The following is a 56278-nucleotide window of genomic DNA, read 5'->3' on the forward strand; positions in this document are numbered from 1 at the left end:
TCCCTTGCCCCGTCATCCCAGCACCCGTACCTCAGCGCGGAAATTATCCGGGCGCATAAACCGGGCTTTACCCCGCGCGTGGCCTTTATTCTCGGCTCCGGCCTCGGCGCGCTGGCGGAAAAGATCCAGGATGCCGTTGACATCCCCTATGAGACGCTGCCGGGGTTCCCGGTCAGCACGGTGGCGGGCCACGCGGGCGCGCTGGTGCTGGGCCATCTGGAGGGGGTGCCGGTGGTATGCATGAAAGGCCGCGGCCATTTCTATGAAGGGCATGGGATGGGCGTGATGACCACGGCGGTGCGCACCTTCAAATTGCTGGGCTGTGAGCTGCTGTTCTGCACCAATGCCGCCGGGTCACTGCGCCCGGAGGTCGGGCCGGGCAGCCTGGTGGCGATCCGTGATCACATCAATACCATGCCGGGCACGCCACAGGTGGGGCCGAATGATGACCGGTTCGGCGAGCGTTTCTTTACGCTGGCGAATGCCTATGACGCGGGCTACCGCGCCCGGTTGCAGGCCGCGGCGCACGAGGCGGGGATTGTGCTCACCGAAGGGGTGTTTGTGTCCTATCCCGGCCCTAACTTCGAAACCGCGGCCGAGATCCGCATGATGCAGTTCATTGGTGGGGATGTGGTCGGCATGTCTGTGGTGCCGGAGGTGATCTCCGCCCGCCATTGCGGGCTGGCCGTGGTGGCGGTTTCCGCCATCACCAATCTGGCGGAAGGGCTGGGTGATGTGCCGCTCTCCCACCAGCAAACCCTGTCCGCGGCGGCGCTCTCCCGCCGGCACTTCATCCAGTTGATCTGCACCTTCCTGCGTAATCTGCCCTGATGTCCCGCGGCCCCTGCGCAGCCGGGGGCCTGACTGCATCCTGCAAAAAGGAAAATGATATGGAGATAACCTCCCGCCTGAAAATCATGTCATTCCTGCAATATTTTATCTGGGGAAGCTGGCTGGTCACGCTGGGTTCTTACATGATTAACCGCCTGCATTTTACCGGGGCCGATGTCGGCATGGTTTACAGCTCGAAAGGGCTGGCGGCGATCGTGATGCCGGGGCTGGTCGGGATCATCGCGGATAAATGGCTGCGGGCTGACCGCGCCTATCTGCTGTGCCATCTGGTGGGGGCGGCGGCGCTCTGGTATGCCGCGCAGGTCGCCACGCCGGGCGTGATGTTCTGGGTGATGCTGGTCAATGCGATGGCGTTTATGCCCACCATTGCGCTGTCAAACAGCGTGGCCTACGCCTGCCTGGCGCGCGCCGGCCTCCCGAGCGTCACCCATTTCCCACCGATCCGCGTCTACGGCACCCTGGGCTTTATCAGCGCCATGTGGGTCATCAGCCTGCTCGGGCTGGAGCTGAGCAACCTCCAGCTCTATATCGCCTCCGGCGCGTCGTTGTGCCTGGCGGCCTACGCCCTGACGCTGCCGGCCATTCCGCCTGCCGGCCACACCTCGCAGACGCTGGCCGGAAAACTGGGGCTGGAGGCATTTGTGCTGTTCAAAAAGCCGCGGATGGCGATCTTTTTCCTGTTCGCCATGTTGCTGGGTGCGGTACTGCAAGTCACCAACACCTTCGGCAGCCCGTTCCTGCACGATTTTGCCCGCCAGCCTGTGTTCGCTGACAGCCTGGTAGTGAAATACCCCTCCCTGCTGCTGTCCGTTTCCCAGATGTCAGAAGTGGGCTTCATCCTGACCATCCCGTTCTTCCTCCGGCGTTTCGGCATCAAAACCGTGATGCTGATGAGCATGGTGGCGTGGATGCTGCGCTTCGGCCTGTTTGCGTTTGGTGACCCCTCCGCCACCGGCATGGTGCTGTTGCTGCTGTCGATGGTGGTGTACGGCTGCGCGTTCGATTTTTTCAATATTTCCGGCTCGGTGTTTGTCGAGCAGGAGGTCGACCCGCGCATCCGGGCCAGTGCACAGGGGCTGTTTATGACCATGGTCAACGGCGTAGGGGCCTATATCGGCGCCATCCTGAGCGGCCTGGCGGTGGATCACTTCACGGTGGAAGGCGTTAAAGCGTGGCAAACCATCTGGCTGATTTTTGCCGCCTATGCGCTGCTGCTGGCCGTGCTGTTTGCCGTGGCGTTCCGCTACCCGCATACCCCCGGCCGGGCGGCTGTGCCGCGGTCACTGCATTAATCCCTGCCGGCTGGGGCACCGGCCGGCCATCATGTCGCTCATAAAAGGAGGTCAATGTGAGAGAGATTCTGTTTTCTTCGGGCGTAGGCTTTGGAATTGGCGCGCTGTTTACCCTGCTGCGGCTGCCGATTCCGGTGCCGAATGTCTTGCCGGGCATCCTGTCGATTGTCTTTATGTACATCGGCTATCTGGTGATCACCTTTTTGCGCCATTAATTTGCGCGCTCCGTTCCGCTTTGTTTAACGCGCGATTGCCGGTTGCGCGACACGGCAGGATGATGACGCGCCTGTCATGGCATGTCATCAACCGGCAAGGAGCGGGCTTTCATGGAGCATGTATTTCGGACGGATTTAAAGCTGCTGCGGTATTTTCTGGCCGTCGCGGAGGAGCTGCATTTTGGCCGGGCCGCCGCCCGGCTCCATATGTCGCAGCCGCCGCTCAGCACACATATTAAAGATCTGGAAACCCAATTGGGTACGCCGCTGTTTATCCGCCATTCGCGCAGCGTGGTGCTGACCCAGGCCGGCCGGGTATTGATGGAAGAGGCGCGCAAACTGCTCACCAATACCCACCTGGCGCTGGCGCGGGTCGAAAAAATTGGCCGCGGCGAAACCGGCCGCATTGCGCTGGGCTTAGTGGGCACGGCCCTGTGGGGCACCCTGCGCACGCTGATCTACCGTTTTATGCAGGACAACCCCGAGGTGGAGATCACCTTCCATGAGCAGTCGCCCGACCGGCAACGGCTCATGCTGGAGCGCCAGCAACTGGATGTGGGCCTCTGGCGTATGGCAGTAGACCCGCCGTATGGCCTGCACAGCGTGCGGTTGCATCAGGCCGCGTTCCAGGTGGCCCTGCCCTGCCAACACCCGCTGGCCGCTCACGCCACGGTGCCGTTGGCGAGGCTGAGCCGCGAGCCGTTCATTACCCTGCCGGCGGCGCACTCTGACTGGCGGTTTCTGCATAACATCTGTTTAAGCGCAGGCTTTACCCCCTCCATTGTGCGCGAAGCGGTGGAGCCGCAAACGGTGCTGGCGCTGATCAGCATGGGGCTGGGCATCACCCTGATGGCCGACAGTTATGCGCAGATGGCGTGGCCGGGCGTGGTATTCCGCCCGCTGAGCGAGCCTATCCCGGCGGATCTCTATGCGGTGTATGACGAGGCGCAGATCACCCCGGCGGTTTCCCGTCTGATCGCGACGCTGAAAACGTAGCCGGGCGCCCGAGGGTACCGCAGAAACAGGGGAGCAGGAAAAGCGCGGATAAAGGCCAGGTCACCGGGTGGAGAGGTGCCGGAACACAGCGCGGATAAAGGTCAGAGCGCAGGGTGGAGAGGTGCCGGGGCACAGCGCGGATAAAGGCCAGGCCACCGGGTGGCACAGGGTGGATGAGCGCCGGGTTACCGCTGGAACCGTTGCCGGTAGCCGCTGGGGGTGGCGCCGAATGCGCGGTTGAACACCACAGAAAAGTAGTTGCTGTCATCGAACCCGCAGGCGGCGGCCACATCGCCAATCGGCTGCCGGCCGTGCCGCAGCAGTGCCATCGCGTTGCAGAGCCGCAGTTGCCGCAGGTAGTCACTGATGCTCATGCCGGTTTGCTGTTTGAACAATGCGCGCAGGGTGCGCGGCGTTAAGCGGTGCTGTTCGCAGAACGCCTCCAGCCGGAACGGCCCGGCGATGCTGCCGCGCAGGGCCAGCATCAGTAAGTCCATCTGCTGGGCGTCGGCCAGTTCCCGGCTGTCCGGGTGGTGGCGGTAGCGCTGCAACAGCAACGCCAGTTGCAGCAACAGCGCCTCGGCAAGCTGTAACGACAGCGGGTCGGACTTCAGGCACTCCTGCGCCAGCGCGTCCACTTTGCAGCGCAGCACATCCATGCCCAGCATACTCAGCCGCCAGTAGCGCCCGGCCTGCGGCACCTCATGGCCCGGCAGCAGGGAGGCCCAGTCTGCGGGCAGCCGCAGCCGCTCACGGGCGAACAAGATGTTATCCAGCTCCAGCCCGTTCACTGACTCATAGCTGTGGCGGTCACGCGCATCCACATAAAACAGGTCGCCGCAGGTAATACGGTAGGGAATATCGTTCCAGATGTGCAAACCGTTGCCGCGCCACACCACCACCAGTTCATCAAAATCGTGGTGGTGCAGCGGGAAATCCGGCTGCGGATGGCGTTCAGCGACGCTCACCGCCTGCTGGCCGGTCAGGAAATAGTCTTGTTGCTGAAGTTTCAGCAGCGGCATGGTCTCCACATCTCCCGGACACAGGGCAAACGGCTATCCTGCCATAACCCCCGGCCGCCGGGGTTGACGGCGGCCTGAAATCCGGAAAATTTCTGGTCAGCGCACGCTGTTGCGCATCATTTTCGGCGAGAGGTCAAACTCGCGCCGGAACTGGGTAGAGAAGTGGTTGCTGTCACCGAACCCGCACTCATGGGCGATCTGGGTAATGCTCTGGTCGGTCTGGAACAACCGGCGGCGCGCCTCCAGCAGCCGCAGGCGGTTAAGGTAACGCTGCGGCGTCATGCCGGTGTGCTGCTTCACCTGCCGGTGCAGGGTACGCAGCGCCAGCGAGTAGCGATCGGCCAGTTCGCTCCAGCCCACCTCTTCAGTGAAGTTTTTATCCAGCCAACGCAGCAGCGCCAGCACATTGGCATCCCGCCCGCCGTTGGATTCCAGCTGGCAACAGCTGCGGTGCAGCAGCAGCAACAGTTGCAGGAAGCGGCTCTCACTGGCGGCGATCCCTTCGTCACTGTGGTCTTCCGCCAGTTGGGCCAGCGTGCGGATGTGCTGGCGCGCCTCCTGCAACGCCTCCTGGCCGATATGCCAGTGCACCTGCCCCTGGCCGTCATCCGGCGGCAGAAAGCGGTCAATACCGGTAAGGAAACGGAACGCCTGCGGGGAACGGTACAGCACGTTGGTGAGGTAAAGCCCCTCCACGTTCTCAAACAAGTGGTGGTCACGGTCGCGCACAAAGCACACGGTGCCGCTGCACAGGGTGTAGGGGCGGTCATTGAACACATGCACCCCCGCCCCGCTCTCCACCAGCACAATCTCGTAGAAGTCGTGGTGGTGCTCCGGGAAAGGCGGCTGTGGGGCGCGTGGCTCTACCGTCACGGTCATCGCCCGGGACGCAAAAAAGTCATCACCTGCCAGTAACGTCATTTTTAATGCCTCCGGTAAACAGTCAGGGAGTGCGGCGCGGGCCGCACCTGTCATACCGCCGGCCACCCGGGCGCAACAGAGTGAAAGAAACCGTGCGCGCCCTGAGGCCAACCGGCCTGACGCAGTGTAAGGCGCGCGTGCGCCGGGCTGCCTTGAAACCACGGCAGCCATCGCCCGGAAAACGGTCATTTTTTCAAGATTGTGCGGCTTAAGGTGGGAACTGTGTAGCAGATCACATCTCATTAACAACTCTGCGCCGGACGCGGCAGTGGCGGGAACTGTGATCTGATTCACGGGGATCTTTGCCATTTTGCCAACCGGTTTTCAGCGATGGCAATCACCGGAAGGTGGCCTGTTTACCCTTTCCCTACACTCGCTGCATAGTCTGTTAAGGGATAACCACGATGACCGTACGCAATATCGCCACAGTGGATTTGGGCGCCTCCAGCGGGCGGGTAATGCTCGCCCGTTTTGATACCACCACACGCCGCATCACGCTTACCGAGATCCACCGCTTCACCAACCAGCTGGTGCGGTGTGAGGATCATGACGTCTGGGACGTGGACTACCTTGAAAGCCAGATGCTGCACGGCCTGCGGCAGATCGACGCCGACGGCATCGTGCTCGACAGCATCGGCATTGATACCTGGGGCGTGGACTTTGTGCTGCTGACGGCCCAGGGGGCGCGCGTGGGCCTGCCGGTGTCGTACCGTGACCACCGCACGGACGGCATCATGGCCGGGGCGGTGCGTGACCTGGGGGCAGCCTGGCTTTATGAGCGCACCGGCATCCAGTTTTTGCCGTTCAATACCCTGTTCCAGCTCAAGGCGCTGAGCCAACAACAGCCGGACTGGGTGGCACAGGCGGACCACCTGCTGCTGATCCCTGACTATTTCCACTACCGCCTGACCGGCCGGCCCAACTGGGAGTACACCAACGCCAGCACCACCCAACTGCTGAATGTGCACAACGGGGAGTGGGACGCCGACCTGCTGGCCTGGGCCGGGGTACCGGCGCGCTGGTTTGGTACCCCCAGCCAGCCGGGCCGCGCGCTGGGCCGCTGGACGGCCCCGTCCGGGCAGCAGGTGCCGGTGGTGTCTGTCGCCACCCATGACACCGCCAGCGCCGTGGTGGCCGCGCCGCTGGCCGACGCCGGCAGTGCCTACCTCAGCTCCGGCACCTGGTCGCTGATCGGCATCGACAGCGATCGCCCTTACACCCATGCCGCTGCGCAAAAAGCCAATATGACCAACGAGGGCGGCGTTGAGGGGCGCTACCGGGTGCTGAAAAACATCATGGGCATGTGGCTGCTGCAACGCATCTGCAAGGAGCTGGCGATAGCAGACATCCCGGCGCTGGTGGCGCAGGCCGCCCAGGAAACACCGTTCGCCAGCCTGATCAACCCCAACGACGCCCGCTTTATCAACCCGGTGTCGATGGCCGATGAAATCAGGCACGCCTGCCGTGACCACCAGCAGCCGGAACCGCAGACCCCCGCCGCGCTGGCGCGCTGCATCTTCGACAGCCTGGCGATGACCTACCGCCAGGTGGCGCTGGAGCTGGCGGCGTTGCAGGGCGCGCCGCTGACGGCGCTGCATATTGTCGGCGGCGGCAGCCAGAACGATTTCCTGAACCAGTTATGTGCTGACACCTGCCGCATCCCGGTGACGGCCGGGCCGGTCGAGGCGTCCACCCTCGGCAATATCGGCTGCCAGCTGATTGCGCTGGGTGACGTCGAAAACGTCGCCGCTTACCGCTGCCTGCTGGCGGACTCCGTGTCACTGCGCCGCTTCACGCCGCAACCCCATCCCGATTTTGATACCCACTGCCGCCGCTTTGAGGCGCTCAGTCACGCTCATGAGGAGTATTCAGTATGACCGCATCCATCGACCAGGCCTGGGAACTGGCAAAACAGCGCTTCGCCGACCTTAATATTGACGCCGAGGCCGCCCTCGCAACGCTGGACACCCTGCCGGTTTCCATGCACTGCTGGCAGGGCGATGATGTCGCCGGCTTTGAAAACCCCACCGGCGGGCTGACCGGCGGCATTCAGGCCACCGGCAACTACCCCGGCAAAGCGCGCAACGCCGCCGAGCTGCGGGCCGATCTGGAGCAGGCATTCGCGCTGATCCCCGGCCCGAAACGCCTCAACCTGCACGCCATTTACCTGGAATCCGACACGCCGGTGGCGCGCAATGAGATCAAGCCGGAGCACTTTGCCAACTGGGTCGCCTGGGCGCGGGATCACCACCTGGGGCTGGACTTCAACCCCTCCTGCTTCTCCCACCCGCTGAGCGCGGACGGCTTCACGCTCTCCAGCGCCAACCCGGAAGTCCGCCAGTTCTGGATTGAGCACTGCCAGGCCAGCCGCCGTGTCTCCGCCTACTTTGGCCGCGAGCTGGGCACGCCGTCGGTGATGAACATCTGGGTGCCGGACGGCATGAAAGATCTCACCGTGGACAGGCTGGCCTTCCGCCAGCGCCTGCTCTCGGCGCTCGATGAGGTGATCAGCGAAAAATTTGACCAGAACCACCACATCGACGCGGTGGAAAGCAAGCTGTTCGGCATCGGCGCGGAGAGCTTTACCGTCGGCTCCAACGAGTTTTGCCTGGGGTATGCCGCCAGCCGCCAGACCGCGCTCTGCCTGGATGCAGGCCACTTCCACCCGACGGAGGTGATCTCTGACAAAATCTCCAGCGCGATGCTGTTTGTGCCGCGCCTGCTGCTGCACGTCAGCCGCCCGGTGCGCTGGGACAGCGACCACGTGGTGCTGCTGGACGACGAAACCCAGGCGATCGCCGGTGAGATTGTGCGCCATAACCTGTTTGACCGCGTGCACATCGGGCTGGACTTCTTTGACGCCTCGATTAACCGCATCGCCGCCTGGGTGATCGGCACCCGCAACATGAAAAAAGCACTGCTGCGCGCCCTGCTGGAACCCACCGACCAGCTGAAAAAACTGGAGCAGGACGGTGATTACACCGGCCGTCTGGCGCTGCTGGAAGAGCAGAAATCCCTGCCGTGGCAAGCCGTCTGGGATGTCTACTGCCAGCGCCACGGTGCGCCGGTCGGCAGCCAGTGGCTGGAGGCGGTGCGCGGCTACGAGAAATCCGTGCTGGCGCAGCGCGTTCAGGGGTAGTCAGGCGTTGCTCACCATACCGAGCCGGGTTCGCCCGGCTTTGGGCAGATCTCAGTGCAAAATGATTCTTATGTTTATCTTTAAGAGGGTTTTGCCATGAGTTTTATGCTTGCGTTACCAAAAATCAGTTTGCACGGCGAAGGGGCGATTCAGGATCTGGTGGGGCTGCTGGCCCAGCGTGCGCCGGGAAAGGCGTTGATTGTCACTGACGGCCAGCTGGTGGAGCTCGGCCTGCTGAACGGCCTGTTTGCCGCCCTGGAAGCCGCCGCCCTGCCTTATGCCCTGTTCCGCGACGTCACCCCCAACCCCACCTCCGGGCTGGCCGATGCCGGGTACGCCTGTTTCCGGCAACAGCAGTGCGATTACCTCATCGCCTTCGGCGGCGGCAGCCCGATCGACACCGCCAAAGCGATCAGCATCCTGACCAGCAACCCCGGCCCGGCCACCGCCTATTCCGGCGTCGGCAACGTCACCCACCCCGGCGTGTTTCTGGTGGCGATCAACACCACCGCCGGGACAGCCGCAGAGCTGACCAGCAACGCAGTGATCACCGACAGCCACAAGCAGGTGAAAGAGGTGATTATCGACACCCACCTGATCCCGGACATCGCGGTGGATGACCCATCGGTGATGCTGGCGATCCCGCCCGCCGTCACCGCCGCCACCGGCATGGACGCCCTGACCCACGCCATTGAGGCCTATGTGTCGCTCGGCGCGCATACGTTGACTGACCACTCGGCGCTGGAAGCGATCCGCATCATCAGCCACTGGTTGCCGCAGGCGGTGGAGAACGGCCGCAACCTGGAAGCGCGTGAAATGATGGCCTGCGGGCAATACCTGGCCGGCATGGCGTTCAACAGTGCCGGGCTGGGGCTGGTGCATGCGCTGGCACACCAGCCGGGCGCGACCCACAACCTGCCGCACGGCGTCTGTAACGCCATCCTGCTGCCAGTGGTGGAAGCCTTTAACCGCCCAGCCGCCGTGGCACGTTTTGCCCGCATCGCCCAGGCGATGGGCGTGGAGACCCGCGGCATGAGCGACGAGCAGGCGAGCCACGCGGCGATTGACGCCCTGCGCGCCCTCTCTGTGCGCGTCGGTATTCCTGCCGGTTTCCGCGCCCTGGGCATCGGCGAGCAGGACATCGACGGCTGGCTGGACAATGCGCTGGCCGACCCGTGCGCACCCTGCAACCCGCTGGCCGCCAGCCGTGAGCAGGTGCGCGGGCTTTACCTTCAGGCGCTGTAAGCTGTTCAGCCCTCCCCTTTTTCTCAATGGGCGCGTCCGCCGCGCCCTGTGACCGCGAGGCGTTTTATGATCCGAAAAAGTTTTGTTATGCAGGTTAACCCTACCGCCCACGCAGAGTATGAGCGCCGCCATAACCCGATCTGGCCGGAGCTGGCCGAAGTGCTCAAGCAGCACGGCGCGCACCACTACAGCATTTTCCTTGATGAGAAGCGCAACCTGCTGTTCGGCGTGGTGGAGATTGAGTCAGAGGCGCGCTGGGAGGCGGTGGCCCAGACGGCGATTTGTCAGCAATGGTGGCAACATATGGCGGACATCATGCCGAGCAACCCGGACAGCAGCCCGGTCAGTGATCCGCTGCGCGAGGTTTTCTATCTGGAATAGATCGTTTTATCGGGAAGAAGCCGCTTTTTCAGGGGCATCTGACTTACCCCGGCGCCGGGCGTTCCGCCCGGTGCGCACATTCCCCCCTTTCCCCGCCGGAAAAATTCGCTACCCTGAGAAGCAGACGTGTGCCCCTTCCCTGTTGTTACGATCGTTTAAAAAAGGAAAACACCATGTTTAACTTTGATTATTACAACCCAACCCGCGTGCTGTTCGGCACCCAGCGGATCGCTGATGTTGCGCTGCATATCCCGGCCGATGCGCGGGTATTGATCACCTACGGCGGCGGCAGTGCGGAGAAGTACGGCACGCTGGCGGAAACCCGCGCCGCACTGGGTGACCGTGAGGTGCACGAGTTCGGCGGCATCGAAGCCAACCCGCATGTTGACACGCTGATGCGCGCTGTGGCGCTGGTGCGTGAAAAGGGCATCACCTTCCTGCTGGCAGTGGGCGGCGGCTCAGTGGTGGACGGCACCAAATTCATCGCGGCGGCGACGCATTATGAAGGGGATATCTGGGCGATGTGGTCACAACGGCTGCCGCCGCAACAGGTGCTGCCGCTTGGTTGCATCATGACGCTGCCGGCCACCGGCTCGGAGATGAACCCCACGGCGGTGGTGACCCACACGGAACTGGGTGCCAAAGTGGGCTACAGCCACCCGGCGCTCTACCCGCGTTTCGCCATCCTCGACCCGCGCAAATCCTACACCCTGCCGCCGCGGCAGGTGGCAAACGGGGTGGTGGACGCCTTCGTCCACGTGATTGAGCAGTACCTCACCTACCCGGTGTACGCCAAAGTGCAGGACCGCTTCGCCGAAGGGCTGCTGTTGACGCTGATTGAGGAGGGGCCGAAAGCGCTGACCGACCCGGAAAATTATGACGTGCGTGCCACTGTGACCTGGGCCGCCACGCTGGCGCTGAACGGCCTGATCGGGACCGGGGTGCCGCAGGACTGGGCCACCCACCGCATCGGCCACCAGCTTACCGCGCTCTACGCGCTGGACCACGCCCAGACGCTGGCGGTGCTGCTGCCCTCTTTGCTGAGCGTGCAGCGCGACACCAAGCGGCTGAAACTGTTGCAGTATGCCGAACGCGTCTGGGGCATCACGGACGGCGATGAGGCGGCGCGCATCACCCGCGCCATCCAGAAAACCCGTGATTTCTTCGACGACATGGGCGTCAAAACCCGGCTCAGCGCCTACGGCCTGCCGGAAAAATGCATCGACGAGGTGCTGGCGAACCTGCAACGCTTCAACCTGTTGCCGCAGGGCGAGCACCATGACATCGACGAGATCAAGGCGCGCCGCATCCTCAGCCTGAGTTACTGACCCTGTGCGGCGGCGTCTGCCGCCGTATCCACCCCGCCCGGCACCAGGCTGACCTCGTCCGGGGCCAGCACCCGGCCATCCTGCGCCCGCATCTCCAGCTTGCGTAACGGCCGGCCGTGCAGGCTGTCCACCAGTTGGGCAGGCCGGTCACCGCCGCTGAACAGGTACTCGCCGCCCCACTGCCCCAGCGCCACCAGCACCGGTTGCAACGCCCGTCCTTTTTCCGTCAGCCGGTACTCCTGATACGCAGAGCCATCCGCCGCCGGGCTGACGGCCAGAATGCCCTCCGCCACCAGCGCCTTAAGCCGCACCGACAGGATATTTTTCGCCGCGCCCAGATGGCGCTGGAACTCACTGAACCGGGTCATGCCGTGCAGGGCATCCCGCACGATCAGCAGCGTCCACCAGTCACCGATGACATCCAGCGATCGCGCCACCGGGCAGAGGCTGTCATGTAAACTTTTTCTTTTCATCAGGCTCTTTCTTTTCAACAGGTTATTTCAGCGCGGTATTTTTTCACCGCGCCCATGTCAGTTTCTGGTTGCATGATAAAACCACTGCTGCTAAAAATCATCTGGTTTCATTATTAAACCATTTAGAGGTGCAGCATGAGATTACAAGGCAAAACGGCGTTTATCACCGGCGGGAACAGCGGCATCGGGCTGGCGACGGCCAGACTGTTTATTGAACAGGGTGCCCGCGTCGCCATTACCGGGCGTAACCCACAGACGCTGGCACAGGCGGCGGCGGAACTGGGGCCGAACGCGCTGGCGCTTACCGCCGATACGCAGGACCCGGCCGCCCTGGCAGCGGCCCTCGCCACCGCCACGCAGCAGTTCGGCGCGCTGGACAGCGTATTCGCCAATGCCGGGGTGGGCGGCGCGACACCGGTCGACGATACCCCTGCGGCGGCGTTCGCGCAGATCCTGGCGATCAACGTCACCGGGGTGTTTCTCACCGTGCAGGCCGCGCTGCCGTACCTGAACCGGGGGGCGTCGATTATTCTGAATGGGTCGGTGCATGCATCGCTGGGGATGCCCGGCTTTTCGGCCTATGCCGCATCAAAAGCCGCGGTGCGGTCGATGACCAGGGTGCTGGCGGCAGAGCTGGCCCCGCGCCAATTCCGCGTCAATCAGGTGACGCCGGGTGCCACGCGCACGCCGATCTGGTCGGTTGACCCGGCAGACGCCGCCGGCATGGCGCAACTGGAGGCGTCGATCGCCCGCAGCGTGCCGCTGGCGCGGATGGGGGATGCCGTGGAGCTGGCGAATGCCGTGCTGTTCCTCGCCTCAGACGAGGCCGCCTACATCACCGGCCAGGAGATTGTGGTGGATGGCGGCCTCACCGGCGCCCCGGCAGGCGCGCCGATCTACCGCGGGGCGTGATCAGTCGATCACCATGGTCGGCACCGGGCTGAGGGCGTAACTGAAGGCGTCGAGAATGTCCGCCTCAATCACCCGCAGGGTGGAGAGGCCGGGCAACTCTTCCGGTGCGAACAGCCCGACCTCCAGCGTCTCTGCCCCGGCCTGGTAAGGCGTGGTATCGACCCGGCGGCAGAGGAAAAAGAGTTTGTAAAAGTCCAGGATATCCGGGGTGTAGGCGTGTTTCGCCTTGTGGCGGATGCTGTAGAGCGCCTGCACTTCCACCGTGACGCCCGCCTCCTCCAGCACCTCTTTCACCACGTTCTCGCGCGGCGACAGGCCGATTTCCGCGAAGCCGCCCGGCAGCGTCCAGAGGCCGTCTGATTTCTCACGCACCAGCACAATTTTGCCGTGCTCGATGATCGCCGCGCGCACATCAATTTTCGGCGTGGCGTAACCCTGCCCGCTGTCAGCGTAAATGCCCTCAATGCGGTCCACCGGCACATCGGTGATGTCTGCCAGCATACCGCGGGCGATCGCCGCGATCTCCTCATAGCGTTCGCGGTCAAACTCGTCCCGGCAGTAGTGCAGCCCGGTTGAGGCGATGGCATACAATTTCTTTGCCCGGCGTAACCAATTATTTTCATGCATCTGATCCACGGTGCGGCTCCTGTCAAAAGGGAGAAAGCCTGATAACAGCATGGAAAGCGTGCGGCTTCAACGGCTTTTTCCCGCCCGGCACCCTGCGCCTGCGGCCGCTGGATGAGCAGAAGTAATGCATGGTGCCCCTGCGCCACCCGGCCGGGCGGCGGCCTGCTACGCTTAGCCCTCAGGAGCCGCGCACCCAGGATCCCTTCCCTCTCCTTCGTGAGGTATCGGTATGGCCGATCCCATCATCACTGACATTTTCCGGTTTGTGGCCGTCCGCCCGGCCGAACTCCTCACCCCGGCGCGCCGGGCGCTGCACTTTATTGCTGACCTGCGCCTCACGGAGCCGGAAGGCCAACGTTACCTGAAGGTGCTGGCGCGCGAGCTGGCGACCCCGGCACAAGCGCTGGCGTGGTCAGCACAACAGGATCGCCGGCCGTTGCCGCCGCTGGAAGCCGCCCGCGACCGGCTGCTGGCCAAGTATGCCGCGCTGCCCGCCACCGATACCCTGCCCGGTTTTGCCGAAGCCGGCGGCGCAGAGGCGCTGCTGGACGGGCAGAAGCCGCAAACCCTGCGCGAACTGGCGTTTGATGCCCTCTACGCCGCCTGGATGAGCGGGCCGGATGCCGGGCCACGCTTGCAGCAACCGATGGACGCGCTGCGGCTGCTGCACTTTTTGCAGTGCTATCAGGACGGGCTGTTAACCGATGTGCAGTCCGCGTCGGCGGCGTTGCAGGCGCAACCGCTGGTGCCGCCCGCGCTGGCGGAGTTTGTTGCCGCACCGGGGAAAGACCAGGCGCTGGCCGCGGCTGAACAGGCCGCCGCAGAGCGGGATCAACACCATGCGGCAGTGCAGGCGTTGCGCCCGCTGTTTGAGGAGTACGCCGCCACCGAAACCCTGCTCACGGCGGCGCGGCAGGCCCCGCCCGCCCGGCGGCCGGCTGAAACCCGCAGTGCAGATGGCCGCACCCTGACGCTGACCAGCCTGGTGCCGTTGGGTGATGTGTTGGCCCCCGCCTCCCGCACGCTGATGAACCGCTTGTCGCTGGCTGACAATACCCCGCTGCCGCGCGCCACGGCGGCACTGCAACAGCATTTGCAGGCGCTGACCCGTGACATCGCCGCGCAGCCTGACAGCCCCGCCCTGCGCACGCTGGCGCAGGAGTACAACCTCCGGGCACTGAAGCCAGTGATTGCCGCGCCCCGGCGCATCGTGGTGCTGCCCGGTGCGGAACAGGCTGCCGATGTGGAGATGGGCGGGCGCATCCGGCCGCTCGGCATCGGCGATTTGCTGGTGGTGAAACAGCAACTGGCGGCCTACCTGCCGGGCGAGGTGGCGCACATTGAAAATGTGCTGAAAGGGGAATTCCGCGAACGTACCCACCGCACGCTGGATCGCACCGAAACGATTTTGTTCAGTTCGCTGGAGGAGAACCAGGAAACCGAGCGTGACACCCAGTCCACCGACCGGTTCGAGCTGAAAAAAGAGACGGAGGCCACGGTGAAAGAGGAGATGGCGCTCAGCGCCGGGGTGACGGTCAGCGGCCAGTATGGGCTGGTCAAGATCACGGCACAGGGTGATTTCGCCTATAAAACTGCCAAAGAGGAATCCAGCAAAAACAGCAGCAGCTTTGCCCAGGAGCTGGTGGATCGCGCCGTCAGCAAGGTACAGAAAAAAGTCAAAACCGAGCGCACCGACAAAACCTTCCACGAAACCGAGGAAACCAACAAACACGGCATCGACAACAAAGACGGCAGCGGCCATATCACCGGCGTTTACCGCTGGGTGGACAAAAAATACCACGCGCAGATCTACAACTATGGCTGCCGCCTGATGCTGGAATTCATCCTGCCGGAACCGGCCGCCTATTACCGCGCCTCGCTGATCAAAGCGGCCGTGACGGCCACCGGTGCCGTGCCGCCGGTGCCGTTCCTTGACCTCAATGGCCAGCCGCTGGGCATTGAGGACATCACCGAGGACAACTACCAGATTTTCGCCGGGCGCTATAACGCCGCCGTGGAGCCGCCGCCGCCCTACTGGACAACAGCCTCCACCAGCTTTGACCAGAGCGGGATTGCCAATGGCGCCACGGTGTCGAAATCAATTAAAGATGTGGTGATCCCCGAAGGTTACCGGCTGGCGATGTTCAGCCTGAAAGTGGCGTTAACCTGGGAAAACCACCCGCAATGCGTGGTACAGGTGGGGGAATGGGCCTGGCATGTGCTGAACAATACCCATGCCCTGCAAGGCAGCAGCAGCAATTACGGCTTCGCCCCGCTGGACCTCAACCAGCTCACCGACGAACCGCTGGCACCGTCCGGCAACCTGCCGGTCAGCCTGGTGGGGTATGACATCAACGCCTATGCCGTTAACCTCGCCGCCAACTGCGTACGCACCAAAGAGAAATACCAGAAGTGGCAGGCCACCGCCTTTGAGAAAATCTACAGCGCCTGGCTGGCCCTGAAAACCGCCTATGACCAGAAAATCGCGCAGGCAGAGGCGCAGGCCGGGGCGGTGATCATCGAGGGGCGCAACCCGGCAGCCAACCGCGAAATTGAGCAACGCGAGCTGAAAAAGCTCTGCATCACCATGATGACCGGCCAGCATTTCAACCAGTTCAACGCCATGACCAGCCCGGCCGATCAACCTGCACACCTGCCGGAGCTGAAGCCGCTGGAGGCGCTGAGCGAAGGGCGTTATATCCAGTTCTTCGAGCAGGCGTTTGACTGGCCGCAACTGACCTACCTGTTCTACCCCTATTTCTGGGGGCGCAAGAAAAATTGGGTCAGCACCAGTAATCTGACCGACCCGGACCCGCTGTTTGCCCAGTTCCTCCAGGCGGGTGCGGCGCGGGTGATTGTGCCGGTGCCGTTGGCCTACAGCACCGCTGTGCTCTATTTCCTGCAAAAAACCACCCCGCCGCTGCCGGTCAGCAGCAAACTCTGGCTGGGCGGCGAAGCCCCGACGCTCGACGACCCGCAGTTCACCTCGATTGCTTATGAGATCCGCAAACGCACGGACGATCTCTACGGCGCGGTGCCGGTCGAGCCGAAAGCGCAAAACGGCTGGGATTTCACCCTGCCGACCACGCTGGTGTGGCTGCAAAGTGACGCCACACTGCCCACTTACCCGGTCACGCTGTGAGGCCCAGACCATGAGCGAAGCCCCGGACAGCGTCTCCAGCGACGGCGCGCCCTTTGATGCCTTATGCGGCGGGTTTAAGCGGCCGGTGCCGCGCAACTCCTCGGTCCCGCTGATTGCCCAGGCTTACGCGGCGGCACTGTACCGGGAGAATTTCTTCCAGCGCTATACGCTGGGTGAAGTCTTTTTTGAAACCGAATACCGCTGGGTCGGCACCGGCAACCCGCTGCTGGACCTGGCGCTGAAACACATTGTTGCAGAAATGCGCAACTACTATGCCCGCAACGTGGAAAACCGCGACATGATTAAGCAGGGCAAACCGGCCACCAGGCTGAAAGAGGGGCGCTATATCCGCCCCGATGTGCTGGGGCTGGCGCTGGATATTCCGCGCCGGACGCTGTTTTGTGAGCTGCTGGAAATCAGCACCATCGATCAGGCCAGAGAGACCATTGCAGGCGACCTGGTGCCGAAACTGGCGATCCTGCGCGGGCCGGTCAAAACCCTGCTGGAAGAGGCGCTGCTGCGTCTGAACCAGCGCGGCACCTTTCCGCAGACGTTTGACGCCAGCGGCGCGCCCTGGATTATCCCGCCGCAGCTGATTATCGTGCCGCTGTTCCCTGAGGCGGGCACCTCTACCGCCTCCACCCGCTTTCGCTGGATCTGCTTTGGCCCGACCTACCGCTACCGGCCGATGCCGTTTGCCGGCATCGTCAACGAGCCACCGGAGGCCCCGGCGCGCGGGCTGTTGCTCTACAGCTACCACGAGGCCGGCATCAACGAGGTGGCGGTGCCGGAGCAGGTGTTTGTCAATATGCGCAAATGGCTGGTCAACCAGCAACGCCTCGCCACCCGGCTGGAGCTGTTGCCGCTGAACAGTTACACCCAGTACTGGCAGCAAAACCCGGATGACCTGAAACGGCTGCTCGGCTACCTGGCGGTGGGCGTGGCCGCCGTGGCGGTGGTGGCGCTGGCGGTATGGCTCGCCCCGGTGATTGCCGGTTCCGCCGCGGCGCTGCTCAGTGAAATGGCGGTCGCGGCCTCGGCCGAAGCGATGATTGCACAGGGCACGGCTGTGGCGGCGGCGCTTTCACACTTTTTGCCGCAGATTATGCGTACTGCGCAGATGGCGATCGGGGCGGCGGCCAGCCTCGGGGGCCTCGGGGGCCTGCAAACGGCGGGCAGCTATTAAGCAGGGAAACGGGGAGACAGCGGCAGCCTTCGCCGCCAATAAAAAGGGCGGCCGGTTGGCCGCCCGCATCAGGGGGGAAATTACTCGGTGACGTGCTTCGCTTCGTGCGCCTGTTGCTCCGCTTTCACCTCTTCTGCGCGTTTGCGCAGGCCGAACCAGCCCAGCGTCAGCAGAATCACCAGCACCGGAATGGTCGCCACGGTGTAGGTGCCGTTCGGGTAGTCAAACGCCATCAGCACCAGTACGCCCAGCAGGAACGCCAGCGTCAGCCAGGAGGTAAACGGCGCGCCCGGCATTTTGAAGGAGACCTCTTTCGCATGGCCCTCTTTCACCGCTTTGCGGAACTTCATCTGGCAGACCACGATAAACGCCCAGGAGCTGAGGATACCCAGCGACGCGACGTTCAGCACAATCTCAAACACCTGCGACGGCACGTAGTAGTTCAGCACCACGCCCACCACATACACGGCGGCGGTGACCAGGATCCCGGCATACGGCACCTGCTGGCTGCTCATTTTTGACATCAGCTTCGGTGCGGAGCCGCCCATCGACAGCGACCGCAGAATGCGCCCGGTGGAGTAGAGGCCGGAGTTCAGGCTGGAGAGCGCCGCGGTCAGCACCACGATGTTCATAATGCTGCCGATATACGGCACGCCCAGCTTGCTGAAGAAGGTCACGAACGGGCTCTGCCCCGCCTGGTAAGCGTTCCACGGCAGCAGGCAGACCAGCAGCACAATGGAGCCGACGTAGAACAGGGCAATACGCCAGATCACGCTGTTGATCGCTTTCGGCAACACGCTTTCCGGGTCTTTGGTTTCACCGGCGGCGGTGCCCACCAGCTCAACCGCGGCAAAGGCGAACACCACGCCCTGCACCAGCACCAGCGCCGGCAGCAGCCCGTGCGGGAACAGCCCGCCGTTATCGGAGATCAGATGCAGGCCGGTGACGTTGCCGTCCAGCGGTTTGCCGCTGCCGAGGAACACCACGCCGACCACCAGGAACAGCACAATCGCCGCCACTTTAATCAGGGCGAACCAGAACTCCATCTCCGCGAACCATTTCACGCCGATCATGTTCATGGTCACCACGATCGCCAGCGCGCCCAGCGCGAACATCCACTGCGGCACGTCCGCGAACCCGCCCCAGTAGTGCATATAGAGCGCCACGGCGGTGATGTCCACGATGCCGGTCATCGCCCAGTTCAGGAAGTACATCCAGCCTGCGACATAGGAGGCCTTCTCACCCAGGAACTCACGGGCATAAGAGACGAAACTGCCGCTGGTTGGGCGGTGCAGCACCAGCTCACCCAGCGCCCGCAGGATGAAGAAGGAGAACAGCCCGCACACCGCATAAACCAGCGCCAGCGCCGGCCCGGCCATCTGTAACCGCGCCCCGGCCCCGAGGAACAACCCGGTGCCGATGGAGCCGCCGATAGCGATCATCTGAACCTGGCGGTTCCCCATGCCTTTGTGATACCCGGCCTCGTGAGAGTCCAGCCAGCGGCGCTTCGCGGCATGGCGCGTACTCTCGGATTTCTTATGTGATTTCATTGATATCCTAATTTCCTGTCTGCCGGCGCCCCTCCCGGCCCAGGCAACCGTTTGCTGGGGGCTGGGGGATTAGCGCCTGTTCTCTGATAACAACCGGTAAAACGGCGGTGAATGCTACCTTGTCTCGGGAGTGGAGGCAAAAATTCTCATGCAGAAACCGTGATTATTTATGTGAGGGCGTGAAACAGCTCACGGTAAGTTCAAAAAAAGCCGGGCAGGGGTTTGCCTAGCAAAACAGTGACTTTGTGCCATGCTTAAGGGTAAGCATAAAAATAGCCGGGCGGAAAAACAGGCCGTGCCGGAGCGAGACAAAGGAGAGTTGAATGAAAAAGTTAACGATTGCTGCGCTGCTGACTGTGATGACCCTGCCTGCTTTTGCCGAAGACAACGGCGGCTTTAAAGCGGACGAGCCGGCCCCACCGGCGCACAAACAGGACGCCGGGATCCGCGGTTCTGAAGATGCCCGCGGCGCGACAGTAGAGCTGGCACGCACCATGCGCCAGGACGCCTGGGTGACGCTGGAAGGCCATATCATCAAGAAAACCGGCAAGGACCAGTTTGAGTTCCGCGACAAAACCGGCACTGTCGGGATTACCGTCGGCGGCAACCGCTGGAACGGTGACGAGGTCACACCGGAGGACCTGGTGATGATCAGCGGGCGCGTGAAGCATGAAGGGAAAGTGACGCATGTGGTGGTGGAGCATTTGCTGAAACAGTAAATTTTGGGGGAGGCGGCTCCCTTCCCGCTGGGGAGCACCTCTTTTAGATCGAGGTTTGTTTCAATCGTGATTTATTGCGTTGGCAAACGTTCGCATTTCTTCTGCGCTTCCGCTGCCATCATCGATCGCACGTGGATTGTTTCGGTTGTTTATGTGCCGTGGACTTTTTTGATCGAGGTGTGTTGCGTTGGCAAACGCCCGCATTCTTTCTGCGGCTCCACTGCCATCATCGATCGCATGTGGATTGTTTCGGTTGTTCATATGCAGTTGCCTACCTGGTTTTTCAAGCCTCAACCGAGCAGGGCCTGCCGGCGCGCCGGCCCTGCCCCCTCGGGCATGAAGTACGCGGTGCGACGATAAATGGCGATGAATGACGATGTTTCTGTTTGATCGAGGTTTATTGCGTTGGCAAACGTTCGCTGTCTTTCTGCGGCTCCGCTGCCGCCACCGCGCAAGGGGCGCGTGAGCGCGCGCCCCTTGCATCCCCGCGCTTTTGGGTGATCCGGCAGAATTATTGGCCGCTCCCGCGGCTTCCCTCCAGCGTCCTCCGGGCTGCTCGGGCCGGTACAGACACGCTCCCAGCGTGGCTGTACCTCTCGCACACATCCCTGTGTGCTCGCCCGGCCCTGCGTCCTCGTCGGCAATAACTTTAATGCCCCACCCAACTGCAAATTCTTGGCTATGTAAGGAACAAGAGTAGGTAAGGTCTTTTTAATATCTGGGCTTAATGTAAGTGCGTTGCCACATGGAAATGCAGCATGAAACGCACCCACTTCACGCCTAAAAAATCCCCCACCTACTATTTCCTCACATACTTACGGGTTTGCAGAGGTGGTGGGGGCGTAAAAATCATTGCCGAGTGGAGGCGAAGGGCCGGGTGAGCGGGCATGGATGCCCGCGAGAGCCGCCCATGACAGGGACTGTCATTAGCGGCGGCCCGGAAGCCCGGAGGCGAAATGAGGACAAATTGGCCGGGAGCCAATTTGAACAACGCGAAGCGTTGGCCCCGAAGGGGTGAGCCCCAGGGATGGGGCGAATAATCCACGCGGGAGCGTGCAATGATTCAGCCGGGGCACCGACAGCGCGCGGGTGCAGGGCCGGCGCGCCGGCAGGCCCTGCTCGGTTGAGGCTTGAAAAGCCGGGTAGACAAATACACATGAGCAACCGAAACATGCCACCTCACCCCAAAAACCATCAAAAACAAAATGTTATCTGAATACCCTCAGCGCCTGCTGCAACCTCTCCACCTGATGCTTCATCCGCGTCGCGGAGACCGCACTCTCCTGCACCTGCTCGGCATTCTGCTGGGTGATGCGCTCCAGCTCCTTCACCGCTTTGCCCACTTCAGATAATCCGACACCCTGCTCGGCGGTGGCGGCGCTGATGCGCCCGATAAGCGTGGTCACATTCCCTACCTGGCTGACAATGTCATCCATCGTCGTCCCGGCATCATGCACCTGGCCGGAACCGGCCATCACTTTGCCGACGCTGGCGTCAATCAGGCTCTTGATCTCGCTCGCCGCCGTGGCGCTGCGCTGCGCCAGCCCCCGCACCTCACCGGCGACCACCGCGAACCCTTTGCCCTGCTCACCGGCGCGCGCCGCTTCTACCGCCGCATTCAGCGCCAGGATATTGGTCTGGAAGGCGATGCTGTCGATCACGCTGGTAATGGTGCCGATCTTCTTGGCACTGAGGGCGATCTCATCCATCATCCGTACGATCTCCTCCATCGATTCCCCACCCTTCTCTGCCGCCGTGCTGGCCGTACTGGAAAGCTGATTGGCTTCGGTGGCGGTGGCCGTATTGCTCTGTACCGTCGCCGTCATCTGGTTCATGGCGGCCGACGTCTGCTCCACGTTCGCGGCGGTCTGGTCAGTGCGGCGGCTCAGCTCCTCGTTGCCCTGCGCCAGCACATCGCTGGCATTACGCACCGTCATCACCTGGTTGCTGACATCATCCACCAGCCAGCGGAACATCACCCCCATCTGCCCAATGGCGCGCAATGTCATGCCGATTTCATCAACCCGGTCGAGGTGGTCCACCCGGTAACTCGCGCCGGTCGCCACGTCTTTCGCCTGGCGGCACACCTGCGCCAATGGCCGGGCCACCTGCACGTTGAGCCAGGCGGCCGCCAGCGCCAGCAACAGCACCATTCCGGCGGTGAAGCCGCCGAGGGCCGGCCCGCCCAGCCCCAGCGCGGCAGCCCCCATCACACTTAACGGCAACAGCGCCAGCAGCGGCGACCAGAGCCGCCAGCGCAGCGGCAGGGTTTTCATCAGCGACCGCCAGCGGCCCAGGCCGGTCACCAGCAACACGCCCTTGTGCAGGCGGCGGTTCTTCAGCGTGCCGTCACGCATTTTCTGATAGATGGCGGAGGCGGCCTGCACTTCCTGATCGCTGGGTTTGATGCGCACGGACATATAGCCAAGCAACGTGCCGTTGCGGATCACCGGGTTCACGTTGGCCCGCACCCAATAGTGATCGCCGTTCTTGCAGCGGTTCTTGACCAGCCCCGTCCAGGGCTCGCCCTGCCTGAGCGTGGCCCACATGTCGGCAAAGGCTTCCGGCGGCATATCCGGGTGGCGCACCAGATTATGCGGCGCCCCGGTCAGCTCTTCGGCACTGAACCCGCTGATATCAATAAAGGCATCATTGGCATACAGAATATTACTGTTGAGATCGGTGGTGGACATGAGCGTCGCATCATCGGAAAAATGGAACGGGGTCTGAGTAACCGGCTGATTATTGCGCATGGTGAATTCCTGATCTCTATTTCACTGAATAAAACGGGCGAATTTCCTTAATAAAACAGCTTGTTTTTCGGCAAAGGTCATAAAAACTTTAGGGATAAAAAAGAGTATTTCCGATAAACCGGTTTATTACGCAAAATGGATAATTACTGAGTAAATAACCCGCACCTGCGCATTAAAAAAACATAGGGCGTTGAATTATCAGCCGGGTGCCAAAGACCAGGCCATGCCCCGCCTGCGTGGGATGCCTCCGCGTGCAGGCACTTTTCATCGGGAAAGCGGGTAGTGAACGCATAAAAAGAAACCGGGGTAGCCGCGTAATGCGTGTTGCCCGCCGCCCTTATTTTTTATTTGCGCCTTACTTTTTTACGGCGGTTTCACGCAACAGCCGGATAATATCGCACGGTACGTAATGACTATTATCCCTTTGGTATTATGCCGCTACCAAAAGCGGCATTGGCCCGTCCATGCTTCCTCGTCGGAAAATAGCCTTTCCGGTATCTCCCGCGTTAACCTCGCCTGCCGAAAAATAAAAGAAAATTTCACCGCCGGGAATTTCCTCATCATTTACGCCTATTTAAGCGGTTTGCCTTTCCGATTTGCCCTGTTGCGCCCCTTCTCCTACCTTTTACACACTGCCCAGCGCGCACTGCGCTGTACGTGCCCTTTTATCGCTGACGTATTGCGTCGGCTGTCTGGAGAACCCATGTCATCTACCCCGTTTGAGAACCTGAACCTGTTGCCGATTGCCGGTGAATGGCGTGAAGGCCGCCACGCGCAGTCCCTGAATGTGACCAACCCCTATGACGGCAGCACGCTGCTGACCATCAAGCAGGCTAACCGTGACGATCTGGATGCCGCCTACCAGCGCGCGGCAAAGGCGCAACGTGACTGGGCAGCGACCGGCCCGGCGCAGCGTGCTGCGGTGATGCTGCGCGCGGCGGAGATCATCACCGCCCGGCGGGAAGAGATTATCGGCTGGCTTGTCCGCGAGTCGGGCAGTACCCGCATTAAAGCGGAGATTGAGTGGAACGCCGCGCGCGGCATCACGCTGGAGGCGGCCTCCTTCCCGTCACGCGTACACGGGCGCATTGTGCAGTCCAATATTCCGGGCAAAGAGAACCGCATCTACCGGGAAGCGCTCGGCGTGGTGGGCGTCATCAGCCCGTGGAATTTCCCGTTCCACCTGACCCAGCGCTCGCTTGCCCCGGCGCTGGCGCTCGGCAACGCGGTGGTGGTAAAACCGGCCAGTGACACCCCGGTGACCGGCGGCCTGCTGCTGGCGCGGATTTTCGAAGAGGCCGGGCTGCCGGCGGGCCTGCTGAGCGTGGTGGTCGGGCCGGGCGCAGAGATAGGTGACGCCTTTGTTGAGCACCCGGTGCCGGCACTGATCTCCTTTACCGGCTCCACGCCGGTCGGGCTGAACATTGGTGGGCTGGCGAGCGGCGGCAAGCACCTGAAACATGTGGCGCTGGAGCTGGGCGGCAATAACCCGTTCGTGGTGCTGGCCGATGCCGACCTCGATCGCGCGGTGAATGCCGCCATCATGGGCAAGTTCCTGCATCAGGGGCAGATCTGTATGGCGGTTAACCGCATCATTGTGGAAGATGACCTGTATGACGCCTTTATCGAGCGCTTTGTGGAACGGGCGAAAAGCCTGAACGTAGGCGACCCGGCCCTGGCCGAGACCGTTATCGGCCCGGTGGTAAACCAGAAACAGCTCGCGTCGTTAACCGGCAAAATCGCCCAGGCGAAAAACGAGGGCGCACGGCTGCTGCTGGCGGGCGAGATCCGCGGCAACCTGGTGCCGCCGCACATTTTTGCCGATGTCACGCCGGAGATGGAACTCTCCCGCGAAGAGATCTTTGGGCCGCTGGTGGGCATTCAGCGCGCCCGCGATGAGGAGCACGCGCTGCAACTGGCCAACGACTGCGAATATGGCCTCTCGAGCGCCGTGTTCAGCCGTGATACTGAGCGCGCCGTGCGCTTTGCCCGCCGTGTGCAGGCAGGCATGACCCATGTGAACGACATGTCAGTGAACGACGAGCCGCATGTGCCGTTCGGCGGCGAGAAGAACTCCGGGCTGGGTCGCTTTAACGGCGACTGGGCGATTGAAGAGTTCACCACTGACCACTGGGTCAGCGTGCAGCACACCCCGCGTGATTATCCGTTCTGATCCCGCCTGCTGAGCAGTAAAAAGCCCGCTGAACAGCGGGCTTTTTATTAGAGCATGTTAAAACAGGGCAAGAGATGCGGCGTTATCCCCCGCTATCTTCCCACGGGTTAAGCAGTGGGACACCCATTCCCTCAAAATCTTTAGTATTACGTGTCACCACGATCATGCCGTGCTGATGCGCAGTGGCCGCGATCAGTGCGTCATTTTCCGATCGTTTGTCCGGCACATGCAGACGGGCGGAATACAGGGCGACCCCTGTATCCACCGGCAAGCTACGATCGGCAAATTCTGCGAGTACCCGATCAAACCATACGCGCAAAATAGCCGCCTGTGTCGCATCCCGGCCTGCCAGCGAGAGGATGCCGCGCTCAATCTCCATGAGGGTGATGGTGGAAACAAACAGGTCACCGGCATCAACAGAACCTGCCCAGCGGGCCACGTTCGCATCGATTTTCAGCGTCCCTGCTTTGCGTAATTCAGAAACCACATTGGTATCCAGAAGATAACGCATCAGAAATCCACATCCCGGCTGACAATGTTCCCGCGTTCCGGTTCAAAATCGATGTCGCCCGCATTTGGCGTCGCCAACGCATCCAGTATGCTTCTGCGTGACCCAGACAGCTTTTTGAAGGCCTCATAGGTCAGCAGCACATGGGCCGGTTCGCCGCGGTCGGTAATATAAACCGGGCCTTCTTCGGCCGCTTTTTTTGCCCGGGAAATTTCCTGATTAAACGAACGGCTGGTCATGGTAGTAATCGGCATCGGCACCTCCGCACAAAATGTAGCAACATCACTACATTTTACGCCAGTGCAGCGGCAAATGCCAGGCGGCGTCCGGGCCTTTTGCCGCAGACGCCGCCCTTACCTCACTTCTTGTCCTTATGCGGCAGCACTTCGTTGATGAGCTGGCGGGCGGTGTCGGCAATCACCTGCCCGGCACCGCGGTCGCCTTTCAGCATCGCGGACGTGAAGCCCTTGGCCTGCTCCAGCGTCAGGTGCGGCGGGAACGGCGCGACTTCCGGGTCGGTTTTCACTTCCAGCACCACCGGGCGATCGGCGCTCAGCGCGTCGGCCCAGGCGGCCTGCAATGAGTCCGGCTCATCCACAAAAATCCCCCGCAGCCCCAGCAGGTTGGCGAACTGGGCGTAGGGTACGTCCGGCAGCGCCTGGCTGGTCGGGTAGCGCGGGTTGCCCTCCATCACCCGCTGCTCCCAGGTGACTTCGTTTAAATCCTCATTATTGAACACGCAGATGATCAGCCGCGGGTCATCCCAGCGCCGCCAGTATTTCTGGATGGTAATCAGCTCCGCCATGTTGTTCATCTGCATCGCGCCATCCCCCACCAGCGCCACGACCGGGCGATCCGGGTGGGCGAATTTGGCCGCGATGGCATACGGCACCGCCGCGCCCATTGACGCCAGCCCGCCGGAGAGCGAGGCGCGCTGCCCGGCCTTGGCCTGATAATCCCGTGCGAACCAGTTGGCGCAGGAGCCGGAGTCCGAGGTGACAATCGCATTGTTCGGCAGCAGCGGCGACATCTCCCACACCACGCGCTGCGGGTTCACCGGTTTGGCGGCGGCCATCGCGCGGTCACGCAGCGTCTCGCGCCACGTCTCCATCTCTTTGGCGAGGTTGTCCTGCCAGCGCCGGTCATCATTGTATTTGAGCAGCGGCAGCAGCGCGCGCAGGGTGGCGGCCGCGTCGCCGTGCAGGTTCACGTCCACCGGGTAGCGCAGCCCCAGCATCCCTGGGTCGATGTCGATCTGTACCGCCCTCGCCTGCCCATCCTTCGGCAGGAACTCCGCCCACGGGAACCCGGTGCCGATCATCAGTAACGTGTCACAACCGGACATCATGTCCGACGACGGTTTGGTGCCGAGCATCCCGATGGCACCGGTGACAAACGGCAGATCGTCCGGCAGCACATCTTTGCCGAGCAGCGCTTTGGCCACGCCCGCGCCCAGCGTCTCCGCGACATGGATCACCTCCGCTTCCGCACCGCGGGCGCCGGAACCAATCAGAATCGCGACTTTTTTGCCGTGGTTAAGCAGGTCAGCCGCCTGTTGCAGGTCAGCCTGCTGCGGCACCACCACCGGGCGGTGGTAACCGGCCCCGGAGCGGGTAAAGCCGTGCGCCTGCTGCGGCTCCTCCCAGGGTTCATCCTGCACATCTTTCGGCAGCACCAGCACCGTCACGCCGTTATTGGCGATGGCGATGCGCACCCCGCGGTCAACCAGATGGCGCACCTGCGCCGGGGCAGCGGCCTCCTGCACGAAATCCGCCACGTCCATAAAGACGCGATCCAGGTTCAGCTCCTGCTGGTAGTGCGCGCCGCGCGCGGTGCTCTCCGCCTGCCCGACAATCGCCAGCACCGGCGCATGGTCCTGCTTCGCGTCATACAAGCCGGTGATCATATGGGTGGCCCCCGGCCCGCCGGTGGAGAGGCAGACGCCCAGCTCGCCGGTAAATTTGGCGTGCGCCGTGGCCATAAAGGCCGCCATCTCTTCATGGCGCACCTGGATAAAGTCGATCCCCTCGCCTTTTTTCTCTGCCCGCTGCAAGGCACCCAGCACCCCGTTAATGCCGTCACCGGGGTAGCCATAAATGCGCGTCACGCCCCATGCTTTCAGGCGTTCCACAAAAAAGTCGCTTGTCATCTTCGCCATCGCCGTTCCTCCTGTTATGGCGTCTCCACGCGGGCCGTTGCCCGCCAGCCTGCATTAACCATAGTTTATTTGGCGAAGGGTGCAGGTGGGGCGGCGGAGTGGGTACGTAAAGTGTGGTCACATTTACCGCGTGCCTGCGCACATTATTCGCGCGCCCGTCTTGTTTACTTTTTATGCCTTATTAAAATAAGGGCGGAAAAAAGACCATTTTAAGGAGTGAAAAATGGGTGCAACGGCCATTTTTGCCAATCATGTTGCTTCAATCACCGAACTGAAGAAGAACCCTTCTGCCACGGTCGCCTCTGCGGAGGGCCAGCCGGTGGCGATCATGAACCACAGTAAAACCGCGTTTTACTGTGTACCTGCCCCGCTGTTTGAAATGATGATGGATATTATTGATGAGCGGGAATTAGCCAAACGCGTGCGTGACCGGCTTCATGAAGAAGAGATTGAGGTCAACTGGGAGGATCTCTGAGTGCAACAGCCCAAAAAGGAATTCAGGACACGGCTTACGTTTAAAAAGAGTGCCAAAAAGGAGTGGGATACGCTGGGTGGTAATGTTCGCGAAAAGTTTAAAAAATTGCTGCTTAAGAGGGCCGTTTCACGGGATGCCCTGATGCCGAAAAAACACCAGCTGTCAGGCGTAGATCGCTGTTTTAAAATAAAACTCAGGCAGGACGGTTATCGACTGATCTATCAGGTTACCGAGAATGAGGGCGGAGACATCACGGTCACTATCACGGTCGTGACCGTTGATCGGCGGGAAGATGTGTATGAAGGGTTGAAGGCCAAACTGGGAAACCTTGATGCGCTGTTTGAGTCGCCACTGCTTGTGACACAGGAGGAAGAGGATGAATGACACAGGCCGGCACACTGTTTTGCGTATCGCGCGCCCGGTCACTGAGCTGGCGGCACGCAGCCGCCTTTATCAGGCCGGGCTGGGGCTGGAAGAATTGGGCGGGTTCACTGACCATCAGGGGTTCAGCGGCGTGATGCTTGGCTACCCCGGCGCGGCGTGGCATCTGGAGTTTACCCATTGCCCGGCGCACCCGGTCAGCCCGGCTGCCACCGCCGAGGATTTGCTGGTGCTTTACCTGCCTGATGAGGGCGAATGGGCCGCCCGCTGCCGGGCAATGGCAGAGGCCGGGTTCCGGCTGACAGCCGCCTTCAACCCCTACTGGGACAGCGCCGGCCGCACCTTCCTCGACCCGGACGGCTACCGCACAGTGATTCAGCGCCAGCACTGCCCGGTGGCGTAATGCCGAAAGCATCTCCCCCGGTTTCCCTTTTCCCCCGCAGCGGCCATACTTTCTGGCTGGGGCGTTTTTCAATCAACGGGATAGCGGAATGCAGAGTCTTGATCTTACGGTGGTGCAGCAGGCAGCGCGCTGGATAGGCACGCAACCGGTGTGGCTGTGTACGGTGCTGTCGACGTTTGGCTCATCGCCGCGTTCGCCGGGGGCGCTGATGGCGGCCACCGCGGACGGGCACTACAGCGGGTCGCTGTCGGGCGGCTGCGTGGAAGAGGATTTCATCGCCCGGTTGCGGGCCGGGGCATTCCGGCAGGCGAGCCAGGTCGTGCGCTATGGGGACGGCGGGCTGACGCCCAACCGCGCGCTGCCGTGCGGCGGCGTGCTGGATATTTTAATCGAATACCTGCCGTGCAACGACGCCAGCGCGGACTATCTGGCGCGGCTCGGCCGGGCGCTGGCCGGCCACGGCGCGCTGGTGAAACAGCTGACGCTGCCTGCAGCCTGCCATGCGCTCACGGCAGACAGCGGCGCAGGCAGCACCCATGTGGCGCGTGACGGCGACCATCTTACGCTGCATGTTGCTGCCGCGCCGCGGCTGGTGGTCGCCGGGCTGTCGCCGGTGGCGGTCTACTGCGCCGGGTTTGCGGTGGCGTTGGGGTTTGAAACCGTGGTGTGTGAGCCGCGGCCGGAGGAGCTGGAAAACCTGCTGCCGCAACTCCCGGAGGGCGTGATCATCGAGCGGCAGTTCCCGGCGAAATTTATCGAGCAACAGGGGTGCCACGCCCACACGGCCGTGGTGGCGCTGACGCATGACCCGCGCATGGATGACCTGACGCTGATGGAGGCGGTGCAGACCCCGGCGTTTTACATCGGCGCGATGGGGTCGATGAAAAACAGCCGGCAGCGGCGTGAGCGGTTGCAACGCATCGGTGGGTTGACAGAGGCAGAGCTGGCGCGGGTACATGCGCCGATTGGGATGGATCTCGGCAGCAAAACCCCGGCCGAAATTGCGCTGGCGGTGATGGCCGATGTGGTGGCGCATAAAAACCGCCGTCAGATGGCGTAGCGAAAAGCGCAGCGCTGCGCCGCGCGGCGGCCATAAAAAAGGCGCGCCGCATAGGCGCGCCTCAGGTTCAGAGCCGAAGAATCAGATCAGTTTATCCAGGGTAATCGGCAATTCGCGGATGCGCTTGCCGGTGGCGTGGTAAACGGCATTGCTGACCGCCGCCGCCACGCCGACAATCCCGACTTCACCCACGGTTTTACCGCCCAGCGTACTCGCCTGATAGTCCGGCTCACCGACGTTGATCACCTGAATCTCCGGGATGTCGGCATTCACCGCCATCAGGTAGTCCGCGAGGTTGGCGTTGAGGATGCGCCCGTCACGCGCGTCGATCATCCCCTCCTCCAGCAGCGCCTGCCCGATGCCCATCACAATGCCGCCAATCCACTGGCTTTTGGCCAGCGTCGGGTTGTAGAGCCGCCCGCAGTCGAAGGCACTCACCACCCGCTTGACGCGCACGGTGCCGAAATCCTCATCCACCGCCACCTCCACAAAGTGCGCACACCAGCTGTGCGCGCCTTTGGTGCTCTCCATCATGCTGGCCGTCTGGTCGGCGGTGTCGCGGTCTTTTTCACTGGCATCCGCCTTGAAGGTGTCCTGATGCACCACCAGTTGATCGCGATCCGCCAGTTTCAGCAGCTCAGCAAAGGTGATGCTTTTCCCGTTGGCGCGCACCTCGCCCCCGGCCAGGATGGCGGTGTCACGCGAGGCACCAAACAGCGGCGAATCCGGCTCTGTCACCGCCAGCCCCAGCAGCATCTCCCGCGCGGCACCGGCGGTTTTATGCACCGCCGCGGTCAGCAGGTTAGCCAGCTGGGAGCCGCCCGCCACCGGCGCACGCGGCAGCGCGGTGTCCCCCAGCGACACGCGGATGTCGGAAGACGGCACGCCCAGCACCTCGGCCGCCGTCTGCGCCAGAATGGTGTAGGTACCGGTGCCGATGTCCGCGCCGCTGCTCTGCACCTCAATCTGCCCCTGGCGGTCGATGATGACCCGCGCCTCACCCGGCGTGGTGTGCACCGGGTAGGTGCCGGACGCCATGCCCCAGCCGATCAGCTCCCGGCCGCGGCGCATCGAGCGCGGTGCCGGGTTACGCTGCGCCCAGCCAAACGCCTCGGCGGCGGCGCTGTACGCCTCGCGCAGGCGGCGGCTGGTCCACGGCACCTTCTCCGCCTGATCCTGGTCGACCCAGTTACGCAGCCGCAGTTCCAGCGGGTCGAGTTCTAACGCCTCCGCCAGCTCGTCCATCGCAATTTCCAGCGCGTAGGTGCTGGGGTTTTCGCCCGGCGCCCGCATCCAGCCGGGGTTCACGGTGTGAACGCGTACCAGCCGGTGGCGCGAGAAGAAGTGCTCGGTGCCGTACATCAGCGGCGTCACGGAGTTGCACGGCTCCTGGTGGGTGTCCTCGATCGCCGTCTCGTTCCAGCTGTCATGCACAATCGACAGCAGCCGCCCCTCCGGCGTCGCGCCGAGTGACAGCGCCTGCCGGGTGCGCGGCCGCCCGCCGTAACCGGTAAAGGTCTGCGGCCGGGTCAGGATCACTTTCACCGGGCGGCCAAGGGTGCGCGTGGCGAGGCAGGCCAGTGCCACATGGCCGTGCGGCGCGCCTTTGGAGCCGAACCCGCCGCCGACGTAGGGCGAAATCACGCGGACCTGATCGATGCCCAGCCCGAACCATTCGGCGATGCTGTGGCGCGCGCCGCCGGCCCACTGGCTCGGCTCCCAGACGGTCAGCAGGTCATCCTGCCACTGGGCGATGCAGCCATGCAGCTCAATCGGTGAGTTGTATTCCCGCGGGGTGGTGTAAACGCCGTGCACCCGCACCGGTGCCTCCGCCATCGCGCGGTGGGCGTCGCCCCACTCCACGTCAAGGTCTTCTACCGGCTCCGGCTGCGCCTGCGGGTCTTGTGGGTTGATCAGCGCCGGTTCCGGAGCGTACTCCGCCTTCACCCGCGTGGCGGCCTCGGTGGCCTGCTCCAGCGTTTCCGCCACCACCAGCGCGATGTGCTGGCCGTTCCAGCGCACCACGTCGCTCTGCAACGGCACATAAGTCGCGGCCGCCGAGCCGCCGCCGCTGAACGGGGTGCCGGGGTTGAGTTTCAGCCCGTCCTGGTGGGTGTAGACCGCCACCACGCCGGGGCACTGTTTCGCCTCGTCCGTCTCAATGGCGGTGATGCGGCCATGCGGCACCGTGGCGTTCACCACCACGCCGAACAGCATATCCTCCGGCTGGAACTCCGCGGCGTAGCGCGCCTGCCCCTGCACTTTCAGCCGCCCTTCGAGGCGTTCCCGCCCCTCGCCCAGCCCCTGTAACGGCGGCAGCGGGGCCAGCGGCGTGGAGAACGGCGGCGTCAGGGTGTCACTGGCGCTGGTCTGCGGTGGGCGCTGCGTCTGGTCAGTTGGGGTCGTCATGCGAGGCCTCCGGCAATCATCAGGGCGCGGGCAATCACGCGCGGAAGAAGGGTGATCTTATAACCGTTGTGCGCGTGGGCGACCGCATCCTGCGTAATCACCTCTGCCGCGGCGCGCAGCGTCTCTTCATCAAACGGCTGCCCGCGCAACGCCTGCTCCACCTCGCGGGCGCGCCACGGGACGGTGGCAACACCGCCCACGGCGATGTGCACCTCAGCCACGGTGCCGTCTTTCGCCAGATCCAGCCCCACGGCGGCGCTGGCGGCGGCAAATTCATAGGAGGCGCGGTCACGCACTTTGAGGTAATGGGAGCGTTTAAGCGCCGGGGTGACCGGGATCTCAATGGCGGTGATCAGCTCGCCGGGCGCCAGATCGTGCTCCAGATCGGGGCGGTCGCCGGGCTGCCAGAAGAAGGTGGCGATCGGCGTCTGGCGGCTGCTGCCGTCCGGCGCACGCAGGTGCAGCACCGCATCAAACGCCGTCAGCGCCACCGCCAGATCGCCGGGATAGGTGGCGATGCAGTGCGCGCTGGTGCCGAGCACCGCATGGTTGCGGTTCAGGCCGTCCAGCGCGGCACAGCCGGAGCCGGGGTTGCGCTTGTTGCAGGCGTCATAACCTTGCGGGTCACGGAAGTAGCTGCACCGGGTGCGCTGCAACAGGTTGCCGCCCAGCGTCGCCATGTTGCGCAATTGCGCCGAGGCGGCGAGCGCCAGGCTGTCCGCCAGCGCCGGGGCGGTGGCGCGGATCTGCGGGTGATCGGCCACCCGGCTCATCTTCGCCAGGCTGCCGAGCAGGATGCGCTCACCGGTGACATGAATCGCGTCCAGCCCCGGCAGGTGGGTGATGTCCACCAGCCGCTCCGGCCGTTCGACCTCACACTTCATCAGATCGAGCTGGGTGGTGCCGCCCGCCAGAAAGCGGCTGCCGCTGCCGCTCGCCTGCTGCTGGGCGGTGGCGACATCGGTGGCACGCTGGTAGTCAAACGCTTTCATGGGCGGCTCCCTGCAGGTGGTGGGCGGCTTCGCGCACGGCGGCCACAATGTGGGTGTAAGCGCCACACCGGCAGAGGTTACCGCTCATGTATTCGCGGATCTCCTCGTCAGACCCGGCATGCCCCTCGCGGATGCAGGCCACGGCTGACATGATCTGCCCCGGCGTGCAGTAGCCGCACTGGAAGGCATCATGCGCCAGGAACGCCTGCTGAACCGCATGCAGGGTGCCGTCCGGGGCGGCCAGCCCCTCAATGGTGGTAATCTCTGCGCCGTCGGCCTGTGCGGCCAGCGTCAGGCAGCTGAGCACCCGCTCGCCGTTGACGTGCACGGTGCACGCGCCGCATTGCCCCTGATCGCAGCCTTTTTTGGCGCCGGTAAGTGAGGTGTGCTCGCGCAGGGCGTCGAGCAGCGTGACGCGTGAATCCAGCGTCATCGGGGGCGTCTCTTGTCCGTTAATCCTGAGCCGCAAGGTCTGTTGCTGTGCCATGGTGATCTCCTGGACGAAAGGGGTAAACGAGGCGGCAGAAGCACGCTGCCGCACTGAAAATAGCCCATTAAGTATTGCGCCTATTCGCCAGAGAGCCAGCCCGGCGTGCCAGGTTGCGGATTTTGCGCACAATTTCCTCCCGGCAAAGCGGCAACCGGCGCACTATACTCAACGGTTTACCCCCTGACTAAGGAGCCGGACATGGCACAGCCAGACCAGACCAAACGCCGCCACTACACCCTCTATTTCGCAGACAACCACATTCTGGCGCGCAACAGCGACCAGCACCTGATTGACCTCGGCACAGTGGAGCAGCGCGACGGGGGGTTCCACTATCTGCTGGACGGTGACAACAGCGAGGGCCACGACCTGCCCACCGCCAATGCGGTGCTGGAGGATGTGGAACGCAACCTGACGTTCCTGTTCCTTGACGGCCAGTTCACCAGCCTGCCGGATCTCACGGAGGAGTATGGCGAGGCGGTGGAGACGGCCCCGGCGCGCGAGATTGCACTCGATGAGCTGGCCACCGGGCTGGACCCGGCCTGAGCATGAAGGCGATGCGGCGGCTGGCCGCCCTTTCCGATATTCACGGCAACCTGGCCGCGCTGGAGGCGGTGCTGGCAGACATCGCCGGGCAGGCGGTAGACGCAGTGGTAAACCTGGGTGATTGTCTCTCCGGCGCGCTGCAACCGGCAGAGACCGCCGACCGCCTGATGGCGCTAAGCTTGCCGACCATTAAGGGCAACCACGAGCGGCAATTGCTGACCGGCACCCCGGAGACGCTGGGCCTCTCTGACCAGCACGCCCACCGCGCATTGCGTGCAGAACATTGGGCGTGGCTGGAGAGTTTGCCGGCAGAGCTGACGCTGGATGGCGACATCCGGCTGGTGCACGGCGTGCCCGGCGACGATCTCATCTATTTTCTGGAGGAGGTGACCGCTCAGGGCGTGCAGCCCGCCGCGATGGAACAGGTCATCGCCCGCGCGCAGGGCGTGGAGGCTTCCCTGATCCTGTGCGGCCATACCCATTTGCCGCGCCGGGTAGAGCTGCCGGATGGGCGGTTGATCGTGAATCCCGGCAGCGTGGGGTTGCAGGCGTATGAGGATGACCACCCGTTCCCACACCAGATGGAAGCCGGTTCCCCCTATGCACGTTATGCCCTGCTTGAACGTAACGCGCATGGCTGGCAGGTGGAATTCCGGCAGGTAGCGTATAACTGGGAACAGGCGGCAGCGCTGGCCGCGGCCCACCAGCGGCCGGACTGGGTTACGCCGCTGCTCACCGGACGGATGCAGGCGGGCGGCTGAACGGCTGCCCTCTTACATCCGCTTACAGTTTACGCGTCGTTTTTTTGCCCGCCTTGCGTTTTATTTAACACATCTTTAACAGAAGCCGGGCTGCACGCCGGGTTTCCGCAGATGCATACAAGGCGTTATGACCCCACCGCGCAAACGTTTTATCCTGAATTTTCTTTTTGGGCTGGTGCTGTTCTCACTGGTTAACCTGACGTTGTTCAGCCATCGCCCCCATCCCGTGCTGCATGCGCTGATCACAGCGCTGTTTTTTGCGGGGCTGGTGGCGTGGGTCACCGGCCCGTGGGGCGCGCGGCTGGGGCAATGGCTCAGGAAAATTTTGTTTTCAAGGAAAAGGAGACACCATGAACGATAAGGCCCGCCGGCTGAAAACCAGCCTCACCCTGTTGCAGTTGTTTATCGCGATTGTGCTGATTGGCCACTCTTCACTGCGCCTCAGCGCCCCGGATACCCGCTACGTTGACCTGTTAATCTGCCTGCTGGCCTGGGTCGGCACGGCCACCGCGCTGAAGGCGGTATGGCGTGCCTGGTGCTGGTATCAGGGGCGTGAAACCGCGCTTTAGTTCATCCTGACCTGTTTCTGCGCCTCCAGAAAACCGGGGCGCGCCGGGGCGGGTTCCGTTATCGCCCCGCTACCCTCGTTACCGATTTGCCAGTTCCCCAGCCCGTGCGGTTGGTACGGCGGCCAGGTGCGGCCCCGTTGGCGTGCTCCCCGCGCGCAGGGCTACGCCATCGATCGCGGGGAGCACGCCGGCGGCGTCTGTGGGCTGGGGGGGCTGCGGACGGCCACCGCGGAGCGCGACGCGCTGTCGCTGGCTGTCCCGGCGTACCGGTTCAGCGACAGCCTGGAGAGCCTTCTTCGGACGCTGAGGCAGTGCAAAGCGGAGATCGAGGCACAGGCGGGGTGACGCACGATGAAAGAAGAACCCCGCCGGGAGGCGGGGTTGGGGTCTGCAGCAGAGGTATCAGCGCGCAGCCAGCGCCTTAATCACGTTTTCTGGATCCTGCTCAATCGCCCGTAATAATGCCTGTGCCGGGCCGGTAGGAGAGCGGCGTCCTTGCTCCCAGTTTTGCAGGGTAGAAATACTCACTGAAATTAATTGGGCAAAACATGATTGGGATAATCCGGTTTTAGCCCGCAGTTGCCTGATTTTTGATGGCGTTACCTCCGTGACACGGGAAGGCTCGCGAGTGCCTTCAATGATCTCGTTCATCTGTGTCATGCTGGCCGTAAGGCGTTCAAACAGTTTTTTATCCATTACCAATTCTCATTCAGGTGGCGAAGCACTCTCTTTTCAGCGGGAGACAGGTCATCTTTTATCCCTTTCGCATACAGCAGCAATAACCTGATATTGTCTGTTGCACCTACGTGATAATAAATCACTCTGGCTCCACCCCGCTTTCCCTTACCTTTGCCTGGCAAAATCCATCTTATCTTACGCAATCCCCCCGTATGGGGAATGACGTCACCTTCAGTGGGGTTGTCAGCGAGGTATTGCTGGAACAGTTGATATTCCTCGTCTGAAAAAAATTCTTTAACATCTTCCGTGAAGATTGGAGTCTCAATAAACAGCATACCTATACGCCAGTGACTTATCAATGCAAGCAGTTTATCCGCTTCGCGTTGTGCGCCAATGACGTATATCATGTTTTAAGCTATTGTCACATAACCATAAAAAAATCGGCAGGTGCCTGCCGGTCAGCTCTCCTCCCTCAGAACCAGATCTCCGCCTGTACGCCGAAATTCCAGGTGCCGCCGGCGGTGAAGCCGACACTGCCCGGCTGGCGGGGTAGCCGGGGCGGCCATGATAAAAAGCACCCGGCCCGGTTAACAAAAAAGGCCCGTTATCCGGGCCTTTGCTAAGGAAAATGCGTCACGCACGCGGCGTCAGAAATCCACGGTCATGGAGAGTTTCAGCTCGCGCGGGTCGCCCTGGGTGAGGTAGCCGCCGGCGGCGGACGCCCAGTAGTGTTCGTTGGTGACGTTTTCCACCCCGGCGCGCCAGACGATGTTGTTCTCGCTGCGTTGCATGTCGTAGCGTACGCCCAGGTCCAGGCGCGTCCAGGCAGGCAGTTGCAGGTCATTCGCTTCATCCGCGTACTGCCCCCCGGTGCGGATCACCTTGCCGGTGGCGGTGACACCCGCCAGCCCAGGAATGTCATATTCGCCGGAGACCACCCAGTGGTAGCGCGGCACGCCGACCGCGTCTTTGCCGTCATAGCTGCCGTCCTGGGTTTTGGTCATCTCCGGGTCGAGCAGCGTCAGGCTGCCGTTGAGGCGCACGCCATACACCGGTTCGCCGAACAGGTTCAGCTCCAGGCCGCGGTTACGCACTTCGCCGTAGTTGCCGTAGTCGTAGTGGTCGCCCGACAGCTGGTACATGCTCTCCGGCTTAGTGATTTCAAACAGCGCCAGTGACGCCGCCACCCGGCCAAAGTCCGCTTTCACGCCCACTTCGTCCTGTTTGGAGGTCACAATGCCCGCCGTCTGGCCGCCGTTGCTGACGCGCAGGCCGTTGTAGGTGGTGGCCCCGCTTTCACCGGCCTGCAACGCCTCGATATGGTTGGCGTAGAACGAGACGTTATCCCAGGGTTTGAGCACCAGGCCAAAGGCCGGGGTGACTTTGGTTTCGTCAAACGTGCCGGACTCCACGCCATCGTAGCCGTAGTTACGCACCGCGATGCTCTGGCGGCGCAACCCGGCGATCACCTGTACCCGCTCATCCAGCACTGACAGCGTGTCGGAGATCGCATAACCCTGGTTGCGGATACGGCTGCGCACGTGCGGGTCGCCCATGTCTCCGCCGGCATAGCGGTCAACCAGCGGTTCGGTGTGTGCCACCGGGGCATAAATATTGCTGCTGACCGAGGCGGTGGTCAGGGTATAGGCGGAGCGCGTTTTGGTGTAGGCATTGGAGTAGCCGATGTTGATGCGGTGGCTGACGACGCCGGTGTCAAAGGTGCCGCGGATACCGGTGTTGCCGGAAACGTTGTCCGAGAAGTAAGGCACGGTCATGCGGCTCATGGTGGTGTCGCCGGCGTCATTGGCCAGCGTCGGTGAGCTGTATTTGCCATATTCATGGTTATGGCTGGCACCCAGCGCGCCGTACACCGTCCAGTTCTCCGCCACGTCATACTCGCCTTTCAGCATCCCGAACTCGGTTTCAAGATCGGTATAGGCCCACTGCTGGCCGTAGTTGGTGGTGGCGGACGGCGCATCAGGAATGCGGGTGGCGCTGCCGGTATAGACGACCGGGCGGCCGCCGTGCACCGTCTGGTGGGCTGCGCCGACATCAAGTGAGCCGCGGAAACGGTCGCCCCGGTAGTCCAGCCCCAGGCTGCCGCCGGTCAGGCGGCGTTTCTCGCCGTCAATCGCCGTTTCGCCTTCGCGGTGGATCAGGTTAACCCGCACGCCAACGCGGTTGTCTTCCCCAAACCGGCGGGCCAGATCCAGCGAACCGCCGACCTGTGAGGCCGAGGTGTAATCCAGGGAGACGCGCGTCAGCGGCGTGTCGTCGGCACGTTTCGGCTCGATGTTCACATTGCCGCCGACCCCGGTGCCGCCCGGCGGCACGCCGTTCAGAAACGCGCTGGCACCTTTGAGCAGTTCCACGCGCTCCGCAAAGAAGGTCGAGACGATCTGGCGCGGCAACACGCCGTACAGGCCGCCGTAGGAGATGTCATCGGTGGCGAGCGTGAAACCGCGCACCACATAGTTTTCCGCAAAGTTGCCGTAGCCGTAGCTGCTCTCGACCGAGGCGTCATTGTCCAGCACGTCAGAGAGCGTATGCGCCTGCTGGTCTTGTAAGAGTTTGCTGGTGTAACTGACGATGCTGAACGGCACATTTTCCGCTTTCTGCTCCCCCAGGAAACCGAGGCGACCGCCGTTGGCGATCTGCCCGTCCAGGTAGGCGGGCACCAGCGCATCACTGCCGGCGTTGAAGGTGCTGTCCGGTGCGGTGGCGGTCACCACCAGCTGGTCACCCTGCGGGGCGGGCTGAGGCGTGTCTGATGTGGCCGCGCCCGGTTCTGCGGCATTCGCCACCCCGGCTGCGGCCACGAGGGCCAGCAGGATCTGGGTGGACAGCATTGTTTTTTTTATGGCTGAGTGCATGCGCTAATCCCTGTAAAAAGAAATGATAACCGTTATCATTATCACCGCGCATTATCATGAGTCGACAGGGGTTTGGCAAGATGTAACAGAATGGCAGGCAGGTGCTGCCCGAAGGGGTTAATCTGTATCAGTCAATGAAAAGATTGCCTGCGCTTAGGGCATCATCTGTTTATCACGGAGGGTGTATGAAAATTCAGTATTCGACGTTAACGATTGAAGATGCCTCTGGGGAGAGTTATCCCCTGAAGCTCACGTATAGCCCTGAGGGCGACATTGAAGAGATTGTGTTCCCAAACGGGAATGTGATCCCTGCGGATCTTCGGAACCCTCTTGTCAGTTATTTTCAGGCGCTGGGGAAAAAAGTCTCGACGCCTGGAGAGTGGACCCTGACACGCATCGACATCACGCAATTTAACGCAGGCCTTTATTCATACCGGCCACGTTACGATGCTCAGCATCGCCTGACGCATTTTACTGATGAGCGGGATTTTCCGCTGATCGCCAGTGAAGAAGAGAGCCTGATTGCCAGCTTAGAAAAAATACCCGACCACTTGCCGGGGGCGTTCCAGGCGCAGGATGTGCATGCGCTGCCGGAGGAGACCCCAAAAAAACAGCCAGGTGAAAATCTGGCCCCTAAACGAGGCCGGGGGTAACACGGGCCACCCGGCCCCTAACGCAACAGTTTCAGCGCGCCGGTCAGCGAACTGACCCACTTTTTCGGCCCGCACAGCGCGATGCCGTCCAGCGTTTCGCCGGAGAGGTTGCGCTCCGGCAGTACCTGGCCGTACTCGTCGAAATCGTGCATCCGGCGGGCAAAGGCCGGGAAGACCACCACCGCTTTAATGTCATTCGCCCCTTCGCTGCGTTTCAGCAACGCCTGTAAGGTCGCTTCGTCCGCCTGCAATACCGGCATCGGCAATCTGGAGCTGACATCAATCTCCAGCCCGGTCACGTCCGTGAGTTTGCCGCCAAACACCTGCGGGTGGCGGGCGCCCAGCCCGGCGGCCAGGGTGGCAGCGGTGTTGGCCACCAGCCCCACCGGCAACGCCGGGTTCACGATAATGGCTACACGGTAATCACTCATGTTCACACTCTCCTGCGGGTTAAGGTCTGGAGAGAGTGTACGCTGCCGCGTGGGGTAAAAATTTTCTTTCTCACCACTATTCCGCTGTTTTATGGTAAGCATTACCGCTATCAATTTTTATAAAGGAAAATTATTCCATGACCTTGACCCGTCAGGACACTCTCCTGCTGAAAGCGCTGCAAACGGACAGCCGCATCACCAATCAGGCGCTGGCTGAGGCGGCCGGCATGGCCCCCTCCCCCTGCTGGCGGCGCGTTAAGCAGCTGGAAGAGGCGGGGTTGATTACCGGTTACCGCGCGCAGCTTGACCGGCAAAAGCTCGGGCTGGGGCTGCTGGCGTTTATCCGCATCAAAATTGACAGCCACAGTGAGCAGGAAGCGCTGCGTTTTGAAGCTCAGGTGCAGGAATTGCCGCAGGTGATCGCCTGTTACGCCACGGCGGGCAGTGCTGATTTCCTGTTGCAGGTGGTAGCGCAGGATCTGGAGCAGTATTCGGAATTTGCGATGGCGGTGATCCGGCGGCTGCCGGGCATCAAAGAGATGGAGACGTCGTTTGTGCTGAAAGAGATTAAACCCTATACCGCCTTGCCGCTTGGGCTGGGGAAAAACCGCCCACGGCTGGACGAATTTTAACCCCGCCCGGCGTAACCGGTTCCGGCCGGAAACATCACCGGCCGGAATCGGGCGAAGGCCGCGCAGGACGCGGGCTACAGGCGATAACCTGTGGTTTTTTTCCCGCTTACCCACACCCTGACGGCCCATTTATCCACAGAAAATGTGGATAACTCTGGATGGAGTGAGAAACTTTATCCCTATACTCACTCAAGGTTTAGGATAAAATTTGCTGCATTCAATACCGTATAAGCTATCTGTCAGCGGATTGCCGGTACAACAATCTAGTCCATCACGGCCTACATAGCTGCCTGCATAACAGGCACCGGGCAATAATATTTGCCATGTTTTCCCTGAGGTATTTTTTTTGCGGATATTTAATGCATAAGCACATTTTTTTGTCCGCTGCTGCTCTATATTTACTTCTTTATTAAACTTCTTCTCGCCCATCTTTATACACCGTTCAAATGCAGGAAGATCATCACGTTGTTTTCTATTTGCCTCTGCTATGACTGCTTTGCATTTTTCATGCTGCGGATTATTAATACAATTAACATTTGAAAGGTAGCGTCGGGCGAGCTGTTTCAAATCCTGACAGTAAGCATTAAGCTCGGGTGGGTTCTGACTGATGGGGCAATATTTCTCAATGAATTTCGGTGTGACATCAAATTTATTAGAATGGGGGCCATTTCCTCGATACATCACATCCATGCAGTGACGTGCATCTTGTTCAAAACAGATACGGCACGGCTGCCCAGGAATACAATCTTCATAAGGAGGTGTAGGACGTGTTGGTAAAAAAGCATTGGCCGTGCCGTTATGTTCTTCCTTAAATACTACATGAGCATCACAGCCACCGGGGCAGGACTTCCCATCGTTATACACCGTAAGTTGCATCTTCTGCCCCGTTGCGGCGCTGGCTGGGAAGCCGGCCAAGAGGGTAAACAGCAGCGCGGCGGTCCGCAGGCAGAACGACAGGCACCGGCAATGGCCGGGTAAATCCGGATTTTTTTTCATGATAACGCTCATTTTATTAACCAGAAGAGAGAGTCCGCTATCAGCGGCCAGGCTGGCGCTGAATAACCTCACACAAACAAATCACGCTATTCATTTTCTTGCTAACAAATAAATCACCGTTTTATTTTCCGGCGTATTCTATTATGTAGACGCTGGCCAATAATAAAGCAACCCGATATAAATAGCGGAGGAGCCACATTGCCCGGCAATTAAAACGTTTACATTAAAACCCTTGCGTCTCTCCCTGTTCAGCACTCAGCACCTGAGCCTGTTTCTTTATTATGCTATAAGGCTATTCACCATGAAGACGATAATGTGGCGGGGCAAAGCATCACAACGTAATGCAATTTTTTTCGTGCTGTTATTACCGGCCTGTGCGGATTATTTTCACCCTTATATTCAGCCCACGCTGGTCAATGTCTGTAAGCCTGATAATAAAGACCGGTGCCCAACATTTCCTGTGACTCAGGCCAGCATTACCCAGTTACACAGGATGATCGCAGAGGTGAATGCCCGGCTGGCGAGCCGCACCGCCACCAACCGGGCGCTGAACCTCACCACCTATGCCCTGACGCTGGGGCTGGGGGCCAGTCTGGCGACCGGCGCGTCGTTAACGTCGCACAGCTCGCAGCTCCTGGTATTAAGCGCCGCCGCAGCCTACGGTGCCAATACACTCTTTTTCCCGCCGACGGTCGAAGGGGCTTATTTAGGTGCCGGTACCGTACTGAGCTGCCTCGCCATGCGCGGGAATAATCTGATGGCGGCATATCAACAGGCGAAAATGGCTGCCCCGCCCAAAACAGCTTATTGCCCTGACGCAGACAAGATCAATGCCGCCTGGCATCAACTGCAAACAACCCTGAACACAACAGAGGCGGGTGACAGTGGCTTTGGCGCAACCCTGACAGACGCGCAAAATAACGTGATTCAGTCTTTGAACCTGCAACTGCTGAGCGCCAACCCCAGCCCGGAAGCTATTCTGGCTTCAGCCAAAAGCAGCCTGGCGGCGGTGGCAGGCGTTGTAACACCGGCCGCTTTATCAGCATCAAAATCAAAAGATACGAAACCAGCTTTATTTAACGAACTTAATTTTGGAGAAACGTGCGCACTTGCCAACCCCGCCCAAACCCTGGCAAATCTGACCAGGCTAAACGACCACCTTAATCAGCAGATTAACCTGATTGGCGCGCTGGACACTCATTGCCTGGCTGCCGATCGGCTGGTGCTGCCGCTGACGACGCTGAACAGCACGATCATTCTGTCGAAAGACGAAAAGCAGACGCTCGCCTTCAGCGGCGGTAAACCACCGTTCACCCTGGCGTGGCAGGGGAAAGTACCTGCCGCAGAGGTGATTGCCGTAAGCGTGGAGAGCACCAGCCGCACGGTGCGGCTGGAGAGACTGGCGGGAAACGTGGATAAGGACACGGAAGTGACGCTGCAGCTCAGTGACAGTAATATTCTTCCGCAGCGCCTGTTACTGACAATAAAGCTGGTGCCTTAGCGCTTACCCCGCCACCTTCAGCACAATCTTGCCGATGTGCTCGCCGTTTTCCATGCGGCGGTGGGCATCCGCGACCTGGGCCAGCGGGTAGACTTTGTCGATCATCGGCAGGCAGCGGCCGGCGGAGAGCGCGGGCCAGACCTGCTCGTGCAGCGCGTCGGCAATCTCCGCTTTCTGCGCGGCAGTGCGCGAGCGCAGCAGTGACCCAGTGACAATCGCCTGTTTTGCCAGGATCGGCATCACGTTGATCTCTTTGGCCACCGCAGAGCCGAGGAAGCCGATGATCACCAGCCGCCCGAACTGCGCCAGCGAGGCGATGTTGCGCTCAAAATAGGGGCCGCCCATGATGTCGAGGATCACGTCGACGCCGTTGCCATCGGTGTGCTCCGCGATCGCCTCGGCAAAATCCTGCTCCCGGTAGTTGATGGCGGTGGCCCCCAGCGCCCGGATGGCAGCGCATTTCTCTTCACTGCCGGCGGTGGCGAACGCCTCAATGCCGCGTTCACGGCACAGCATCAGGGTGGTGGTGCCGATGCCGCTGGTGCCGCCGTGCACCAGCACTTTGTCGCCTTTTTTAGCCTTGCCCATGGCAAACACATTGGCCCAGACGGTGAAGAAAGTCTCCGGGATTGCCGCGGCGCTCTCCATCGACATGCCGTCCGGCACCGGCAGCGCCTGGGTGGCAGGCACCGTGCAGTATTCCGCATAGCCGCCGCCGTTGGTCAGCGCGCAAACGCGGTCACCCACCTGATAACGGCTGACATTGTTGCCCACGGCGACCACTTCCCCGGCAATCTCCAGCCCCGGCACCGGGTCCATGCCCGGCTTCATCGGGTAGTGGCCGGCACGCTGGAGCACATCCGGGCGGTTGACGCCCGCCGCATGGACTTTCACCAGCAGTTCGCCCTCAGCCGGTTGCGGCACCGGGGCGGTCTGCGGTTGCAACACCTCCGGCCCGCCCGGCTCGGTGATGGCGATAAAGGTCATGGTGTCCGGCAAGGTAATCTGTGACATAAGCTCTCTCATGGTGTGTGCATTTCTTTATAGCGTAGGCGATCCTGCGGCCGGCTGATTAGCTGGATGTGGCCTTTGCCATACAGCGCTGGTAACGGTCGTTGACCCGGTTGGCAAACCAGGCGGTGGTCAGCTTACGGGTGATTTTCGGGCTTTCCAGGGTGATCCCCGGCAGCACCGCACGCGGCACCGGCTTCCCGGCCAGCTTGTCGGCGCGGGCATAGACGCGTTGGTAGAGCGTGGTGTCACTGAAGCCCTCCTCTTCGCCCTGCTCCAGCGCGCGGCGGATTTCGCGTTCGCTGAGATCCAGCGTCTTGCCCAGCGTGCGCACCGCCAGCTCCGTGGTGCCGGGGGTGTCGCTGTCATAGCGGATCAGGTCACCGTCCAGCGCCAGCGGGATGCCGCTGATGCGGCTTACCGCCTGCTGGAAAGCGGCGTTGCGGCTGGCGTACCACCCGGCGTTGAAATCGGCGAAGCGGTAGAGCGGTGTCGGGTAGTCCGTTGGGTAGCCGAGCAGGTGCATCGTGCCGAAATAGATCCCGCCACGGCGGCTGAAGACTTCCCGGCGGATAGAGCCGTCCACCGGGTAGGGGTAGCCTTTGGCGTGGGCTTCCGCAAACGCGATGCTGACCTGCATCGGCCCGCCGGTATGCACCGGGTTAAGGTTGCCGAACAGCCGCTGGCCCATCGGCACCATGCCGATGAAATCATCAAAAATCTCGCTCAGCTCTTTCTCATTGCGCACCTTGTCGAGCCGCGCGCTGTAGGACTTTCCATTGGAGGACGGGATCAACAGCGCGGTACGCACCACAAAGGCCGGGATGTGCTTCTCCCCGGCGCGGCGCTCAATCTCCTTCCAGGCAATCTTGCCCAGCCCCGGCACCGGCGCATCCGCCTTGAAATTGGACTCCTGCTCCGTCACCGCCAGCACCGCGCAGAGGTTGCTGTGGCTTGGGGTCAGTTGCTGGGCGGCAAAGGCCGCGGTGATGTCTGTGGCCCAGCCTTTGCGGTCAGCGGCGGAAGCGGGCATCAGCCGCACCACCTCGGCGTGCACGTCGGCCGGGCGTATCTCAGGCGCCTCGGTTTTCGGTTTGCTGGTACAACCGGCCAGCGCCAGCAGCGCCACCCACGCCAGCGGGCGCACAGAAAAACGCACAGGCGGCACAGAAAAGGCAGTCAGTTCCATAAGTTCCCTATCATCGTGGTCAGGCGGGCGTGAAGCGTCCCTTTGTGACTACCGTAACAAATCCCTCGGGGGTGAACCAGCCACTGATAGCGGCAGCCTATCGGTAACGCCGGTTTTTCATGCTGCCGGGTGATTTTCTTAACATGCACTACAATTTTCCTAATCGTTTCTGAAAGCAAGAGTGAGAGCATAAGATGAAAGAGAAGAATGGAGCGATTGGGATTGCCCCTTATGGCGGCTCAGCGGGTGGCTGGGGCGCACTGAAAGCGGTGGCGGATGCGATCCGCGGCCAGATGGCAGTGAAACAGGATGTGATTGCGCTGTTCAGGATGAACCAGCCGCAGGGGTTTGACTGCCCCGGCTGTGCCTGGCCCGACCCGCTGCACACCTCGTCATTTGAGTTTTGTGAGAACGGCGCGAAAGCGGTCTCCTGGGAGGCCACCGGCAAACGCGCCACGCCGGATTTCTTCGCTGCGCACCCGGTGAAAGAACTGTGGGAACGCCACGATTTTGATCTGGAAAACGAAGGGCGCCTCACCCATCCGATGAAATATGATCGCGACACTGACACTTATCAGGTCATCGAATGGGACACCGCCTTCCAGGAGATCGGCGCGCTGATGCAGGGCTATGATGACCCGGACAGCGTGGAGTTTTACACCTCCGGCCGCGCCTCGAATGAGGCGGCCTTCCTCTACCAGTTGTTCGCGCGCGAATACGGCACCAACAACTTCCCGGACTGCTCCAACATGTGCCACGAGCCGACCAGCGTCGGGCTGCCGGTCTCCATCGGCGTCGGCAAGGGCACGGTGGAACTGGAAGATTTCGACCACTGCGATCTGGTGCTGTGTGTCGGCCATAACCCCGGCACCAACCACCCGCGGATGCTCGGCACGCTGCGGGAAGTGGCGAAACGCGGCGGCACCATTGTGGCGTTTAACCCATTGCAGGAGCGCGGGCTGGAGCGCTTTACCTCCCCGCAAAGCCCGCTGGAGATGCTGACGCTCAGCTCAACCCGCCTCTCCTCCACCTACTACAAGGTGCGGGTCGGCGGTGACGCGGCGATGGTCAAGGGCATCATGAAATCGCTGCTGTCGCTGCACAACGAGGCGCTGAGCAAGGGCGAAAAAGGGGTGATTGACGAGGCGTTTATTGCCGAGCACACCCAGGGCTTCGAAGAGCTGAAAGCGGACCTGGAAGCGACTGACTGGGCGGACATTGAGCGCGTCTCCGGCCTGAGCCACAAAGACATCCTGCACATCGCCCGCCTGTACGCCAAAGCGGAGCGCACCATCCTCTGTTACGGCATGGGCATCACCCAGCACCAGTACGGCACCAAGAATGTGCAGCAGCTCGCCAACCTGATGCTGATGCGCGGCAACATCGGCAAGAAAGGTGCCGGTATCTGCCCGCTGCGCGGCCACTCCAACGTGCAGGGCGACCGCACGGTGGGCATTACCGAGATCCCGAACCAGGCCCTGCTGGACGGCATTGAGCGCACGTTTGGCTTCACCCCGCCAACCAAACATGGCCACGGTGCCGTGGCGACCATCCGTGCGATGCACGAGGGCAAAGCCAAAGCGCTGTTCTGCCTCGGCGGCAATTTGCCGGTCGCTATGCCGGAGCCGGAAACCTGTTTCGAGGGGATGCGCAAGCTGGATCTGGCGGTGCATATGGCCACCAAGCTGAACCGCTCGCACCTGGCGGTGGCGAAGCACACCTACCTGTTCCCGGTGATTGGCCGCACCGAGCGTGATACCCAGCTCTCCGGCGACCAGTCGGTGACGGTGGAGGATTCGATGTCGATGGTGCACGCCTCACGCGGGTCGCTGGAACCCGCCTCGCCGCACCTGAAGTCAGAACCCGCGCTGGTGGCGGCGCTGGCGAAGGCTTCCCTGCCCAATACCGTGGTGCCGTGGGACAAGCTGGTGTCTGACTACCACTTCATCCGCGATGCGATTGAGTCGGTGTTCCCGGCGTTCAAGGACTTCAACAAACGCATCATGAATCACGGCGGTTTCCGGCTCTATAACGCCGCCTCGGAGCGCAAATGGAACACCCCAAGCGGCAAGGCCAATTTCATTGTGATGCACGGGATTAACGAAGACCCGCGTTCGGCGCAGGGGCATGACCTGGTGCTGACCACCCTGCGCAGCCATGACCAGTACAACACCACGCTGTACGGCATGAATGACCGTTACCGCGGCGTCACCGGCCGCCGCGATGTGCTGTTCATCAACGCGGATGAAGCGGAAAGCCGCCGGTTGCGCGTGGGTGACAAGGTCAACGTGGTGGCGCTGGCCCCGGACGGCACACCGACCGCGCGCCGGATGGATAACCTGACGGTGGTGGTGCATGACATGGCCCCCGGCTCGGTGGCGACTTACTACCCGGAAGGCAACGTGCTGGTGCCGCTCAACAGCTATGACGATGAGAGCGGCATCCCGGCCTATAAAAATGTGCCGATTGCGCTGGAGCACTGTGCCTGACCGGCGCAGGAGCCTGACGTAACCCCGCTCAGCCGCCCCCTCCGGGGCGGCTTTTTTCTGCCTGCCGGGTGCGGCCGCAAAAAGCCCGCGACAACCGCCGCTGCCGCACGTCACAATACGTTTTTCCCTATGGAGTCAGGCCGATGCTACGAAAAATGACCGAACCGGAGTTCGCGCCCTGGGCGCAGCTGTTTCTGGCGGAATACGCCGATGACCTCAGCGCCAACTATGATTTCGACGCGCTGCGGGCGCGGTCAGAGGCGCAACAGGCCCTGCACGCGGTGCTGCCGCAGGGCGTGGAGACGGAACGGCAGGTGCTGCTGGTGATTGAACATCAGGGCGAATGCGTGGGCTACCTCTGGTATCAGCGTAATGAAACCAATGCCTTCATCATGGATTTCCTGGTCTTGCCGCCGTTCCGCGGTGCAGGGCATGGGCGGCAGGCGCTGGCCGACCTGGAAACACAGCTGGCCGCCGGGGGCATCAGCGAGGTGCGGCTGCGGGTGGCGGCGGACAACCCGCGCGCCCGGCAGCTGTATGAGGCCTGTGGCTACCACATCACCGGCCACAATATGAGCAAACAGGTGTAAGCGGTGCAGGCCGCCCGGCGCTACGGGCGGCGCAGCACCGGGGCGACCGGGTCGTCCCACACCAGCCGGCGGGCGGTGGCATCATAGCGCAGGCGGATTACCCCGTCCGGGTGCTCCGCCGCGCCCGGCCCCAGGTCATCCAGCGTGGCGCGCCCCGCCTGACAGGCCACGGCAAACTCCAGGAAGGCGGCCACGGCGGCCTCATAGGCAAACGCCGGGTCATTCACCGGCAACGGCAGCCGGAAATGGGCCCCAGGGGTGTCCGCGTCCAGCGCCAGCGGCGCGACGTCGTTCTTCAGCATCCCTTCGCGCGCGGGCTGTTGGGCGGCCACCTCACGGGCAAAACCGCCGAGCCGCTGTTTAAGCCAGTCGTAGGCATCTTTCGCCAGTTCGCCGACCAGGGCCGCCAGAAATGTCTGTGCAAAAGCGACAACCACCAGCGCCGGGGTGGTGAGTTCAATGGTCACCGGGGCGCCCGGCGGCGCACGGCGCAGATGCAGTTCGATCCCGCGGGTGGCGAGATCGGCCTGTAACCCGGCGATCTCATCTGCGGCACTCTCTCGGTATTGGGTCAGCACAATCTGCGGCATGGGGTTTCTCCAGGGGCTGCGCCCGGTGGCGCGGGTGTAAAGAAAGCATAGCCGAGAGATAACGGCAAAGGGGCTGCCGTTGCGGGTGAACGTCTCAACGCGATCGCGTGCTTCTCTGTTCCCTCCGCGGCTCAGCACTGCGCACAGAGAGAAATTCGCCGCATTTCCTCTATGGAATTTGCCTTATTCCCTGCTTTCGGCGCTTATTTCCACGTTCTTCTTGTATTTTTTGCGGAACAGGCTGTAATGACCAGCCACGTACCTAAGGTAACCACCATGTCCAGCCTTGTCCGCCAGGATGATCAACCCCGCTTGCAGGCGTTAAAAGATCTTCAGATCCTTGACGCCTCCCAGGATGAGATCCTGAATAAAATTACTGCGTTGACCTGCAAAATGCTGGATATGCCTACCTGTCTGGTGACCCTGATCACTGATGAGAAGCAGTGCATCAAAGCCAAAACCAACTTCCCGCTGGATGAAACCAGCCGCGACGACGCCTTCTGCCAGTACACCCTGCATAATGACGGGGTGCTGGTCTGCCCCGATACCTGGCTGGATGAACGGTTCTACCGCCTGCCGCTGGCCCGCCAGCCGGAACAGCCGCTGCGCTTTTATGCCGGTGCGCCGCTGACCACCGACGACGGCGTGGCGATCGGCAGCCTGTGTGTGATCGACTACCAGCCGCGCACCTTTACGGCCGAGCAGTGCCGCACCCTGCAGGAGATGGCCGCAGTAGTGATGGCGCTGTTGCAGTCACGCAGCGCCGTGGGGCTGGTGGATGCGGTGACCGGCCTGCCCAACCGCCAGCGGCTGATTGCGGATTTGCATGAAATCCTGAGCGGGCCGCCGGACTGCGTGCTGGTATTGATTGACTGCATCAACATCACCTACGCCTATGAAATGGGCCGCTCGCTGGGGATGCCGATGGTGGAGCAGATGCTGTGCGAAATCGGCGATGCCCTGCACCGGGCGTTCTGTGGGCAGGAGAAAATCTACTGCGTGGCCACCGGCCGTTTTGCGCTGTGGGTGCCGCAGGCTCGCAGTGAAACCGTGCTGCACACGCTGATGCAGTGCTCAGAATCCCTGCCCGCCGGCCTGAGCCTGCCGGTGCCGATCCGCCTCGAGATGCACATCGGCTATACCGGTTTCCGCGTGCCGGTTGCGGCCCCGCAGCAGGTGTTACGCAAAGCGATGAGCGCCCTGCATGACGCCATCGACCAGGAGATGCCGTTGATGCCCTACCGTCAGGAGAGTGACGAGGCGCAAAAAAGGGCGTTCCGCCTGCTGAGCGATCTGGTGGAGTGCCTGGACCGTGACACCGGCCTCTACCTGATGTATCAGCCGAAATTTGATGTCAAAGGCGGCCACGCCGTGGGGGCCGAGGCGCTGCTGCGCTGGCAGCACCCGGAATTCGGCGCGGTTTCCCCCGCGCAGTTTGTGCCGCTGGCAGAGAACACCACGCTTATCCGCCCGCTCACCCAATGGGTGATCGCCCAGGCCACGCGCCAGCTCCGCCAGTGGCGCAACCAGGGCATTATGTTGCCGGTGGCAGTCAACGTGGCGGTCAGTAACTTTGCCGAGCCTGACTTTGTTGACCGGCTGCTGGCGCAGCTGAAAGCACATGACCTGACCCCGGCGGATTTAGAGATCGAGTGCCTGGAGACGCAGAAAATTTTAGGCAGCCCGGCGGCGCTCGCCTGTTTGCGGCGGCTGCGCGAGGCGGGCTTTGTGCTGGCGCTGGACGATTTCGGCAACGGCCACAGCAACCTGACCTACCTGAAAAGGATCCCGGTTGACGTCATCAAGCTTGACCAGTCCCTGATCCGCCCGCTGCAGTATGATGCCGACTGCCGGATCATCGTCGAGCAGATCATCGGTATGCTGCATATGCTGAAATATGTGGTGGTGGCGGAGGGCGTGGAGGATGAAGCCACCCTGGCCTGGCTGCACCGCGCCGGGTGTGACCGGGTGCAGGGCTTCCACCTGGCCCGGCCGATGCTGCCGGAAGCCGTGAGCGCCCTGCTGCGGCCGGACGCCGTGCCGGAAGCCTGATGTCATAAATTTATACAACTTGCCACGTCTGCTTACCGGGCTGTCACGCAAAGTGCGGCAATTCAGGCTACGCTGTGGGGAGGATCCCCTATTTCCCAACAGTGTCAGGACGTTATGCACACAAAAAATGACCAACAACAGCCCTCGGAACAGAGGGTAAAAAGCATGGCTTACCGCAACGGCAAAGCGGTGGGCGAAGTCACTTCCGAGAACATCAGCGAGATGCTGGCCGCGCCGGACACCTTTATCTGGCTCGGGCTATGGCAACCGGACAACGATTACCTGCGCCACATTCAGCAGGAATTTAACCTGCACGACCTGGCGATTGAGGACGCCCTCACCGCCCACCAGCGGCCGAAAATCGAGCAGTACGGCGACACCTTTTTCATCGTGGCGCATACCGCGCAGAAAATCCGCGACCGCATTGAGTATGGCGAAACCCACCTCTTTTACGGCAAAAACTTCCTGATCACCGTGCGCCACGGCGCCTCCTCCAGCTACGCCAAGGTGCGCGAGCACGCCGAGCAGTGCCCGGAGCAGCTGGCGCGCGGCCCCGGCTACGCGCTCTACTGCGTGCTCGATTTCATCGTGGACAACTACCTCGGCATCGTTGGCGAGTTTTCCAGCCAGTTCGAGGAGATTGAGTCCCGCATGTTTAAAACCGAGTTTGACCAGAAAGCGGTGCGGCAGGTTTACCACCTGCGCCGCCACCTGCTTTCGCTGCGCAACGCGGCGGTGCCGATGCAGGACATCTGCGGCCAGCTACTGCACCATGACGGCTTGCTGCCGAAGGAGTTGCGCGATTACATGCGTGACGTGCAGGACCACGCGCACCAGGTGATCATGCTGACCGATGACATGCGCGAAATGCTGACCAACGCCACCCACGTCAACCTGGCGCTGGTGTCGGTGCACCAGAACGAAGTGGTGCAACGGCTGGCGGGCTGGGGGGCGATCCTCGCGCTGCCCACGGTGGTGTTCAGCCTTTACGGCATGAACTTCAAAGATATGCCCGAGCTGGACACCAGCTGGGGCTACCCGCTGACGCTCGGCATCACGGTGGTCGGCTGCCTCTGGCTCTACCTGAAACTGCGGCGCGCCGGGTGGCTGTGAGTGTTCTGCCCCCTGCGTGATGCCGGGCAACCTGACGACCAGCCGGTAACAAACCGGCGCTGCCGGCTCAGGTGCGTTCCAGTTGCTGCAGGGTGATCTGTTTTTTGCAATACGCGTAAAGTTTCCGGTGATTCACCTCCGCCTGCCTTGCCATCGCTTTGATCAAATCGGCGGCAAAGGGGGCGGTATGTTTAGACACCGTCACCACCTGCTTTTTCCCCTGGGCGTTATAGCGGATCCATTTTTCATGGCCGGTGGCCCCTTTAGGCTGTAATACAAACCCCATATCCGCCAGCGCCCTGGCGAGTTCCGCATAGGTTAAGGTGCCGACCCTGGCGTTAAACATGGTGCTACAGGGCCGGGCAAGGTTCGGTAAAGACCGAAGATGGCCCTTTGGGCAGGTTGAGTTTCATCAAGAGTGCAATGCGGTAGTACTTTACCCAGAGGCTGAACGGTGCACGGCGGCGCAACATCGCCTCGGTGTGCTCAGGCTCGGCACCGGCTTCCTGAAGATAATCCGCAATCTGTTCTTCCAGCGCATCCCTGGCTTTTTGCATTGAATCCGACTGCGCCGCCAATGAGAGGTCCAGACAAATGGCGACTATCACCCCGTTTTGCGGGTAGATCATGCAACGTAAATTTTTCATGGTTTCTCCTTAATGCCCCGGCGCGCAGTGCCGGAACAGGAAGAATGTTATCGGCTCCCCCCACCTCGCAACAAGTCATACGTCGCTGAAATGCGCAGCGCATTCCAGGAAAAGATAAGGCCGTTCAAAGGCTGCACAGAATAATAGAGGGTTAGCGCAGCGCCGTGTTGCGTTGACATAAAAACGTCATCCGGGCGGTTTACCCTGCTGGCGGCAAGGTAAACTTAACAAGGACTTAAATCATGCGCTTTTCCCGCACGTTGATGGCCGGCGCACTGCTGGCCGCACTGGCCGTGCAGGCCGCTGAGGCCGCCCCGGATGTCACCCGCCTCACCCCGATTGTCGACAGCACCACCCCGGCGGCGGACTCCCCGGCGTTTGTGTCGCTGGAGGCCACCATGCTGGCCGGTTTGCAGCACGCTATCCAGGGCACCGCCCCGGCCCTGACCCGCGCGCAGCTGGAGCAGGCGAAGCAGCACCAACAGGCAGACACCGCCTGGCTCAAGGCCAGCGGCTATGACTTCGGCACAAAAGCCAACCAGCAGGCGGGGATTGCGTTGCTGGAGCCGTTCAACGCGCTGCCGGCGGCCGTTAAAACACAGAGCCTGGAGACCGTCACCGCCATCAACCGTGACGCCACCCAGGGCGAACGCCATCAGGCGCTGGCCGATGCCGAGGGCATCAGCTACCTCTACTTCCTGGCGGACGCGATGGGGCCACGGCTCGGCCAGGCGTTCCTGACTGCCTATGACAAGGGTGAGCTGGGCAAGGCTGCCGCACTGATCAAGGCGAGCGAAGTCAGCACCGGCGCGGCGAAAAAACATTTCAACTATGCACGCCCGTTCCTGCAAACCGGCAACAGCATCCATCTGGTGCCGGATAACGTGGTGATCGCCGACGGCCACCCCTACACCGCCGATGGCGGGGCGTTCCCCAGCGGCCATACCAACACCGGCTACACTGATGCGCTGCTGATGGCGGAGATGATCCCGGAGCGTTTTGTGCCGCTGCTGGATCGCGGGGCGCGTTACGGCTTCTCCCGCGTGGTGCTGGGCGTGCACTACCCGCTGGATGTGATGGGCTCGCGCATGATTGCCGAGCGCAATGTCGCCCACTACCTGAATGACCCGGCCTATCGCACGCTGTTTGAGCAGGCGAAAACCGAACTGCGCAGCGCGCTGGAAAAAGAGTGCGGCATGAGCCTGGCGCAGTGTGCGGCCCCCCAGGGGCAGGATGACCCGTACACCGCCCCGGCGATGCGCAGCTTCTACCGCTTCACCATGACTTACGACCTGCCGAAGGCCACCGCCGCCGCCACGCCGCTGCAGGTGCCGGCCGGGGCAGAGGTGCTGCTGGAAGCGCCGCTGCCGCAGCTCAGTGCCGCCGCCCGCCGTGACCTGATGCGCCATACTGCCCTGGCGGACGGCTACCCGCTCTCCGGCGGCGCAGGTGAGCAGAACTTCTGGCAGCGCCTGAACCTGCATGACGCCGTGCTGGCCGCCAAATAACCCGCTTCCCCCAGCCAGACCGGCCGGTCTGGCTGCTTTTTCAGCATACTTCATGAAAAAACGATGATTCGCGTGCTTATCTGATGGCGCGGACAGGGGTTTTTCTGCTAAAACCCCGCGCCACACCGCCCTGCGCACGCAGCGCCCGGCGCGTCGGCCCGCTTTTTCCAGGGCGAAAACACAAACCATGCTAATCTGTTAGCCACACATTTTTACGCAATGCTTACGGTCTGCGGCCTATAACCGGCCCCCCGGCCCTTGGCATAATGCTTTTCTTTTTTTACAGGACAATTCGGCACCGGCATGAAATCCCACGCACACTCCCCGTTTTCCCGGCGTAACTTTCTTCTTCTCCTGCTGGTCATCGCGCTGATTGCCGGTGGCTGGCTCTACTTTTCCCGCCAGCCGTCGGCCCCCGGCGGGATGGGAGGCGGCATGGGTGGCCCCGGTATGATGGGCGGCGGCATGGCGACGCCGGTACAGGCAGGCGTGGCGAAACAGGCGGATGTGCCGGTTTACCTCTCCGCGCTCGGCACCGTGGTGCCGAATGCCAGCGTCACCGTCACCAGCCGGGTGGATGGCCAGCTGATGAAGGTCTATTTCACCGAAGGGCAGCAGGTGGAGGCCGGGCAGTTGCTGGCGCAGATCGACCCGCGCAGCTATCAGGCCACGCTGGCGCAGTACCAGGGGGCGCTGGCGGAAAATCAGGCGCTGCTGAAAAGCGCGCAGCTGACCCTCGCCCGCTATAAAACGCTCTACGCGCAGGACTCGCTGTCACGGCAGGATCTGGAAACCCAGACCGCCACCGTCGGCCAGTACCTCGGCACCATCAAGGCCGATCAGGCGCAGATTGAGGCGGCAAAGCTCAACCTGGAGTACACGCGCATCACCGCGCCGGTCAGCGGCCGCGTCGGCCTGCGGCTGGTGGATGCAGGCAACATGGTGCACAGCAGTGACACCACCGGCATCGTGACCCTGACCCAGACCCAGCCTATCGCCGCGACCTTCAGCGTGCCGCAGGCCAGCCTGCAAACCGTGCTGAAGCCGCTGCACCGGGGCGAAACGCTGCCCGCCACCGCCATCGACCAGGACGGCAGCAGCGTGCTGGCGCAAGGGAAACTGAGCTTTATCAGCAATGAGATCGACACTGCCACCGGCAGCATCAAGCTCAAAGCGCTGTTCGACAACCAGGATGAGCAGCTCTACCCGAACCAGTTCGTCAATATCCGCCTGCAAACCACTACGCTGAAAAACGCCGTGGTGATCCCGGCGCAGGCGTTGCAGCTCAGCAGCGACGGCGATTTCGTTTATCTGGTGAACAAAGACAATACCGTGACCCGCAAAGCGGTGAAAAGCGGCCCGGCGTTCGGCAACACCTGGCAGGCGATCCTCTCCGGTGTCGCCGCGGGCGACCGCGTGGTCACCACCGGCATTGACCGCCTGCAGGACGGCGCGAAAGTGCGCGTGGTCACCGCACAGGCCGCGTCCACCGGTGCCACCCCGGCAGCCGGTGGCCAACCGGCGACGGCCACGGACAAGAAAGCCCCGGCCACGGATGCCGCCTCCCCGGCCGCTGACGGGAACGCCGCGCGATGAACCCGTCCCGCCTGTTTATCCAGCGGCCGGTCGCCACCCTTTTGCTGATGGCGG

55 protein-coding genes (2 of these 55 running past the window's edge) are annotated in these 56278 nt (G+C 62.0%); 33 read left to right on the top strand and 22 right to left on the bottom strand.

Annotated elements, in window-relative coordinates; genetic code table 11:
- From xapA to JK232_RS01475, 4 genes are all read left to right on the top strand, one after another.
- On the top strand, positions 1-831 hold the 3' portion of the coding sequence (gene xapA, locus JK232_RS01460; RefSeq protein ID WP_072928414.1) for a xanthosine phosphorylase. It extends 18 nt beyond the left edge of the window; the window shows 831 of its 849 coding nt (coding positions 19-849); its start codon lies off the left edge, out of view; its stop codon occupies positions 829-831.
- A gap of 59 nt (positions 832-890) precedes the next feature.
- Positions 891-2144 carry a nucleoside permease gene (locus tag JK232_RS01465; RefSeq protein ID WP_072928413.1) on the top strand — a complete coding sequence of 418 codons (1254 nt, stop codon included), beginning with the start codon at positions 891-893 and terminating at the stop codon, positions 2142-2144.
- A gap of 56 nt (positions 2145-2200) precedes the next feature.
- Positions 2201-2359, top strand: a complete 159-nt coding sequence (locus tag JK232_RS01470) for a DUF1427 family protein (RefSeq protein ID WP_072928412.1) — start codon at positions 2201-2203, stop codon at positions 2357-2359.
- Positions 2360-2470: 111 nt separating this feature from the next.
- Positions 2471-3355 (top strand): LysR family transcriptional regulator, encoded by an 885-nt coding sequence (locus JK232_RS01475; protein WP_212588672.1) that lies wholly within the window; start codon positions 2471-2473, stop codon positions 3353-3355.
- Between the two features lie 185 nt (positions 3356-3540).
- On the opposite strand, the gene rhaR is transcribed toward JK232_RS01475, so the two are convergent.
- A complete protein-coding gene (gene rhaR, locus JK232_RS01480; protein ID WP_072928589.1) occupies positions 3541-4377 on the bottom strand; it encodes an HTH-type transcriptional activator RhaR in 837 nt (278 codons plus the stop codon).
- Positions 4378-4473: 96 nt separating this feature from the next.
- Positions 4474-5298 (bottom strand): HTH-type transcriptional activator RhaS, encoded by an 825-nt coding sequence (gene rhaS / locus JK232_RS01485; protein WP_072928410.1) that lies wholly within the window; start codon positions 5296-5298, stop codon positions 4474-4476.
- A 404-nt stretch (positions 5299-5702) separates the two neighbouring features.
- Here rhaS and rhaB point away from each other — a divergent pair, with 404 nt between their 5' ends.
- From rhaB to JK232_RS01510, 5 genes are all read left to right on the top strand, one after another.
- Positions 5703-7175: a rhamnulokinase gene (gene rhaB, locus JK232_RS01490; protein WP_212588673.1), complete on the top strand. Its 1473-nt coding sequence runs from the start codon at positions 5703-5705 to the stop codon at positions 7173-7175.
- Positions 7172-8437 carry an L-rhamnose isomerase gene (locus JK232_RS01495; RefSeq protein ID WP_212588674.1) on the top strand — a complete coding sequence of 422 codons (1266 nt, stop codon included), beginning with the start codon at positions 7172-7174 and terminating at the stop codon, positions 8435-8437. The genes rhaB and JK232_RS01495 overlap by 4 nt, the downstream gene beginning before the upstream one ends.
- Before the next feature lie 96 nt (positions 8438-8533).
- Positions 8534-9682, top strand: a complete 1149-nt coding sequence (fucO, locus tag JK232_RS01500) for a lactaldehyde reductase (protein ID WP_212588675.1) — start codon at positions 8534-8536, stop codon at positions 9680-9682.
- 66 nt (positions 9683-9748) lie between these two features.
- Complete coding sequence (gene rhaM / locus JK232_RS01505) at positions 9749-10063, top strand: L-rhamnose mutarotase (RefSeq protein WP_101828572.1); 315 nt, start codon at positions 9749-9751, stop codon at positions 10061-10063.
- 173 nt (positions 10064-10236) lie between these two features.
- Positions 10237-11391, top strand: coding sequence for an iron-containing alcohol dehydrogenase (locus JK232_RS01510; RefSeq protein WP_212588676.1), 1155 nt, complete (start codon positions 10237-10239; stop codon positions 11389-11391).
- On the opposite strand, the gene JK232_RS01515 is transcribed toward JK232_RS01510, so the two are convergent.
- On the bottom strand, positions 11385-11864 hold the full coding sequence (locus tag JK232_RS01515; protein WP_072928404.1) for a winged helix-turn-helix transcriptional regulator: 480 nt from the start codon (positions 11862-11864) through the stop codon (positions 11385-11387). The two genes, JK232_RS01510 and JK232_RS01515, sit on opposite strands and share 7 nt — an antisense overlap.
- A 135-nt stretch (positions 11865-11999) precedes the next feature.
- Here JK232_RS01515 and JK232_RS01520 point away from each other — a divergent pair, with 135 nt between their 5' ends.
- Complete coding sequence (locus tag JK232_RS01520) at positions 12000-12776, top strand: glucose 1-dehydrogenase (RefSeq protein WP_212588677.1); 777 nt, start codon at positions 12000-12002, stop codon at positions 12774-12776.
- On the opposite strand, the gene JK232_RS01525 is transcribed toward JK232_RS01520, so the two are convergent.
- Positions 12777-13403, bottom strand: a complete 627-nt coding sequence (locus tag JK232_RS01525) for an NUDIX hydrolase (RefSeq protein WP_072928588.1) — start codon at positions 13401-13403, stop codon at positions 12777-12779.
- 229 nt (positions 13404-13632) lie between these two features.
- Between JK232_RS01525 and JK232_RS01530 the strand changes: the two genes are divergently transcribed.
- Positions 13633-16545 carry a hypothetical protein gene (locus JK232_RS01530; RefSeq protein ID WP_212588678.1) on the top strand — a complete coding sequence of 971 codons (2913 nt, stop codon included), beginning with the start codon at positions 13633-13635 and terminating at the stop codon, positions 16543-16545.
- A gap of 10 nt (positions 16546-16555) precedes the next feature.
- Positions 16556-17731 (top strand): hypothetical protein, encoded by a 1176-nt coding sequence (locus tag JK232_RS01535; RefSeq protein WP_212588679.1) that lies wholly within the window; start codon positions 16556-16558, stop codon positions 17729-17731.
- Positions 17732-17811: 80 nt separating this feature from the next.
- Here JK232_RS01535 and ansP read toward each other — a convergent pair whose 3' ends face one another.
- Entirely contained in the window at positions 17812-19281 is a 1470-nt protein-coding gene (gene ansP / locus JK232_RS01540) for an L-asparagine permease (RefSeq protein WP_072928400.1), read from the bottom strand.
- A 323-nt stretch (positions 19282-19604) separates the two neighbouring features.
- On the opposite strand from ansP, the gene JK232_RS01545 reads away from it, so the two are divergent.
- On the top strand, positions 19605-20000 hold the full coding sequence (locus tag JK232_RS01545; protein ID WP_072928399.1) for a YgiW/YdeI family stress tolerance OB fold protein: 396 nt from the start codon (positions 19605-19607) through the stop codon (positions 19998-20000).
- A gap of 1208 nt (positions 20001-21208) precedes the next feature.
- Here JK232_RS01545 and JK232_RS01550 read toward each other — a convergent pair.
- Entirely contained in the window at positions 21209-22753 is a 1545-nt protein-coding gene (locus tag JK232_RS01550) for a methyl-accepting chemotaxis protein (RefSeq protein WP_072928398.1), read from the bottom strand.
- 703 nt (positions 22754-23456) lie between these two features.
- Here JK232_RS01550 and JK232_RS01555 point away from each other — a divergent pair.
- A complete protein-coding gene (locus JK232_RS01555) occupies positions 23457-24926 on the top strand; it encodes an aldehyde dehydrogenase family protein (RefSeq protein ID WP_072928397.1) in 1470 nt (489 codons plus the stop codon).
- Between the two features lie 82 nt (positions 24927-25008).
- On the opposite strand, the gene JK232_RS01560 is transcribed toward JK232_RS01555, so the two are convergent.
- The 3 genes from JK232_RS01560 to JK232_RS01570 all read right to left on the bottom strand — a co-directional run bounded on the left by JK232_RS01560 (position 25009) and on the right by JK232_RS01570 (position 27592).
- Positions 25009-25437 carry a type II toxin-antitoxin system VapC family toxin gene (locus JK232_RS01560; RefSeq protein ID WP_072928396.1) on the bottom strand — a complete coding sequence of 143 codons (429 nt, stop codon included), beginning with the start codon at positions 25435-25437 and terminating at the stop codon, positions 25009-25011.
- Positions 25437-25688 carry a type II toxin-antitoxin system prevent-host-death family antitoxin gene (locus JK232_RS01565; protein WP_101828830.1) on the bottom strand — a complete coding sequence of 84 codons (252 nt, stop codon included), beginning with the start codon at positions 25686-25688 and terminating at the stop codon, positions 25437-25439. The genes JK232_RS01560 and JK232_RS01565 overlap by 1 nt, the downstream gene beginning before the upstream one ends.
- A 104-nt stretch (positions 25689-25792) precedes the next feature.
- Positions 25793-27592, bottom strand: coding sequence for a thiamine pyrophosphate-requiring protein (locus JK232_RS01570; RefSeq protein WP_072928394.1), 1800 nt, complete (start codon positions 27590-27592; stop codon positions 25793-25795).
- A gap of 223 nt (positions 27593-27815) precedes the next feature.
- Here JK232_RS01570 and JK232_RS01575 point away from each other — a divergent pair, with 223 nt between their 5' ends.
- The 4 genes from JK232_RS01575 (at position 27816) to JK232_RS01590 (ending at position 29911) form a co-directional block, all read left to right on the top strand.
- A complete protein-coding gene (locus JK232_RS01575; RefSeq protein WP_072928393.1) occupies positions 27816-28067 on the top strand; it encodes a type II toxin-antitoxin system Phd/YefM family antitoxin in 252 nt (83 codons plus the stop codon).
- Entirely contained in the window at positions 28068-28451 is a 384-nt protein-coding gene (locus JK232_RS01580; protein ID WP_072928392.1) for a type II toxin-antitoxin system RelE family toxin, read from the top strand.
- Positions 28444-28851: a VOC family protein gene (locus JK232_RS01585; RefSeq protein ID WP_072928391.1), complete on the top strand. Its 408-nt coding sequence runs from the start codon at positions 28444-28446 to the stop codon at positions 28849-28851. The genes JK232_RS01580 and JK232_RS01585 overlap by 8 nt, the downstream gene beginning before the upstream one ends.
- A gap of 88 nt (positions 28852-28939) precedes the next feature.
- Positions 28940-29911 (top strand): XdhC family protein, encoded by a 972-nt coding sequence (locus tag JK232_RS01590; protein WP_212588680.1) that lies wholly within the window; start codon positions 28940-28942, stop codon positions 29909-29911.
- Between the two features lie 81 nt (positions 29912-29992).
- Here JK232_RS01590 and JK232_RS01595 read toward each other — a convergent pair whose 3' ends face one another.
- Genes JK232_RS01595 through JK232_RS01605 form a run of 3 tightly spaced genes read right to left on the bottom strand, consistent with a single transcriptional unit; the run spans position 29993 to position 33799 of the window.
- A complete protein-coding gene (locus tag JK232_RS01595; protein WP_079205217.1) occupies positions 29993-32320 on the bottom strand; it encodes a xanthine dehydrogenase family protein molybdopterin-binding subunit in 2328 nt (775 codons plus the stop codon).
- Positions 32317-33312 carry an FAD binding domain-containing protein gene (locus JK232_RS01600; protein WP_072928389.1) on the bottom strand — a complete coding sequence of 332 codons (996 nt, stop codon included), beginning with the start codon at positions 33310-33312 and terminating at the stop codon, positions 32317-32319. Before JK232_RS01600 ends, JK232_RS01595 begins: the two co-directional genes overlap by 4 nt.
- Positions 33299-33799 carry a (2Fe-2S)-binding protein gene (locus JK232_RS01605; protein ID WP_072928388.1) on the bottom strand — a complete coding sequence of 167 codons (501 nt, stop codon included), beginning with the start codon at positions 33797-33799 and terminating at the stop codon, positions 33299-33301. Before JK232_RS01605 ends, JK232_RS01600 begins: the two co-directional genes overlap by 14 nt.
- A gap of 201 nt (positions 33800-34000) precedes the next feature.
- On the opposite strand from JK232_RS01605, the gene JK232_RS01610 reads away from it, so the two are divergent.
- The 5 genes from JK232_RS01610 to JK232_RS22985 all read left to right on the top strand — a co-directional run bounded on the left by JK232_RS01610 (position 34001) and on the right by JK232_RS22985 (position 36020).
- Complete coding sequence (locus tag JK232_RS01610) at positions 34001-34345, top strand: hypothetical protein (RefSeq protein ID WP_072928387.1); 345 nt, start codon at positions 34001-34003, stop codon at positions 34343-34345.
- Between the two features lie 2 nt (positions 34346-34347).
- Positions 34348-35106: a metallophosphoesterase family protein gene (locus JK232_RS01615; RefSeq protein ID WP_246538174.1), complete on the top strand. Its 759-nt coding sequence runs from the start codon at positions 34348-34350 to the stop codon at positions 35104-35106.
- A gap of 127 nt (positions 35107-35233) precedes the next feature.
- A complete protein-coding gene (locus JK232_RS01620) occupies positions 35234-35467 on the top strand; it encodes a hypothetical protein (protein WP_072928385.1) in 234 nt (77 codons plus the stop codon).
- Positions 35457-35675 (top strand): hypothetical protein, encoded by a 219-nt coding sequence (locus tag JK232_RS01625; RefSeq protein WP_101828826.1) that lies wholly within the window; start codon positions 35457-35459, stop codon positions 35673-35675. Before JK232_RS01620 ends, JK232_RS01625 begins: the two co-directional genes overlap by 11 nt.
- A gap of 126 nt (positions 35676-35801) precedes the next feature.
- Entirely contained in the window at positions 35802-36020 is a 219-nt protein-coding gene (locus JK232_RS22985; protein WP_212588681.1) for an IclR family transcriptional regulator domain-containing protein, read from the top strand.
- A gap of 57 nt (positions 36021-36077) precedes the next feature.
- Here the strand turns inward: JK232_RS22985 and nadS are convergent, their stop codons facing one another.
- The 3 genes from nadS to JK232_RS01645 all read right to left on the bottom strand — a co-directional run bounded on the left by nadS (position 36078) and on the right by JK232_RS01645 (position 39226).
- The gene (gene nadS / locus JK232_RS01635) at positions 36078-36371 is read right to left on the bottom strand and encodes a NadS family protein (RefSeq protein ID WP_101855170.1); all 294 of its coding nucleotides are present in this window, start codon (positions 36369-36371) and stop codon (positions 36078-36080) included.
- Positions 36371-36688, bottom strand: coding sequence for a hypothetical protein (locus JK232_RS01640; protein WP_072928381.1), 318 nt, complete (start codon positions 36686-36688; stop codon positions 36371-36373). The genes nadS and JK232_RS01640 overlap by 1 nt, the downstream gene beginning before the upstream one ends.
- Positions 36689-37000: 312 nt before the next feature.
- Positions 37001-39226: a TonB-dependent receptor gene (locus tag JK232_RS01645; protein WP_212588682.1), complete on the bottom strand. Its 2226-nt coding sequence runs from the start codon at positions 39224-39226 to the stop codon at positions 37001-37003.
- A 185-nt stretch (positions 39227-39411) separates the two neighbouring features.
- Here JK232_RS01645 and JK232_RS01650 point away from each other — a divergent pair, with 185 nt between their 5' ends.
- Complete coding sequence (locus tag JK232_RS01650; RefSeq protein ID WP_212588683.1) at positions 39412-39879, top strand: hypothetical protein; 468 nt, start codon at positions 39412-39414, stop codon at positions 39877-39879.
- A gap of 17 nt (positions 39880-39896) precedes the next feature.
- Here JK232_RS01650 and JK232_RS01655 read toward each other — a convergent pair whose 3' ends face one another.
- A complete protein-coding gene (locus tag JK232_RS01655) occupies positions 39897-40310 on the bottom strand; it encodes a DUF2000 domain-containing protein (RefSeq protein WP_212588684.1) in 414 nt (137 codons plus the stop codon).
- Positions 40311-40447: 137 nt separating this feature from the next.
- Between JK232_RS01655 and JK232_RS01660 the strand changes: the two genes are divergently transcribed.
- Positions 40448-40942 (top strand): Lrp/AsnC family transcriptional regulator, encoded by a 495-nt coding sequence (locus tag JK232_RS01660; RefSeq protein ID WP_212588685.1) that lies wholly within the window; start codon positions 40448-40450, stop codon positions 40940-40942.
- A 189-nt stretch (positions 40943-41131) separates the two neighbouring features.
- Here JK232_RS01660 and JK232_RS01665 read toward each other — a convergent pair whose 3' ends face one another.
- Positions 41132-41938, bottom strand: a complete 807-nt coding sequence (locus tag JK232_RS01665; RefSeq protein ID WP_212588686.1) for a hypothetical protein — start codon at positions 41936-41938, stop codon at positions 41132-41134.
- A gap of 460 nt (positions 41939-42398) precedes the next feature.
- Between JK232_RS01665 and JK232_RS01670 the strand changes: the two genes are divergently transcribed.
- Positions 42399-43439, top strand: coding sequence for a hypothetical protein (locus JK232_RS01670; protein ID WP_212588687.1), 1041 nt, complete (start codon positions 42399-42401; stop codon positions 43437-43439).
- A 3-nt stretch (positions 43440-43442) separates the two neighbouring features.
- Here the strand turns inward: JK232_RS01670 and JK232_RS01675 are convergent, their stop codons facing one another.
- Positions 43443-44426 carry an NAD(P)H-quinone oxidoreductase gene (locus JK232_RS01675; protein ID WP_212588797.1) on the bottom strand — a complete coding sequence of 328 codons (984 nt, stop codon included), beginning with the start codon at positions 44424-44426 and terminating at the stop codon, positions 43443-43445.
- 85 nt (positions 44427-44511) lie between these two features.
- Positions 44512-45639, bottom strand: a complete 1128-nt coding sequence (locus JK232_RS01680) for a DUF1615 domain-containing protein (protein ID WP_101828817.1) — start codon at positions 45637-45639, stop codon at positions 44512-44514.
- Between the two features lie 194 nt (positions 45640-45833).
- Here JK232_RS01680 and JK232_RS01685 point away from each other — a divergent pair, with 194 nt between their 5' ends.
- Positions 45834-48128 (top strand): FdhF/YdeP family oxidoreductase, encoded by a 2295-nt coding sequence (locus JK232_RS01685; protein WP_101828816.1) that lies wholly within the window; start codon positions 45834-45836, stop codon positions 48126-48128.
- 143 nt (positions 48129-48271) lie between these two features.
- The gene (locus tag JK232_RS01690; protein WP_212588688.1) at positions 48272-48718 is read left to right on the top strand and encodes a GNAT family N-acetyltransferase; all 447 of its coding nucleotides are present in this window, start codon (positions 48272-48274) and stop codon (positions 48716-48718) included.
- Between the two features lie 20 nt (positions 48719-48738).
- Here the strand turns inward: JK232_RS01690 and JK232_RS01695 are convergent, their stop codons facing one another.
- Positions 48739-49308: a hypothetical protein gene (locus JK232_RS01695; RefSeq protein ID WP_212588689.1), complete on the bottom strand. Its 570-nt coding sequence runs from the start codon at positions 49306-49308 to the stop codon at positions 48739-48741.
- A gap of 276 nt (positions 49309-49584) precedes the next feature.
- On the opposite strand from JK232_RS01695, the gene JK232_RS01700 reads away from it, so the two are divergent.
- Positions 49585-51360, top strand: coding sequence for a sensor domain-containing phosphodiesterase (locus JK232_RS01700; protein WP_212588690.1), 1776 nt, complete (start codon positions 49585-49587; stop codon positions 51358-51360).
- 114 nt (positions 51361-51474) lie between these two features.
- Complete coding sequence (locus tag JK232_RS01705; RefSeq protein ID WP_072928371.1) at positions 51475-52473, top strand: magnesium and cobalt transport protein CorA; 999 nt, start codon at positions 51475-51477, stop codon at positions 52471-52473.
- 67 nt (positions 52474-52540) lie between these two features.
- Here JK232_RS01705 and JK232_RS01710 read toward each other — a convergent pair whose 3' ends face one another.
- On the bottom strand, positions 52541-52819 hold the full coding sequence (locus JK232_RS01710; RefSeq protein WP_101855162.1) for a type II toxin-antitoxin system HicA family toxin: 279 nt from the start codon (positions 52817-52819) through the stop codon (positions 52541-52543).
- Between the two features lie 4 nt (positions 52820-52823).
- Positions 52824-53120: a DUF1902 domain-containing protein gene (locus tag JK232_RS01715; RefSeq protein WP_072928369.1), complete on the bottom strand. Its 297-nt coding sequence runs from the start codon at positions 53118-53120 to the stop codon at positions 52824-52826.
- Positions 53121-53362: 242 nt separating this feature from the next.
- Here JK232_RS01715 and JK232_RS01720 point away from each other — a divergent pair, with 242 nt between their 5' ends.
- The 3 genes from JK232_RS01720 to JK232_RS01730 all read left to right on the top strand — a co-directional run.
- Entirely contained in the window at positions 53363-54628 is a 1266-nt protein-coding gene (locus tag JK232_RS01720; protein ID WP_101828812.1) for an acid phosphatase, read from the top strand.
- 303 nt (positions 54629-54931) lie between these two features.
- Positions 54932-56224 carry an MdtA/MuxA family multidrug efflux RND transporter periplasmic adaptor subunit gene (locus JK232_RS01725; protein WP_101835833.1) on the top strand — a complete coding sequence of 431 codons (1293 nt, stop codon included), beginning with the start codon at positions 54932-54934 and terminating at the stop codon, positions 56222-56224.
- On the top strand, positions 56221-56278 hold the beginning of the coding sequence (locus tag JK232_RS01730) for an efflux RND transporter permease subunit (protein WP_212588691.1). It continues 3125 nt past the right edge of the window; 58 of the gene's 3183 nt are visible here — the first part of the coding sequence; its start codon is at positions 56221-56223; the stop codon falls past the right edge of the window. Before JK232_RS01725 ends, JK232_RS01730 begins: the two co-directional genes overlap by 4 nt.

This window comes from Nissabacter archeti, from assembly GCF_018257325.1.
In the GTDB taxonomy this organism is placed as follows: domain Bacteria; phylum Pseudomonadota; class Gammaproteobacteria; order Enterobacterales; family Enterobacteriaceae; genus Chimaeribacter; species Chimaeribacter arupi.

Excerpts from the sequence above, each read along its gene's own strand:
- JK232_RS01595 (WP_079205217.1), bottom strand. The coding sequence starts at position 32,320 with ATGACGACCCCAACTGACCAGACGCAGCGCCCACCGCAGACCAGCGCC.
- JK232_RS01695 (WP_212588689.1), bottom strand. The coding sequence starts at position 49,308 with ATGCCGCAGATTGTGCTGACCCAATACCGAGAGAGTGCCGCAGATGAG.
- JK232_RS01680 (WP_101828817.1), bottom strand. The coding sequence starts at position 45,639 with ATGGAACTGACTGCCTTTTCTGTGCCGCCTGTGCGTTTTTCTGTGCGC.
- JK232_RS01615 (WP_246538174.1), top strand. The coding sequence starts at position 34,348 with ATGAAGGCGATGCGGCGGCTGGCCGCCCTTTCCGATATTCACGGCAAC.
- JK232_RS01675 (WP_212588797.1), bottom strand. The coding sequence starts at position 44,426 with ATGACCTTTATCGCCATCACCGAGCCGGGCGGGCCGGAGGTGTTGCAA.
- rhaB (WP_212588673.1), top strand. The coding sequence starts at position 5,703 with ATGACCGTACGCAATATCGCCACAGTGGATTTGGGCGCCTCCAGCGGG.
- JK232_RS01665 (WP_212588686.1), bottom strand. The coding sequence starts at position 41,938 with ATGAAAAAAAATCCGGATTTACCCGGCCATTGCCGGTGCCTGTCGTTC.
- JK232_RS01510 (WP_212588676.1), top strand. The coding sequence starts at position 10,237 with ATGTTTAACTTTGATTATTACAACCCAACCCGCGTGCTGTTCGGCACC.
- JK232_RS01610 (WP_072928387.1), top strand. The coding sequence starts at position 34,001 with ATGGCACAGCCAGACCAGACCAAACGCCGCCACTACACCCTCTATTTC.
- JK232_RS01550 (WP_072928398.1), bottom strand. The coding sequence starts at position 22,753 with ATGCGCAATAATCAGCCGGTTACTCAGACCCCGTTCCATTTTTCCGAT.
- JK232_RS01600 (WP_072928389.1), bottom strand. The coding sequence starts at position 33,312 with ATGAAAGCGTTTGACTACCAGCGTGCCACCGATGTCGCCACCGCCCAG.
- JK232_RS01525 (WP_072928588.1), bottom strand. The coding sequence starts at position 13,403 with ATGCATGAAAATAATTGGTTACGCCGGGCAAAGAAATTGTATGCCATC.
- JK232_RS01715 (WP_072928369.1), bottom strand. The coding sequence starts at position 53,120 with ATGAAAAATTTACGTTGCATGATCTACCCGCAAAACGGGGTGATAGTC.
- JK232_RS01585 (WP_072928391.1), top strand. The coding sequence starts at position 28,444 with ATGAATGACACAGGCCGGCACACTGTTTTGCGTATCGCGCGCCCGGTC.
- JK232_RS01545 (WP_072928399.1), top strand. The coding sequence starts at position 19,605 with ATGAAAAAGTTAACGATTGCTGCGCTGCTGACTGTGATGACCCTGCCT.
- JK232_RS01620 (WP_072928385.1), top strand. The coding sequence starts at position 35,234 with ATGACCCCACCGCGCAAACGTTTTATCCTGAATTTTCTTTTTGGGCTG.
- rhaS (WP_072928410.1), bottom strand. The coding sequence starts at position 5,298 with ATGACGTTACTGGCAGGTGATGACTTTTTTGCGTCCCGGGCGATGACC.
- nadS (WP_101855170.1), bottom strand. The coding sequence starts at position 36,371 with ATGGATAAAAAACTGTTTGAACGCCTTACGGCCAGCATGACACAGATG.
- JK232_RS01475 (WP_212588672.1), top strand. The coding sequence starts at position 2,471 with ATGGAGCATGTATTTCGGACGGATTTAAAGCTGCTGCGGTATTTTCTG.
- JK232_RS01660 (WP_212588685.1), top strand. The coding sequence starts at position 40,448 with ATGACCTTGACCCGTCAGGACACTCTCCTGCTGAAAGCGCTGCAAACG.
- JK232_RS01655 (WP_212588684.1), bottom strand. The coding sequence starts at position 40,310 with ATGAGTGATTACCGTGTAGCCATTATCGTGAACCCGGCGTTGCCGGTG.
- JK232_RS01605 (WP_072928388.1), bottom strand. The coding sequence starts at position 33,799 with ATGGCACAGCAACAGACCTTGCGGCTCAGGATTAACGGACAAGAGACG.
- JK232_RS01720 (WP_101828812.1), top strand. The coding sequence starts at position 53,363 with ATGCGCTTTTCCCGCACGTTGATGGCCGGCGCACTGCTGGCCGCACTG.
- JK232_RS01625 (WP_101828826.1), top strand. The coding sequence starts at position 35,457 with ATGAACGATAAGGCCCGCCGGCTGAAAACCAGCCTCACCCTGTTGCAG.
- JK232_RS01650 (WP_212588683.1), top strand. The coding sequence starts at position 39,412 with ATGAAAATTCAGTATTCGACGTTAACGATTGAAGATGCCTCTGGGGAG.
- JK232_RS01560 (WP_072928396.1), bottom strand. The coding sequence starts at position 25,437 with ATGCGTTATCTTCTGGATACCAATGTGGTTTCTGAATTACGCAAAGCA.
- JK232_RS01575 (WP_072928393.1), top strand. The coding sequence starts at position 27,816 with ATGGGTGCAACGGCCATTTTTGCCAATCATGTTGCTTCAATCACCGAA.
- JK232_RS01590 (WP_212588680.1), top strand. The coding sequence starts at position 28,940 with ATGCAGAGTCTTGATCTTACGGTGGTGCAGCAGGCAGCGCGCTGGATA.
- rhaM (WP_101828572.1), top strand. The coding sequence starts at position 9,749 with ATGATCCGAAAAAGTTTTGTTATGCAGGTTAACCCTACCGCCCACGCA.
- JK232_RS01465 (WP_072928413.1), top strand. The coding sequence starts at position 891 with ATGGAGATAACCTCCCGCCTGAAAATCATGTCATTCCTGCAATATTTT.
- JK232_RS01700 (WP_212588690.1), top strand. The coding sequence starts at position 49,585 with ATGTCCAGCCTTGTCCGCCAGGATGATCAACCCCGCTTGCAGGCGTTA.
- JK232_RS01555 (WP_072928397.1), top strand. The coding sequence starts at position 23,457 with ATGTCATCTACCCCGTTTGAGAACCTGAACCTGTTGCCGATTGCCGGT.
- JK232_RS01705 (WP_072928371.1), top strand. The coding sequence starts at position 51,475 with ATGCACACAAAAAATGACCAACAACAGCCCTCGGAACAGAGGGTAAAA.
- JK232_RS01520 (WP_212588677.1), top strand. The coding sequence starts at position 12,000 with ATGAGATTACAAGGCAAAACGGCGTTTATCACCGGCGGGAACAGCGGC.
- rhaR (WP_072928589.1), bottom strand. The coding sequence starts at position 4,377 with ATGCCGCTGCTGAAACTTCAGCAACAAGACTATTTCCTGACCGGCCAG.
- JK232_RS01530 (WP_212588678.1), top strand. The coding sequence starts at position 13,633 with ATGGCCGATCCCATCATCACTGACATTTTCCGGTTTGTGGCCGTCCGC.
- JK232_RS01640 (WP_072928381.1), bottom strand. The coding sequence starts at position 36,688 with ATGCTGTTTATTGAGACTCCAATCTTCACGGAAGATGTTAAAGAATTT.
- JK232_RS01710 (WP_101855162.1), bottom strand. The coding sequence starts at position 52,819 with ATGTTTAACGCCAGGGTCGGCACCTTAACCTATGCGGAACTCGCCAGG.
- JK232_RS01535 (WP_212588679.1), top strand. The coding sequence starts at position 16,556 with ATGAGCGAAGCCCCGGACAGCGTCTCCAGCGACGGCGCGCCCTTTGAT.
- JK232_RS01515 (WP_072928404.1), bottom strand. The coding sequence starts at position 11,864 with ATGAAAAGAAAAAGTTTACATGACAGCCTCTGCCCGGTGGCGCGATCG.
- JK232_RS01690 (WP_212588688.1), top strand. The coding sequence starts at position 48,272 with ATGCTACGAAAAATGACCGAACCGGAGTTCGCGCCCTGGGCGCAGCTG.
- JK232_RS01565 (WP_101828830.1), bottom strand. The coding sequence starts at position 25,688 with ATGCCGATTACTACCATGACCAGCCGTTCGTTTAATCAGGAAATTTCC.
- JK232_RS01685 (WP_101828816.1), top strand. The coding sequence starts at position 45,834 with ATGAAAGAGAAGAATGGAGCGATTGGGATTGCCCCTTATGGCGGCTCA.
- JK232_RS01725 (WP_101835833.1), top strand. The coding sequence starts at position 54,932 with ATGAAATCCCACGCACACTCCCCGTTTTCCCGGCGTAACTTTCTTCTT.
- fucO (WP_212588675.1), top strand. The coding sequence starts at position 8,534 with ATGAGTTTTATGCTTGCGTTACCAAAAATCAGTTTGCACGGCGAAGGG.
- JK232_RS01570 (WP_072928394.1), bottom strand. The coding sequence starts at position 27,592 with ATGGCGAAGATGACAAGCGACTTTTTTGTGGAACGCCTGAAAGCATGG.
- JK232_RS01495 (WP_212588674.1), top strand. The coding sequence starts at position 7,172 with ATGACCGCATCCATCGACCAGGCCTGGGAACTGGCAAAACAGCGCTTC.
- ansP (WP_072928400.1), bottom strand. The coding sequence starts at position 19,281 with ATGAAATCACATAAGAAATCCGAGAGTACGCGCCATGCCGCGAAGCGC.
- JK232_RS01645 (WP_212588682.1), bottom strand. The coding sequence starts at position 39,226 with ATGCACTCAGCCATAAAAAAAACAATGCTGTCCACCCAGATCCTGCTG.